Source organism: Enterobacter sp. RHBSTW-00975 (assembly GCF_013615235.1).
Lineage (GTDB): Bacteria > Pseudomonadota > Gammaproteobacteria > Enterobacterales > Enterobacteriaceae > Enterobacter > Enterobacter ludwigii.
Genome location: NZ_CP055883.1, coordinates 972806 through 1030476, shown reverse-complemented (window position 1 = coordinate 1030476; position 57671 = coordinate 972806). Strand labels below are relative to the sequence as shown.

54 protein-coding genes (2 of these 54 running past the window's edge) are annotated in these 57671 nt (G+C 54.6%); 22 read left to right on the top strand and 32 right to left on the bottom strand.

Annotated elements, in window-relative coordinates:
* Window positions 1–97: the 5' portion of an HMP-PP phosphatase gene (gene cof, locus HV340_RS04985; protein ID WP_014168878.1), read on the bottom strand. The gene continues 722 nt to the left of window position 1, outside the view; only the first 97 of its 819 coding nucleotides appear in the window; the start codon lies at window positions 95–97; the stop codon falls past the left edge of the window.
* 101 nt (window positions 98–198) lie between these two features.
* On the opposite strand from cof, the gene HV340_RS04980 reads away from it, so the two are divergent.
* Together HV340_RS04980 and queC are read left to right on the top strand one after the other, a co-directional pair.
* Window positions 199–1899, top strand: a complete 1701-nt coding sequence (locus tag HV340_RS04980; RefSeq protein WP_181216344.1) for an SgrR family transcriptional regulator — start codon at window positions 199–201, stop codon at window positions 1897–1899.
* A gap of 66 nt (window positions 1900–1965) precedes the next feature.
* A complete protein-coding gene (gene queC, locus HV340_RS04975; RefSeq protein ID WP_014168876.1) occupies window positions 1966–2661 on the top strand; it encodes a 7-cyano-7-deazaguanine synthase QueC in 696 nt (231 codons plus the stop codon).
* 60 nt (window positions 2662–2721) lie between these two features.
* Here the strand turns inward: queC and HV340_RS04970 are convergent, their stop codons facing one another.
* From HV340_RS04970 to bolA, 9 genes are all read right to left on the bottom strand, one after another.
* Window positions 2722–3120: a YbgC/FadM family acyl-CoA thioesterase gene (locus tag HV340_RS04970; protein WP_059306739.1), complete on the bottom strand. Its 399-nt coding sequence runs from the start codon at window positions 3118–3120 to the stop codon at window positions 2722–2724.
* A gap of 99 nt (window positions 3121–3219) precedes the next feature.
* Window positions 3220–3600 (bottom strand): helix-hairpin-helix domain-containing protein, encoded by a 381-nt coding sequence (locus tag HV340_RS04965; RefSeq protein WP_040016787.1) that lies wholly within the window; start codon window positions 3598–3600, stop codon window positions 3220–3222.
* A 148-nt stretch (window positions 3601–3748) separates the two neighbouring features.
* On the bottom strand, window positions 3749–5620 hold the full coding sequence (gene ppiD / locus HV340_RS04960; protein WP_025204855.1) for a peptidylprolyl isomerase: 1872 nt from the start codon (window positions 5618–5620) through the stop codon (window positions 3749–3751).
* A 212-nt stretch (window positions 5621–5832) separates the two neighbouring features.
* Window positions 5833–6105, bottom strand: coding sequence for a nucleoid-associated protein HU-beta (hupB, locus tag HV340_RS04955; protein ID WP_002444653.1), 273 nt, complete (start codon window positions 6103–6105; stop codon window positions 5833–5835).
* Window positions 6106–6315: 210 nt separating this feature from the next.
* Window positions 6316–8670 (bottom strand): endopeptidase La, encoded by a 2355-nt coding sequence (gene lon / locus HV340_RS04950; protein WP_014168872.1) that lies wholly within the window; start codon window positions 8668–8670, stop codon window positions 6316–6318.
* A 183-nt stretch (window positions 8671–8853) separates the two neighbouring features.
* Complete coding sequence (gene clpX / locus HV340_RS04945; RefSeq protein ID WP_181216343.1) at window positions 8854–10128, bottom strand: ATP-dependent protease ATP-binding subunit ClpX; 1275 nt, start codon at window positions 10126–10128, stop codon at window positions 8854–8856.
* 126 nt (window positions 10129–10254) lie between these two features.
* On the bottom strand, window positions 10255–10878 hold the full coding sequence (clpP, locus tag HV340_RS04940; RefSeq protein WP_020885210.1) for an ATP-dependent Clp endopeptidase proteolytic subunit ClpP: 624 nt from the start codon (window positions 10876–10878) through the stop codon (window positions 10255–10257).
* A gap of 260 nt (window positions 10879–11138) precedes the next feature.
* Complete coding sequence (tig, locus tag HV340_RS04935; RefSeq protein ID WP_014168868.1) at window positions 11139–12437, bottom strand: trigger factor; 1299 nt, start codon at window positions 12435–12437, stop codon at window positions 11139–11141.
* Between the two features lie 330 nt (window positions 12438–12767).
* Window positions 12768–13085, bottom strand: a complete 318-nt coding sequence (gene bolA / locus HV340_RS04930) for a transcriptional regulator BolA (protein WP_013095855.1) — start codon at window positions 13083–13085, stop codon at window positions 12768–12770.
* Window positions 13086–13389: 304 nt separating this feature from the next.
* On the opposite strand from bolA, the gene HV340_RS04925 reads away from it, so the two are divergent.
* The 8 genes from HV340_RS04925 to HV340_RS04890 all read left to right on the top strand — a co-directional run bounded on the left by HV340_RS04925 (window position 13390) and on the right by HV340_RS04890 (window position 22264).
* Window positions 13390–13968 carry a lipoprotein gene (locus HV340_RS04925; protein ID WP_014168866.1) on the top strand — a complete coding sequence of 193 codons (579 nt, stop codon included), beginning with the start codon at window positions 13390–13392 and terminating at the stop codon, window positions 13966–13968.
* A gap of 46 nt (window positions 13969–14014) precedes the next feature.
* Complete coding sequence (gene ampG / locus HV340_RS04920) at window positions 14015–15490, top strand: muropeptide MFS transporter AmpG (RefSeq protein WP_025204965.1); 1476 nt, start codon at window positions 14015–14017, stop codon at window positions 15488–15490.
* Window positions 15491–15968: 478 nt separating this feature from the next.
* Entirely contained in the window at window positions 15969–16916 is a 948-nt protein-coding gene (cyoA, locus tag HV340_RS04915; RefSeq protein ID WP_008503322.1) for a cytochrome o ubiquinol oxidase subunit II, read from the top strand.
* A gap of 16 nt (window positions 16917–16932) precedes the next feature.
* The gene (gene cyoB / locus HV340_RS04910; RefSeq protein ID WP_014168864.1) at window positions 16933–18924 is read left to right on the top strand and encodes a cytochrome o ubiquinol oxidase subunit I; all 1992 of its coding nucleotides are present in this window, start codon (window positions 16933–16935) and stop codon (window positions 18922–18924) included.
* On the top strand, window positions 18914–19528 hold the full coding sequence (locus HV340_RS04905) for a cytochrome o ubiquinol oxidase subunit III (protein ID WP_014168863.1): 615 nt from the start codon (window positions 18914–18916) through the stop codon (window positions 19526–19528). The genes cyoB and HV340_RS04905 overlap by 11 nt, the downstream gene beginning before the upstream one ends.
* Window positions 19528–19854: a cytochrome o ubiquinol oxidase subunit IV gene (locus HV340_RS04900; RefSeq protein ID WP_006176899.1), complete on the top strand. Its 327-nt coding sequence runs from the start codon at window positions 19528–19530 to the stop codon at window positions 19852–19854. Before HV340_RS04905 ends, HV340_RS04900 begins: the two co-directional genes overlap by 1 nt.
* An 11-nt stretch (window positions 19855–19865) precedes the next feature.
* Complete coding sequence (gene cyoE / locus HV340_RS04895) at window positions 19866–20753, top strand: heme o synthase (RefSeq protein ID WP_014168862.1); 888 nt, start codon at window positions 19866–19868, stop codon at window positions 20751–20753.
* A 149-nt stretch (window positions 20754–20902) separates the two neighbouring features.
* Window positions 20903–22264 (top strand): MFS transporter, encoded by a 1362-nt coding sequence (locus HV340_RS04890; RefSeq protein ID WP_032681561.1) that lies wholly within the window; start codon window positions 20903–20905, stop codon window positions 22262–22264.
* A gap of 32 nt (window positions 22265–22296) precedes the next feature.
* On the opposite strand, the gene HV340_RS04885 is transcribed toward HV340_RS04890, so the two are convergent.
* Window positions 22297–22788, bottom strand: a complete 492-nt coding sequence (locus HV340_RS04885; protein ID WP_020885215.1) for a YajQ family cyclic di-GMP-binding protein — start codon at window positions 22786–22788, stop codon at window positions 22297–22299.
* Between the two features lie 203 nt (window positions 22789–22991).
* Here HV340_RS04885 and panE point away from each other — a divergent pair, with 203 nt between their 5' ends.
* Both panE and yajL read left to right on the top strand, forming a co-directional pair.
* Window positions 22992–23903, top strand: a complete 912-nt coding sequence (gene panE / locus HV340_RS04880; protein WP_014168859.1) for a 2-dehydropantoate 2-reductase — start codon at window positions 22992–22994, stop codon at window positions 23901–23903.
* Window positions 23866–24459, top strand: a complete 594-nt coding sequence (yajL, locus tag HV340_RS04875; RefSeq protein WP_063925417.1) for a protein deglycase YajL — start codon at window positions 23866–23868, stop codon at window positions 24457–24459. Before panE ends, yajL begins: the two co-directional genes overlap by 38 nt.
* A gap of 45 nt (window positions 24460–24504) precedes the next feature.
* On the opposite strand, the gene thiI is transcribed toward yajL, so the two are convergent.
* Window positions 24505–25953: a tRNA uracil 4-sulfurtransferase ThiI gene (gene thiI, locus HV340_RS04870; RefSeq protein ID WP_014168857.1), complete on the bottom strand. Its 1449-nt coding sequence runs from the start codon at window positions 25951–25953 to the stop codon at window positions 24505–24507.
* A gap of 312 nt (window positions 25954–26265) precedes the next feature.
* Between thiI and xseB the strand changes: the two genes are divergently transcribed.
* The 4 genes from xseB to HV340_RS04850 all read left to right on the top strand — a co-directional run bounded on the left by xseB (window position 26266) and on the right by HV340_RS04850 (window position 30333).
* Complete coding sequence (gene xseB / locus HV340_RS04865; RefSeq protein ID WP_063925418.1) at window positions 26266–26508, top strand: exodeoxyribonuclease VII small subunit; 243 nt, start codon at window positions 26266–26268, stop codon at window positions 26506–26508.
* Window positions 26509–27408, top strand: a complete 900-nt coding sequence (gene ispA / locus HV340_RS04860) for a (2E,6E)-farnesyl diphosphate synthase (RefSeq protein ID WP_014168855.1) — start codon at window positions 26509–26511, stop codon at window positions 27406–27408.
* 24 nt (window positions 27409–27432) lie between these two features.
* Entirely contained in the window at window positions 27433–29295 is a 1863-nt protein-coding gene (dxs, locus tag HV340_RS04855) for a 1-deoxy-D-xylulose-5-phosphate synthase (RefSeq protein WP_063925419.1), read from the top strand.
* A gap of 63 nt (window positions 29296–29358) precedes the next feature.
* A complete protein-coding gene (locus HV340_RS04850; RefSeq protein WP_014168853.1) occupies window positions 29359–30333 on the top strand; it encodes an aldo/keto reductase in 975 nt (324 codons plus the stop codon).
* An 81-nt stretch (window positions 30334–30414) separates the two neighbouring features.
* Here HV340_RS04850 and thiL read toward each other — a convergent pair whose 3' ends face one another.
* From thiL to nrdR, 5 genes are all read right to left on the bottom strand, one after another.
* Entirely contained in the window at window positions 30415–31386 is a 972-nt protein-coding gene (thiL, locus tag HV340_RS04845) for a thiamine-phosphate kinase (RefSeq protein ID WP_020885221.1), read from the bottom strand.
* Window positions 31387–31464: 78 nt separating this feature from the next.
* Window positions 31465–31884, bottom strand: coding sequence for a transcription antitermination factor NusB (nusB, locus tag HV340_RS04840; RefSeq protein WP_006809908.1), 420 nt, complete (start codon window positions 31882–31884; stop codon window positions 31465–31467).
* Between the two features lie 21 nt (window positions 31885–31905).
* The gene (gene ribE / locus HV340_RS04835) at window positions 31906–32376 is read right to left on the bottom strand and encodes a 6,7-dimethyl-8-ribityllumazine synthase (protein WP_006176874.1); all 471 of its coding nucleotides are present in this window, start codon (window positions 32374–32376) and stop codon (window positions 31906–31908) included.
* A gap of 87 nt (window positions 32377–32463) precedes the next feature.
* Window positions 32464–33567 carry a bifunctional diaminohydroxyphosphoribosylaminopyrimidine deaminase/5-amino-6-(5-phosphoribosylamino)uracil reductase RibD gene (ribD, locus tag HV340_RS04830; protein ID WP_181216342.1) on the bottom strand — a complete coding sequence of 368 codons (1104 nt, stop codon included), beginning with the start codon at window positions 33565–33567 and terminating at the stop codon, window positions 32464–32466.
* Window positions 33568–33571: 4 nt separating this feature from the next.
* Window positions 33572–34021, bottom strand: coding sequence for a transcriptional regulator NrdR (gene nrdR / locus HV340_RS04825; RefSeq protein ID WP_008503337.1), 450 nt, complete (start codon window positions 34019–34021; stop codon window positions 33572–33574).
* A 152-nt stretch (window positions 34022–34173) separates the two neighbouring features.
* Between nrdR and HV340_RS04820 the strand changes: the two genes are divergently transcribed.
* Both HV340_RS04820 and HV340_RS04815 read left to right on the top strand, forming a co-directional pair.
* Window positions 34174–34713, top strand: a complete 540-nt coding sequence (locus tag HV340_RS04820; protein WP_044865376.1) for a DUF3251 domain-containing protein — start codon at window positions 34174–34176, stop codon at window positions 34711–34713.
* Between the two features lie 266 nt (window positions 34714–34979).
* On the top strand, window positions 34980–35864 hold the full coding sequence (locus tag HV340_RS04815) for a nucleoside-specific channel-forming protein Tsx (RefSeq protein WP_025204975.1): 885 nt from the start codon (window positions 34980–34982) through the stop codon (window positions 35862–35864).
* Window positions 35865–35912: 48 nt separating this feature from the next.
* Here the strand turns inward: HV340_RS04815 and HV340_RS04810 are convergent, their stop codons facing one another.
* From HV340_RS04810 to queA, 7 genes are all read right to left on the bottom strand, one after another.
* The gene (locus HV340_RS04810; RefSeq protein ID WP_014168847.1) at window positions 35913–36593 is read right to left on the bottom strand and encodes a YafY family protein; all 681 of its coding nucleotides are present in this window, start codon (window positions 36591–36593) and stop codon (window positions 35913–35915) included.
* A gap of 14 nt (window positions 36594–36607) precedes the next feature.
* The gene (locus HV340_RS04805; protein WP_020885224.1) at window positions 36608–36973 is read right to left on the bottom strand and encodes a VOC family protein; all 366 of its coding nucleotides are present in this window, start codon (window positions 36971–36973) and stop codon (window positions 36608–36610) included.
* Window positions 36974–37115: 142 nt separating this feature from the next.
* Window positions 37116–38087, bottom strand: coding sequence for a protein translocase subunit SecF (secF, locus tag HV340_RS04800; protein ID WP_020885225.1), 972 nt, complete (start codon window positions 38085–38087; stop codon window positions 37116–37118).
* 10 nt (window positions 38088–38097) lie between these two features.
* A complete protein-coding gene (gene secD / locus HV340_RS04795) occupies window positions 38098–39945 on the bottom strand; it encodes a protein translocase subunit SecD (RefSeq protein ID WP_014168844.1) in 1848 nt (615 codons plus the stop codon).
* Window positions 39946–39972: 27 nt separating this feature from the next.
* On the bottom strand, window positions 39973–40305 hold the full coding sequence (yajC, locus tag HV340_RS04790; protein WP_000007630.1) for a preprotein translocase subunit YajC: 333 nt from the start codon (window positions 40303–40305) through the stop codon (window positions 39973–39975).
* A 22-nt stretch (window positions 40306–40327) separates the two neighbouring features.
* The gene (gene tgt, locus HV340_RS04785) at window positions 40328–41455 is read right to left on the bottom strand and encodes a tRNA guanosine(34) transglycosylase Tgt (RefSeq protein WP_020885227.1); all 1128 of its coding nucleotides are present in this window, start codon (window positions 41453–41455) and stop codon (window positions 40328–40330) included.
* A gap of 53 nt (window positions 41456–41508) precedes the next feature.
* Window positions 41509–42579, bottom strand: a complete 1071-nt coding sequence (gene queA, locus HV340_RS04780; protein WP_032677507.1) for a tRNA preQ1(34) S-adenosylmethionine ribosyltransferase-isomerase QueA — start codon at window positions 42577–42579, stop codon at window positions 41509–41511.
* Between the two features lie 92 nt (window positions 42580–42671).
* Here queA and acpH point away from each other — a divergent pair, with 92 nt between their 5' ends.
* On the top strand, window positions 42672–43253 hold the full coding sequence (gene acpH, locus HV340_RS04775) for an ACP phosphodiesterase (protein ID WP_025204983.1): 582 nt from the start codon (window positions 42672–42674) through the stop codon (window positions 43251–43253).
* A 127-nt stretch (window positions 43254–43380) separates the two neighbouring features.
* Window positions 43381–43983, top strand: coding sequence for a peroxiredoxin (locus tag HV340_RS04770; protein WP_014168840.1), 603 nt, complete (start codon window positions 43381–43383; stop codon window positions 43981–43983).
* A gap of 69 nt (window positions 43984–44052) precedes the next feature.
* Here HV340_RS04770 and HV340_RS04765 read toward each other — a convergent pair whose 3' ends face one another.
* The 8 genes from HV340_RS04765 to phoB all read right to left on the bottom strand — a co-directional run bounded on the left by HV340_RS04765 (window position 44053) and on the right by phoB (window position 54540).
* Entirely contained in the window at window positions 44053–45921 is a 1869-nt protein-coding gene (locus HV340_RS04765) for an amidohydrolase (RefSeq protein ID WP_181216341.1), read from the bottom strand.
* A 21-nt stretch (window positions 45922–45942) separates the two neighbouring features.
* The gene (locus tag HV340_RS04760; RefSeq protein ID WP_014168838.1) at window positions 45943–46488 is read right to left on the bottom strand and encodes an antibiotic biosynthesis monooxygenase; all 546 of its coding nucleotides are present in this window, start codon (window positions 46486–46488) and stop codon (window positions 45943–45945) included.
* A 48-nt stretch (window positions 46489–46536) separates the two neighbouring features.
* Entirely contained in the window at window positions 46537–47178 is a 642-nt protein-coding gene (locus tag HV340_RS04755) for a hydrolase (protein WP_014168837.1), read from the bottom strand.
* 200 nt (window positions 47179–47378) lie between these two features.
* Window positions 47379–49196: a maltodextrin glucosidase gene (gene malZ / locus HV340_RS04750; RefSeq protein ID WP_059306744.1), complete on the bottom strand. Its 1818-nt coding sequence runs from the start codon at window positions 49194–49196 to the stop codon at window positions 47379–47381.
* 153 nt (window positions 49197–49349) lie between these two features.
* Complete coding sequence (gene proY, locus HV340_RS04745) at window positions 49350–50723, bottom strand: proline-specific permease ProY (protein ID WP_014168835.1); 1374 nt, start codon at window positions 50721–50723, stop codon at window positions 49350–49352.
* Between the two features lie 81 nt (window positions 50724–50804).
* Complete coding sequence (brnQ, locus tag HV340_RS04740; protein WP_014168834.1) at window positions 50805–52124, bottom strand: branched-chain amino acid transporter carrier protein BrnQ; 1320 nt, start codon at window positions 52122–52124, stop codon at window positions 50805–50807.
* Between the two features lie 409 nt (window positions 52125–52533).
* Window positions 52534–53829, bottom strand: coding sequence for a phosphate regulon sensor histidine kinase PhoR (gene phoR / locus HV340_RS04735; RefSeq protein ID WP_014168833.1), 1296 nt, complete (start codon window positions 53827–53829; stop codon window positions 52534–52536).
* A gap of 21 nt (window positions 53830–53850) precedes the next feature.
* Entirely contained in the window at window positions 53851–54540 is a 690-nt protein-coding gene (gene phoB / locus HV340_RS04730; protein ID WP_008503265.1) for a phosphate response regulator transcription factor PhoB, read from the bottom strand.
* Window positions 54541–54727: 187 nt separating this feature from the next.
* Here phoB and sbcD point away from each other — a divergent pair, with 187 nt between their 5' ends.
* Both sbcD and sbcC read left to right on the top strand, forming a co-directional pair.
* A complete protein-coding gene (gene sbcD / locus HV340_RS04725) occupies window positions 54728–55933 on the top strand; it encodes an exonuclease subunit SbcD (RefSeq protein WP_032681573.1) in 1206 nt (401 codons plus the stop codon).
* Window positions 55930–57671 carry the 5' portion of an exonuclease subunit SbcC gene (gene sbcC / locus HV340_RS04720; protein WP_059306745.1) on the top strand. Its footprint extends 1390 nt past the window's final position, so the window shows 1742 of its 3132 coding nt (coding positions 1–1742); its start codon is at window positions 55930–55932; the stop codon falls past the right edge of the window. The genes sbcD and sbcC overlap by 4 nt, the downstream gene beginning before the upstream one ends.

Below are 57671 nucleotides of genomic sequence, written 5' to 3'. Positions count from 1 at the left end.
CGTGCAGGCGCTTAAGAGTACTCAGGGTTTTCTCACCCAGACGGTGATCCGGCATTAACAACGTACCGTCCATATCAAACGCAGCGAGACGAGCCATGATTACTCCTGAAATGTGATGCGGTTAACTTGTGCATCAGTATTGCGTGAGATATACGGAAGTAATAGTGAATAGATGATAATTATTGTTCAGGGTTTCTCATGCGCCAGCTTAACCGACTCAACCAGTACCACCGTTTGTGGCAGCCTTCCGCTGGCGCGACGCAGCAGGCCACCATCAGCGAGCTGGCCGCCCGCTGTTTTTGCAGCGAACGGCATGTCCGTACATTACTCCGTCAGGCGCAGGAGGCGGGCTGGCTTAGCTGGCGAGCGCAGTCTGGCCGCGGTAAGCGTGGGGAGCTGACTTTCCACGTCACCCCGGAGTCACTGCGCAATGCGATGATGGAAAAGGCACTGAAGCGTGGGCAGCAGCATAACGCGCTTGAGCTGGCCCAGCTGGCACCGGAGGAGCTGCGGTCACTGCTTCATCCGTTTTTAGGCGGCCAGTGGCAAAACGATACGCCGACGCTGCGCATTCCCTATTACCGCTCGCTGGATCCACTGCATCCCGGCTTTTTGCCCGGTCGGGCGGAACAGCATCTGGCAGGACAAGTTTTTTCCGGGCTGACGCGTTTTCACGGTAACAGCAGCGAACCGACGGGCGATCTTGCCCATCACTGGGACGTGTCGGAGGACGGGCTGCGCTGGCATTTTTATATTCGCTCCACGCTTCACTGGCATAACGGTGATAAAGTCGAAACGGTCCAGTTACAGGAGAGTCTGAATGCGATGTTGACGCTCCCGACCATGCACAGGCTTTTTCAGAGCGTGCTGCGCATTGAAGTTACCCATCCGCAGTGTCTGACGTTTATTTTACACAAGCCCGACTACTGGCTGGCGCATCGGCTGGCAACCTATTGCAGCCGTGTGGCGCACCCGGCGCAACCGATGACAGGCAGCGGACCTTTCAGGCTCACCGCGTATAAGCCGGACCTGGTTCGTCTGGAAAGCCATGAGCAGTATCACCTTAGCCACCCGCTACTGAAGGCCATCGAGTTCTGGATCACCCCTCAGCTATTTGATCAGGGGCTTGGAACCAGCTGCCGGCATCCGGTACAAATCGCCATCGGAGAGCCTGACGAACTGACCCGTTTGCGGCTGGTGAGTAACAGCATCAGCCTGGGGTTTTGCTACCTCACGCTGAAGCGCAGCCCGCGTCTTAGCGAAATGCAGGCAAGACGTCTTATCAACATCATTCACCTCTCAACGCTTCTGCATACTCTTCCTCTGGATGAGGGGCTTATCACCCCAACGCAGGAGTTGCTGCCTGGCTGGCGTATTCCTGAGTGGCCGGATCTCACGGATGTCCCTTTGCCTGAGACGCTGACCCTGATTTACCATCTGCCCGTCGAGTTACATACCATGGCGAGTCAGCTAAAAGCGTATCTTTCCCGCCAGGGCTGCGCGTTAACGGTCATCTTTCACGATGCCAAAACGTGGGACGGATGTCAGCATCTTGCCGACGCGGACCTCATGATGGGAGACAGGCTGATTGGCGAAGCACCGGAATACACCCTTGAGCAGTGGCTTCGCTGCGATGCGCTATGGCCGCACTTGCTGAGCGCGCCGCAATATGCCCATCTGCAGGCGACACTCGATGCCGTTCAGACTCAGGCTGACGAGCATGCCCGGCATCGCGGGCTGAAAGCTATTTTCACCCAACTCATGGAGAGCGCGGTGCTGACGCCGTTGTTTAACTACCAGTACCAAATCAGCGCGCCCCCGGGAGTCAATGGCATACGGCTTAACACCCGCGGCTGGTTCGATTTCACCGAAGCCTGGCTCCCGGCCCCCAAATCGTGAAGAAGCTGGTCGTCGCCGTAGTCAGACGGTAACATGATGTTTTTACCGTAACTGTCGAGATGATTTATGAAACGTGCCGTCGTCGTGTTCAGCGGAGGACAAGATTCCACTACCTGCCTGGTTCAGGCGCTTCATCAGTACGATGAAGTTCACTGTGTCACTTTCGATTATGGTCAGCGACATCGCGCTGAAATCGACGTCGCCCGTGAACTGGCGCTGAAACTGGGCGCGCGCGCGCATAAGGTGCTGGACGTTACGCTGTTAAATGAACTGGCCGTCAGTAGCCTCACCCGCGACAGTATTCCCGTTCCTGACTATGAACCTGATGCCAGCGGCATTCCGAACACCTTTGTGCCAGGCCGCAACATTCTCTTCCTGACGCTGACGGCGATCTACGCCTACCAGGTGAAAGCCGAAGCGGTGATCACGGGCGTGTGTGAAACCGACTTCTCCGGGTACCCTGACTGCCGTGACGAGTTCGTGAAGGCTCTCAACCACGCCGTGAATCTGGGGATGGCAAAAGAGACGCGCTTTGAAACGCCACTGATGTGGCTTGATAAAGCGGAAACCTGGGCGCTGGCAGACTACTGGGGCAAACTGGACATGGTTCGCAGCGAAACCCTTACCTGCTACAACGGCATAAAAGGTGATGGTTGTGGCCAGTGTGCGGCCTGTAATCTGCGCGCAAACGGACTGAATCACTATCTGGCCGATAAAGCGGGCGTGATGTCGGCGATGAAGAAAAAAACCGGGCTCAAATAAGCCTCTTTGACCGTGCTGGCGAACAGAATATCGACAGCACGGGTCATGAACACAACGCGTCTAGACGATCATCAACTGCAGTTTTTCCCGCAACTCCCCTTCCAGCGGCAACGCTTTCTGGGTTTTCAGATCGATACAGACAAAGGTGATCAGCGCGTCGGCAACGGTCTGGCCTTCAGGATCCAGCGTCACCGCCTGGGTTAACACGCCGCTCTTGCCGTTTAACTGTTGAAGCTGGCTGGTGATGGTCAGCACATCACCCAGCACGGCCGGGCGACGGTAGTTGATATTGATGTTGACGACCACGAACGCGATGTTGTGCGCGGTCATCCACTGAAAGCTTTCGCTGCTTTCCAGACCGTCCCAGCGCGCTTCTTCAAGAAACTCAAGATAACGGGCGTTGTTGACGTGCTGGTAAACATCGATGTGGTAGCCGCGTACTTTGATTTTTGTCTGCATAGCGCAATAGCCTTTACTGTTGTTATAGGATAAGAGGTCATGACTGGTATGACCTCTTTATCCTGGCAAAATTTTGCCGCCGTGCAAGTAATTATGTGATTACAACGTCAGGTGTGAGAGGTTGCGCTCAACCAGCGCTCCGCCCATACCGGGCACTTGCTTAAGATCGTCAACCGTTTTGAAAGGACCGTACTCTTCGCGATAGCTGACTATCGCCTGCGCTTTTTTTAGCCCTACGCCATTCATTACCCGGGCGAGATCCTCTGCCGATGCCGAATTGATACTGACTCGCGTACCGTCATCATCCGCGCTTTTTCCGGCATCCGTGGCTTTCGTCTGGCCAGCTGCGGGTGCCGCTGCGTCAGACCTGGTTTGCACCGCCGGTGTTTTCGCCGCAGGTGTCGTCGCCAGCGCACCTGCGCTCATCCCGGTGGTGGCAATCGCCAGAGTAATGAACAAAGCCTTGATTCCACATTTCATGCTGTTATCTCCTTGTTTGTTGACAGCCAGGCCACAATATCCAGCGTTATAACCCGGTACAAATGGCAGATTGCAGAAATGGAAAAGGCCGCGAAAGCGGCCTTTAGTTATTGCAGAGCGTTACGAAAATATGCGAGCAGATACGTAATTATTGCTGCTGAGTCATCACGTCACCGAGCTTGATTTTGGCTTCTGTGCGCAGGTTGCTCATCATCGCTTCGAAAGCAATCTGGGCATTGTTCTGGGTAATACCCTGCACCATCGCTTTCTTCTGCTCTTCAGGCATCGTGCCTGCTTTCACATCGTCCAGCGCGAGCAGAACGACGTTACCCTGCATATCGGTAGTGGTACCGAAGCTTGGTTTGTCCTTCGCAGGCAGGCTCAGACCGAACGCTGCCTGACTGACAGGATCCTGACCGGTACGGCTCAGCGTTTTTGGCTCACCGAAGCTCAGACCTGCCGCTTTCAGCGCATCCTGTTTACCCGCTTTCAGGTCAACCAGAATCTTCTCAGCATCCAGTTTTGCCTGCTGTTCCGCTTTGTTGTGCTTAACCTGAGCAACCACCTGATCTTTCACTTCTGCCAGCGGTTTAATCGCTTCTGGTTTGTGCTCGCTGACGCGAAGAACAAACGCACGATCGCCGTCGACGGTAATGATGTCAGAGTTGCTGCCCGGCGTGCCGTTCTCGCCAACCAGACCACCGTTGAAGATGGCATCAGCAACCGGTTTGAAATTCAGCTCTTCCGGGAGGTTGTTACGACCGAACCAGCCGGTCTCAACCGCTTTCACCCCTGCAGCCTGCTCAGCACCCGCCAGAGATTCGTTGTCGTTGCTGGCAGCATCACTGACTTTCTGTTGCAGCGCGTAGTAAGCATCCAGCGCTTTTTCCTGCTTCACTTTCGCTGCGATATCATCGCGAACGTCAGCCAGCGGCTTGGTTTTCGCGGCCTCGATGTCATCCAGACGCGCCACCAGGAAACCAACGGAAGATTTAATGACACCCGAAAGCTGGCCTTTGTCTTTCAGACCGGCATTTTTTAGTTCGTCAGGCGTGGTGCTCTCTTCCAGCCAGCCCATATCACCACCGTTTTTAGCAGAGATAATATCGGTGGATTTTGCTTTCGCGAGGGAGGCGAAATCAGCGCCCTTATTCAGCTCATCCAGCACGGCTTTGGCGTCTGCCTCAGTTTTGGTCTGGATCACGCTGTAGCGGTTACGCTGCGGCTGAGTGAACTGATCCTGATGCTGATCGTAATAAGACTGAATTTCCGCGTCAGAGGCTGTTTCCTGCAGCGCGGCAGCATCCAGCTTGATGTAGCTCACACGGAACTGTTCTGGAGCAACGAAGTTATTCTTGTTCTGCTCGTAATAGGCGTTAATGTCCGCGTCGCTAACCTGCTGCTTCGCCGCCAGAGCATTCACATCGATGGTCGCTTCACGTACTACGCGCTGCTGTGCAACCAGGGCTGCTAACTCTTCCGTCTCACCTTTGAGCATGAAATCAGTGCCAACAACGGCATTGATAAGCTGTTGGGTTGTCAGTTGATTACGCAGAGCCTGAGCGTATTGATCGGCAGTCATGCCCATCTGATTAATGATGCCGTTGTAACGCGCATTGTCGAATTTGCCGTTAGACTGGAAAGCCTGAGTCGATAAGATGGCTTTTTTAACCTGCTCATCGCTGATGCCCAGGCCCAGTTTTTTCGCGTATTGATCGAGCAGCGCTTCGTCGATCAGACGGTTCAGGGTCTGTTGGCGCAGGGATTTCATATACCCTTCGTTTGCCGCGAGTTCAGAGAATTGGTCGCCCAGCTGTTGCTGCATACGGTTACGTTCACCGGCAAAAGCATTCTCGAACTGACCGCGGCTGATCTCCTGGCCATTCACTTTTGCGGCATAGTTCGCGCCACCGCCGATAAGGTAACTGCTCACGCCGGTCAATATGAACGACACGATAATGATACCGAAAATAATCTTGAGCACGAGACTGTTAGCAGCCGTGCGTAAGCTGTCCATCATGGTGTAACAACACTCCGCTGTAGGTGACTGGTTACCTGACGCTAACGGAAAATCCTGCCCGTCGCGCGTAAAGGCGTATTGTGACAAGAAAACGGTGCGATTGTCAGCCCACAACTCGCATAAACTCGCACAAATCAGGCCTGGACAAACAAAAAAGGCACATCAAATGATGCGCCCTTGTACTATTCGGCTTCCCTGAGATGGGAAAGCAATCAGTTTACTGCGTCTTTCAGCGCTTTACCTGCACGGAAACCCGGCACTTTAGCGGCAGCAATGGTGATCTCTTTACCGGTCTGAGGGTTGCGGCCAGTACGGGCAGCACGCTCTTTAACAGCAAAAGTACCGAAGCCTACCAGTGCAACGTCGTCCCCAGCCTGCAGAGATTCAGTAACAGAAGCAATTAATGCATCTAACGCACGTCCAGCTGCAGCTTTAGAAATATCAGCACCAGCAGCAATTTTGTCAATCAGTTGAGATTTATTCACTGTTCTCTTCCTCTCTTTATAATTTATATCGCGCCTGAATCCTTCACAACGCGACCGCGCAGCAGTTATATCAGGCCTGCCATGACCTTACAACACCCGTTGTTGATGGCTGGCCTAATCAGCAATCTAAATTAGCTATACAAAAAAAGGCTGGCAAGTGCGAAATGACTTACCAGCCTTACTTTTATTGACGCTCTTTGCGCGAGGTCACTATTTTGCGGTTACAACCTGCATTCCGGAAGGTTCATTCTGCAAGGCGAGAGTCAGAACTTCCTCAATTCGCTTCACAGGATGAATCTGCAGATCGGCAATCACGTTGTCCGGAATCTCTTCCAGATCGCGTTTATTTTCGTAAGGGATCAATACGGTTTTGATCCCACCACGGTGTGCCGCCAGCAGTTTTTCTTTTAACCCACCGATTGGCAGCACCTGGCCACGCAACGTGATCTCACCGGTCATGGCCACATCGGCACGCACCGGGTTGCCGGTAAGGCAGGATACCAGTGCGGTACACATGGCGATACCTGCGCTTGGGCCATCTTTCGGCGTTGCCCCTTCAGGCACGTGCACGTGGATATCGCGTTTCTCGTAGAAATCAGGGTTGATGCCCAATTTCTCCGCACGCGCGCGTACCACGGTCAGCGCGGCCTGAATCGACTCCTGCATCACTTCACCCAGAGAGCCGGTGTAGGTCAGCTTGCCTTTACCCGGGACACAGGCGGTTTCAATGGTCAGCAGATCGCCACCCACTTCCGTCCATGCCAGGCCGGTGACCTGGCCCACGCGGTTTTCATTGTCCGCGCGACCATAGTCAAAGCGCTGAACGCCCAGATAGGCATGCAGGTTGTCGCCATTGATCACGATGTGTTTCAGGCTCTTATCCAGCAGCAGCTGTTTAACCGCCTTACGGCACAGTTTAGAGATTTCGCGCTCAAGGCTACGCACGCCCGCTTCACGGGTGTAGTAGCGGATGATGCCAATAATCGCGCTGTCCTCAACGGTCAGCTCGTTGGCTTTCAGCGCGTTACGCTCAATCTGCTTCGGCAGCAGGTGCCGTTTCGCAATGTTCAGTTTTTCGTCTTCGGTATAACCGGAGAGACGAATCACTTCCATACGGTCCAGCAGCGGCGCCGGAATGTTCATGGAGTTCGAGGTCGCGACAAACATGACATCGCTCAGGTCGTAATCCACTTCGAGGTAGTGATCGCTGAACGCCACGTTCTGTTCTGGATCAAGAACTTCCAGCAAAGCAGACGCCGGATCGCCACGCATGTCCGAAGACATTTTGTCGATCTCATCGAGCAGGAACAGCGGGTTTTTAACGCCCACTTTCGCCATCTTCTGGATCAGTTTACCCGGCATAGAACCGATGTAGGTACGACGGTGACCGCGGATCTCCGCTTCATCGCGTACGCCACCCAGCGCCATACGGATATACTTACGTCCGGTCGCTTTGGCGATGGACTGACCCAGAGAGGTTTTCCCTACCCCCGGTGGTCCCACCAGGCACAGAATCGGGCCTTTGATTTTGTTCACACGGCTCTGGACTGCGAGGTACTCAAGAATGCGGTCTTTCACGCGCTCAAGGCCGTAGTGGTCGGTATCCAGGATCTCCTGCGCCTGACGCAGGTCTTTTTTGACCTTGCTGCGGGCATTCCAGGGAACCTGAACCATCCATTCGATATAGCCGCGCACGACGGTCGCTTCAGCCGACATTGGAGACATCATTTTCAGCTTCTGCAGTTCTGCTTCGGCTTTCTCTTTGGCCTCTTTCGGCATTTTCGCCGCGTCGATCTTACGCTTCAGCGCTTCGTTTTCGTCCGGCGCGTCATCCATCTCGCCGAGCTCTTTCTGAATGGCTTTCATTTGCTCATTCAGATAGTACTCACGCTGAGATTTCTCCATCTGCTTTTTAACGCGGTTACGAATACGCTTCTCAACCTGCAGCAGATCGATTTCAGATTCCATCATCGCCATCAGATATTCCAGACGTTCGTTAACGTCGGACATCTCCAGCACGGACTGTTTGTCAGCCAGCTTCAGCGGCATGTGTGCAGCGATGGTGTCCGCCAGGCGCGCAGGATCGTCGATGCTGTTCAGCGACGTCAGCACTTCTGGTGGGATTTTCTTGTTCAGCTTGATATAGCCTTCGAACTGGCTAATCGCGGTGCGCACCAGCACTTCCTGCTCGCGCTCATCCAGCTGAGGTGATTCAAGGTACTCTGCCTTGGCAGAGAAATGCTCGCCATCGTCAGACAGGGTGGTAATACGCGCACGCTGCAAGCCTTCTACCAGCACCTTAACGGTGCCGTCAGGCAGCTTCAGCATCTGCAAAATAGAGGCCACGGTCCCGACGGTGAAAAGATCGTTTACACCCGGCTCATCCGTTGATGCTTCTTTCTGCGCCACCAGCATGATTTTTTTATCATGATCCATGGCGGCTTCGAGGCAACGGATAGATTTTTCCCGCCCTACAAATAAGGGTATGACCATGTGCGGATAAACCACCACATCGCGCAACGGCAATACGGGGATTTCAATGCGTTCAGAACGCTCAGGATTCATAGAGCTCTCTCTTAGTTTAGTGTCCGCCAGGTAAACTGGTCATGTCACTGTGCTTCACATAACCATTAACATGTATCCAGTATATGGGGATGTTTCCCACACATTCAACGCCGCGTATACGGAAAAATAAAAGGGGAGATAAAATCCCCCCTTTTTGATTAACTGCTTGTATGATTTGGTGAATTATTCGCCAGATGCCTGTTGCGCTTCCGGCTTGCCATAAATCAGCAATGGCTTGGTCTGGCCGCTAATGACCGACTCATCAATCACCACTTTCTCAACATCTTCCATCGACGGCAGATCGTACATGGTGTCAAGCAGCGCCGCTTCCACGATAGAACGCAGGCCACGCGCACCGGTTTTACGGATCATCGCTTTCTTGGCAATCGCGTCCAGCGCTTCGTCACGGAATTCCAGCTCAACGCCTTCCAGATTGAACAGCGCCTGATACTGCTTGGTCAGCGCATTTTTCGGCTCTTTCAGGATCTGGATCAGCGCGTCTTCACTCAGTTCGTTCAGCGTTGCCACAACAGGCAGACGGCCAATGAACTCAGGAATCAGACCATACTTGATCAAGTCTTCTGGCTCAACCTGTGACAGCAGCTCGCCTTCGTTCGGCTTTTCGGACGAGGCTTTCACCGTCGCGCCAAAACCAATGCCGGAGCCGGTTTCAACACGGTGAGAGATCACTTTATCCAGACCGGCAAACGCACCACCACAGATGAACAGGATCTTGGACGTATCAACCTGCAGGAACTCCTGCTGAGGATGTTTACGGCCACCCTGCGGTGGAACGGCTGCAACCGTACCTTCGATCAGCTTCAGCAACGCCTGCTGCACGCCCTCACCCGATACGTCACGGGTAATGGACGGGTTGTCAGATTTACGGGAGATCTTGTCGATCTCATCGATGTAAACAATCCCGCGCTGCGCTTTCTGTACATCGTAATCGCATTTCTGCAGCAGTTTCTGGATGATGTTTTCTACGTCCTCACCCACATAACCGGCTTCGGTCAGGGTGGTGGCATCGGCCATTGTGAACGGAACATCCAGCAGACGCGCCAGCGTTTCAGCCAGCAGCGTTTTACCGGAGCCGGTTGGGCCGATCAGCAGAATATTACTTTTACCCAGTTCTACGCCATTGCTGGTATCACCGTTACGCAGGCGTTTGTAGTGGTTGTATACCGCCACGGCGAGCACTTTTTTCGCCTGCTCCTGACCGATGACATAGTCGTCAAGATGATGACGAATTTCATGCGGCGTTGGCAGCGCGCTGCGCTCGCGGTGAGGTGCTACTTCTTTAATCTCTTCGCGAATAATGTCGTTACATAAGTCAACACATTCGTCGCAGATATACACGGACGGCCCGGCAATCAGTTTACGCACTTCATGCTGGCTTTTGCCGCAAAAAGAGCAGTACAGCAGTTTGCCCGAACCATCTTTGCGTTTATCTGTCATGAGTCCAAACCTCTTTTTAAGTTCTTTGTGCCGCACATGACGACGCAAATGCCATTTTCAGACGCAAGCTGCTTTTAGCAACATGCCGCCCTACCTGAGTATAGCGGCACACTCGCGTCACGGGCATCAATTACGATGGGTCAAAACGGAGTCGACTAAGCCGTACTCAACAGCCTCAGAGGCAGAGAGGAAACGATCGCGCTCGGTATCGCGCTCGATCTGCTCAAGAGATTGACCCGTATGCTGCGCCATAAGTTCATTCATGCGCGCTTTTACTTTCAGAATTTCGCGGGCGTGGATTTCAATATCCGTCGCCTGCCCCTGATAACCCCCCAGCGGCTGGTGAATCATCACGCGGGAATTTGGCAGGCAGAAACGCTTACCTTTAGCCCCTGCGGTTAACAGGAACGCACCCATAGATGCAGCCTGACCCATACAGATAGTGCTGACATCTGGCTTGATGAATTGCATGGTGTCATAAATGGACATACCTGCCGTGATCACGCCGCCCGGGGAGTTAATGTACAGGTAAATGTCTTTTTCCGGGTTTTCCGCTTCCAGAAACAGCATCTGCGCCACGATCAGGTTAGCCATGTGGTCTTCCACCTGGCCGGTCAAAAAGATAACGCGCTCCTTGAGCAGACGGGAATAGATATCAAAAGAACGCTCACCACGTGAGGTCTGTTCAATAACCATTGGCACCAGAGCCATATGGGGTGCAAAGTTATCTCGTTCGCCACTGTATGACATTTCCGTCTCCTGGATCAAAATTGAAAACACCTGCTGTACTGATTGTAACCTTACGGACGGATTATCAGCCAGTCTCAATCATCGTGATTACACACTTATGGGGTTCATACTGCCCTATTTCAAGCATAACAACCTTTTGTTGTTACGCTAACACTGAAAGGGCGTTTTAGCACTCTTCCTGGGGTAAAGCCGTGATAAAAAAAACCCGTCGCCGGAAGGCAACGGGTTTTTTGTTCAAACTTTAAACCCTGGGGGCGAAATTACGCCTGCTGGTTCATCAGTTCGTTGAAAGAGGTCGCTTTTTCGGTCACTTTCGCTTTCGCCAGTACCGCTTCAACAGCCTGCTCTTCCAGTGCAACATTGCGCATGTTGTCCATCAGCTCTTTGTTCTTACCGTAGAACTCGATCACTTCTGATGGATCTTCGTATGCAGAAGCCATCTCTTCGATCAGGCCTTTCACACGCTCTTCGTCAGCTTTCAGCTCGTGGGTACGAATCACTTCGCCCAGCAGCAGGCCAACAACAACGCGGCGTTTAGCTTGCTCTTCGAACAGCTCGCGTGGCAGTTCCATCGCTTGCTGCTGGTTGCCACCGAAACGCTGTGCAGCCTGACGGCGCAGAACGTCGATTTCGCTGTCAATCAGGGCAGCCGGAACGTCGATTTCGTTCGCTTTTACCAGACCGTCAATCGCCTGAGATTTCACACGGTTACGTACAGCGCCGTTCAGCTCACGTTCCATGTTTTTACGCACTTCGGTACGCAGACCGGCTACAGAACCATCTTCCACGCCGAAACGCTTGATGAATTCTTCAGTCAGTTCAGGCAGTTCGCGCTCTTCAACTTTCTTCAGGTTGATAACGAACTTCGCTGCTTTACCTTTCAGGTTTTCAGCGTGGTACTCTTCCGGGAAGGTCACGTCGATGGTGAACTCTTCGCCCGCTTTGTGACCTTTGATACCGTCTTCGAAGCCTGGGATCATACGACCCTGGCCCATTGCCAGTACGAAGTCAGACGCTTTACCGCCTTCGAACTCTTCGCCGTCTACAGAACCGGTGAAGTCGATGGTCACACGGTCTTCCGCGTCAACAGCACCTTCTTTCTCTTTCCAGTTCGCCTGCTGCTTACGCAGAGTGTCCAGCATGCCGTCAACGTCTTCGTCAGTCACGGAAACAACAGGTTTTTCAACTTCGATAGATTCCAGACCTTTCAGCTCAACTTCCGGGTACACTTCGAACTCTACGGAGTAGGTGAAGTCTTCGCCCTGTTTGTATTCGCCTGGAACGTAATTCGGCGCACCGGCCGGATTAATTTTTTCTTTGATGATCGCATCAATAAAGTTGCGGCTCATCAGTTCACCCAGCACATCCTGACGCACGGAAGCGCCATAACGCTGAGCAACAACATTCATCGGTACTTTGCCCTTACGGAAGCCGTCAATACGTACTTTTTTTGCTACGTTGACCAGCTCGCTTTTCACAGCAGTTTCGATGCTGTCAGCAGCGATAGTAATCGTTACACGGCGGCCAAGGCCTTGAGTGGTTTCAACTGAAACTTGCATCTTGTTACCTCAAAAAAATCACAGTGCTCGGTCAACTCTGAATCTGTCTGTTATACCGGGATGCTCTCTTAGTGCAGATTCACATTCCCTGTCGCCAGAATCATCCCGAAGACATTCATTAAGACGCGGCATTATAGCGGCATCACTTAGGTGAGTCGAGAACGGTTGGGGCATGTTGCTGCGGCTTTTTTCACACTTTAAGGCTATTTTTAGCCTTAAAAACGCACCATCCGCTCAAAACTCAGACAAAACAAAACGGCCCGGAGGCCGTTTTGAGGAAATCTGTATGCAACATACTGGAAAAGCTCCAGCCGTTGCAAATCCGATTTATCAGGCGATGGTGCCTGCGCCGCGACACGGCGGCGATGCAAATACCGTATCCTGCAAGCCTTCCCATTCCTTAATGGTATAGGTGTGCAATGCCAGCGCATGTACGGTTGTGGAGAGTTCTTCCGTCAAGGTGCTGTAGATCAAGCGATGTCGGTTCAGGAAACGTTCTCCCGTGAAGCGATCGCTGACCAGAACCACTTTAAAGTGGCTTTCAGAACCTGCCGGCACGTTATGACGATAGCTTTCGTCGACGACTTCGAGGAACACAGGGTTGAACGCTGCCCTTAATTTATCTTCTATCTGTTCACGTATCATCATGAAATCACTCCTCCGACAACGCCAGGATGTCACCCATCCCTTTAAATATTAGCCGCTTTTACCGTTTCCATTACAACAAGACAACAAATATTTAGCTTTCGTCTTATTTTCTCATTCAGACGAATGAAGTTCACTGTGAGACTCATACCTTTTGACCTTCGCGCGTGGAGAAAAAGGCGGGGGTGGTCAGTTTTCGGACAAGGCGATGAATTTACATGCGTTGACCACTTCCCCTGGCCGTTAGCGATGTTATGATGGCGGCAATTTTTCTCTGTAATGCTTACGATTCGTTGAGAACCTGAAAATGTTAAAAAAACTCTTCTTTCCGTTGGTAGCACTTTTTATGCTGGCAGGCTGCGCTACCCCGCCTACAACCATTGATGTCTCCCCTAAGATTACCCTGCCTCAGCAGGATCCTAGCCTGATGGGCGTAACCGTGAGCATTAACGGTGCCGATCAGCGTCAGGATCAAGCCCTGGCTAAAGTGACCCGCGACAACCAGCAGGTGACGTTGACCGCCTCACGCGACCTGCGCTTCCTGCTGCAGGAAGTGCTCGAGAAACAGATGACTTCCCGCGGCTATATGATTGGCCCAAGCGGTGCGGTTGATCTGCAGATCATCGTGAACAACCTGTACGCTGACGTGTCCCAGGGTAACGTTCGCTACAACATCTCCACCAAAGCGGATATCGCCATCATCGCGACCGCGAAGAACGGCAACAAGATGACCAAAAACTACCGTGCGAGCTACTCTGTTGAAGGCGCGTTCCAGGCGTCCAACAAAAATATTGCTAACGCGGTTAACAGCGTGCTGACTGACACCATTTCCGATATGGCGCAGGACACCAGCATCCACGACTTCATCAAGCAAAACGCGCGTTAATCCCGCTTCCTGACCCGGTGTTTCACCGGGTCAGCTTTATATGAACATGTCGAGTCATTACTTACGCATTTTCCAGCAACCTAAATCAGCCATCCTGCTGATCCTTGGTTTCGCCTCCGGTTTACCTCTCGCCCTCACCTCCGGCACGCTGCAGGCCTGGATGACCGTCGAGAATATCGATCTCAAAACCATTGGTTTCTTCTCCCTCGTCGGCCAGGCTTACGTCTTTAAGTTCCTGTGGTCGCCGGTGATGGACCGTTATACCCCGCCGTTCCTGGGCCGTCGTCGCGGCTGGTTAGTGATGACCCAGGTCCTGTTACTGATCGCAATCGCGGCGATGGGCTTTCTTGAACCCACGACGCAGCTTCGCTGGATGGCCGCCCTTGCGGTGGTAATCGCCTTCTGTTCTGCCTCGCAGGATATCGTTTTTGATGCCTGGAAGACGGACGTGTTGCCTGCAGAAGAGCGGGGAGCCGGCGCGGCCATTAGCGTGCTGGGCTATCGTCTGGGGATGCTGGTATCCGGTGGTCTGGCGCTGTGGGTGGCCGACCGTTATCTCGGCTGGCAGGGCATGTACTGGCTGATGGCCGCCCTGTTGATCCCCTGTATTATTGCTACCCTGCTCGCCCCCGAACCGAGCGATGTGATCCCGGTTCCACGTTCTCTGGAGCAGGCCGTTGCCGAACCTCTTCGCGACTTCTTTGGCCGCAACAACGCCTGGCTTATCCTGCTGTTAATCGTCCTTTATAAGCTCGGCGATGCCTTCGCGATGAGCCTGACCACCACCTTCCTTATTCGCGGGGTCGGGTTTGATGCCGGCGAAGTCGGCGTAGTGAACAAAACGCTCGGGTTGTTTGCGACTATTGTCGGGGCCCTGTACGGCGGCGTATTAATGCAGCGTCTGACGCTCTTTCGCGCACTGCTGATCTTCGGCATCCTGCAGGGGGCATCGAACGCCGGTTACTGGCTGCTGTCGGTGACGGATAAGCATATGATCAGCATGGGCGCCGCGGTGTTTTTTGAAAACCTGTGCGGCGGTATGGGGACAGCGGCGTTTGTTGCCCTGCTGATGACCCTGTGCAACAAATCGTTTTCCGCGACGCAGTTCGCTCTGCTCTCGGCGCTTTCCGCCGTTGGTCGCGTGTATGTCGGGCCGATTGCCGGCTGGTTTGTTGAAGCCCATGGCTGGCCAACGTTCTACCTCTTCTCCGTGGTAGCGGCAGTGCCTGGGCTCTTATTGTTACTGGTCTGTCGCCAGACGCTGGAATATACCCAGCGAACAGAACACTTTATGCCACGCACGGAATATCATCGCGCTTACCGTTTTGCGTTACGACTGTTAATGGCGGGTTGCTTTGCCCTGGTGCTGTGGCTCGTGGTGCTCATTATTAATGCCACCACCTCTCTGGTACTGCCTCTCGAAGCGCTTCTGCTGGATGCCGGCGCGCTGCTGGCGGTTGCCGGGATCCTGACTGGCGGGCTGCTCGATTTCATGGCGCTGCGTAAAACGCAGTTAACCTGAAGTAAAATCCGAAAGGTTATTTCCCGTTGTAATCACGACCCGAAATTATAACGGTGAAATAGCCGCCAGCCGCTAAAAAAATATTTGTTGTTTTGTGCGGGATAGGATTCGGAAATTACTGGAGTCAATTGCAGAACGCTATTTTTCATTAAACGATTCAGCATCAGAGAGTTTGATTTTTCGTTTTTTAGTTGTCTTTTTATTGATAATTAATTGTTAATTTTTTGTTTATTTTTCACAATGGTTATACCAATTGCCCCTTTTAGGGTATGCTTGGGGGTCCTTTCGTTATAAAGCCCATGCCATGCGGCTTACGTCTTAAAAAGCGACATAATTTGCAACACTTGTGACATGTGCGGCAGAACCCGGTAACACCTTCCTGACACAGGTCTAATGATGTTTACAGTAATGTAACCTTCCCGTAAAATGCCCCCACACTTTAAACGCCACCAGACTCCCGTGGAATTGAGGTCGTTAAATGAGACTCAGGAAATACAATAAAAGTTTGGGATGGTTGTCATTATTCGCAGGCACTGTATTACTCAGTGGCTGCGATTCTGCACTACTTGACCCCAAAGGACAGATTGGACTGGAACAACGTTCACTGATATTGACGGCTTTTGGCCTGATGTTGATTGTGGTTATTCCAGCCATTTTGATGGCTGTTGGTTTCGCCTGGAAGTATCGTGCGAGCAATAAAGATGCGAAGTATAGCCCTAACTGGTCACACTCCAATAAAGTGGAAGCTGTGGTCTGGACGGTACCTATCCTGATCATCCTGTTCCTTGCCGTACTGACATGGAAAACCACTCACGCACTTGAGCCAAGCAAGCCGCTGGTTCACGATGAAAAACCGATTACCATTGAAGTGGTCTCCATGGACTGGAAATGGTTCTTCATCTATCCGGAACAGGGCATTGCCACCGTGAATGAAATCGCCTTCCCGGCGAACACTCCGGTTCAGTTCAAAGTGACCTCCAACTCCGTAATGAACTCCTTCTTCATCCCACGTCTGGGTAGCCAGATTTACGCGATGGCCGGTATGCAGACTAACCTGCACCTGATCGCGAATGAAGCAGGCACCTACGATGGTATCTCCGCCAGCTATAGCGGCCCGGGCTTCTCAGGTATGAAGTTCAAAGCTATCGCGACGCCAGACCGTGCCGCTTTCGACCAGTGGGTTGAAAAAGCGAAGCAGTCTCCAAACACCATGTCTGACATGGCGGCGTTCGAAAAAGTGGCAGCACCTAGCGAATATAACAAGGTGGAGTACTTCTCTAACGTGAAACCAGATTTGTTCAAAGACGTTATTGGCAAATTTATGGATCACGGCAAGAGCATGGACATGACCCAGCCTGAAGGTGAGCATAGCGCACACGAAGGTATGGAAGGCATGGACATGAGCCACGCGGAAACCGCTCACTAAGGGGCCGAGGAAGAAAATGTTCGGAAAATTGACACTGGATGCAGTGCCCTACCATGAACCCATTATCGTGGTTACGGTTGCTGCAATTATCATCGGTGGCGCAGCCTTACTGGCCTTGATCACTTACTTCGGTAAGTGGAGCTACCTGTGGAACGAGTGGCTGACTTCGGTTGACCACAAAAAATTGGGTATCATGTACTGCATCGTCGGTATCGTCATGTTAATTCGTGGCTTTGCGGATGCGATCATGATGCGTAGCCAGCAGGCACTCGCGTCTGCGGGTGAAGCCGGCTTCCTGCCGCCGCATCACTACGACCAGATCTTTACCGCCCACGGAGTTATCATGATCTTCTTCGTGGCGATGCCGCTGGTTATCGGTCTGATGAACGTTGTCGTTCCGCTGCAAATCGGCGCGCGCGACGTAGCGTTCCCGTTCCTGAACAACCTGAGCTTCTGGTTCACGGTTGTCGGCGTTATCCTGGTTAACCTGTCACTGGGTGTGGGCGAATTTGCTCAGACCGGCTGGCTGGCTTACCCGCCGCTTTCGGGAATTGAGTACAGTCCGGGCGTTGGCGTCGATTACTGGATTTGGGCACTTCAGCTCTCCGGTGTCGGTACAACCCTGACCGGTATCAACTTCTTCGTGACCATTATCAAGATGCGTGCCCCTGGCATGACCATGTTCAAGATGCCGGTATTTACCTGGGCATCTCTGTGCGCCAACATCCTGATTATTGCATCATTCCCAATTCTGACCGTCACCATCGCGCTGCTGACCCTGGACCGCTACCTGGGCACCCATTTCTTTACCAACGATATGGGTGGCAACATGATGATGTACATCAACCTGATTTGGGCCTGGGGTCACCCGGAAGTGTACATCCTGGTTCTGCCGGTCTTCGGTGTGTTCTCCGAAATCGCAGCAACCTTCTCGCGTAAACGTCTGTTTGGTTACACCTCTCTGGTGTGGGCAACCGTGTGTATTACCGTTCTGTCGTTCATCGTTTGGCTGCACCACTTCTTCACCATGGGTGCTGGCGCGAACGTAAACGCCTTCTTCGGTATTACAACCATGATTATCGCAATCCCTACCGGGGTTAAGATCTTCAACTGGCTGTTCACCATGTACCAGGGCCGTATCGTGTTCCACTCAGCAATGCTGTGGACTATCGGCTTCATCGTCACCTTCTCCGTGGGTGGGATGACCGGTGTACTGCTGGCGGTACCGGGTGCTGACTTCGTTCTGCACAACAGTCTGTTCCTGATTGCGCACTTCCATAACGTTATCATCGGTGGTGTGGTCTTCGGCTGCTTCGCTGGCGTAACCTACTGGTGGCCAAAAGCGTTCGGTTTCACCCTGAACGAAAAATGGGGTAAACGCGCATTCTGGTTCTGGATCATCGGCTTCTTCGTTGCATTTATGCCGCTGTACGTGCTGGGCTTCATGGGTATGACTCGTCGTCTGAGCCAGCAGATTGATCCACAGTTCCACCCAATGCTGATGGTTGCAGCGGGCGGTGCCGTGCTGATTGCTTGTGGTATCGCGTCTCAGCTGATTCAGTTCTACGTTTCTATTCGCGACCGCGATCAGAACCGTGACCTGACCGGTGACCCATGGGGTGGCCGTACGCTGGAGTGGGCAACCTCTTCTCCACCACCGTTCTATAACTTCGCCATTGTGCCGCAGGTCCATGAACGCGACGCATTCTGGGAAATGAAAGAAAAAGGTGAAGCGTACAAGCAACCTGCTCATTACGAAGAGATCCACATGCCGAAAAACAGCGGTGCGGGCATTGTTATTGCCGCCTTCGCAACGGTATTTGGCTTCGCAATGATCTGGCACATCTGGTGGATGGCGATTGTTGGCTTCGCCGGCATCGTAATCAGCTGGATTGTGAAGAGCTTTGACGAGGACGTAGACTACTACGTACCAGTCCGTGAAGTCGAAAAACTGGAAAACCAGCATTTCGATGAGATTTCTAAAGCGGGGCTGAAAAATGGCAACTGATACTTTGGCGCACTCTACTGCCCACGCGCATGAACATGCGCACCACGATACAGGACCGACGAAAGTCTTCGGTTTCTGGATCTACCTGATGAGCGACTGCATTCTGTTCTGCTGTCTGTTCGCAACGTATGCCGTTCTGGTGAACGGCACTGCGGGCGGCCCGGCTGGCAAGGACATCTTTGAACTGCCGTTCGTTCTGGTAGAAACCGCGCTGCTGCTGTTCAGCTCCATCACCTACGGCATGGCGGCTATCGCCATGTACAAAAACAACAAGAGCCAGGTTGTCTCCTGGCTGGCGTTGACCTGGCTGTTTGGTGCTGGCTTTATCGGGATGGAAATCTATGAATTCCATCACCTGATTATGGAAGGCTTCGGGCCGGATCGTAGTGGCTTCCTGTCTGCGTTCTTCGCACTGGTCGGGACCCACGGTCTGCACGTAACGTCTGGTCTGATCTGGATGGCAGTACTGATGTTCCAGATCTCCCGTCGTGGCCTGACCAGCACTAACCGCACGCGTATCCTGTGCCTGAGCCTGTTCTGGCACTTCCTGGACGTTGTGTGGATCTGTGTGTTCTCTGTTGTATATCTGATGGGGGCGATGTAATGAGTCATTCAAACGATCATGGCGCTTCCCACGGTAGCGTAAAAACCTATATGACAGGTTTCATCCTGTCGATCATTCTGACGGTGATCCCGTTCTGGATGGTGATGAGCGGTTCTGCGTCTAAGCCGGTTATTCTGGGTGCAATCCTGGTAACCGCGGTGATTCAGATTCTGGTGCATCTGGTTTGCTTCCTGCACATGAACACCAAGTCCGATGAAGGCTGGAACATGACGGCTTTCATCTTTACCGTGATTATCATCGCTATCCTGGTAGTCGGTTCCATCTGGATTATGTGGAACCTTAACTACAACATGATGGTTCACTAAGAGCGGCGAGTATGTTTAAGCAATACCTGCAAGTCACGAAACCAGGCATCATCTTTGGCAACCTGATCTCCGTAATTGGGGGGTTCCTGCTGGCCTCTAAAGGCAGCATCGATTACACCCTCTTTATCGCTACGCTGGTCGGTGTGTCGCTGGTTGTTGCATCCGGTTGTGTATTTAACAACTACATCGACATGGATATCGACAAGAAGATGGAAAGGACTAAAAATCGGGTGCTGGTTAAAGGCCTGATCGCCCCTTCCGTCTCGCTGGTGTACGCCACCTTGCTGGGTATTGCTGGCTTTATGCTGCTGTGGTTTGGCGCTAACCCTCTGGCCTGTTGGCTGGGGGTGATGGGGTTCGTCGTCTATGTGGGCGTTTACAGCCTGTATATGAAACGCCACTCCGTCTACGGAACGCTGATTGGTTCTCTCTCCGGCGCTGCGCCGCCGGTGATTGGCTACTGCGCCGTCACGAACGAGTTCGACAGCGGTGCGCTGATCCTGCTGGCTATCTTTAGCCTGTGGCAGATGCCGCACTCCTATGCCATCGCGATTTTCCGCTTTAAGGATTATCAGGCAGCGAACATCCCGGTTCTGCCGGTCGTGAAGGGCATTTCCGTGGCTAAAAACCACATCACGCTGTACATCATCGCCTTTGCCGTGGCAACGCTGATGCTCTCTCTGGGCGGTTACGCCGGGTACAAATACCTGGCGGTAGCGGCTGCGGTGAGCGTCTGGTGGCTCGGCATGGCCCTGCGCGGCTACAAAGTGGAAGATGACAAGGTCTGGGCACGTAAGCTGTTCGTGTTCTCCATTGTCGCTATCACTTCGCTGTCGGTGATGATGTCTGTGGATTTCATGGTGCCTGATTCACACAACCTGCTGACTTACGTCTGGTAAGTCACACCAGGTGAATAAAAGGGTGCTTCGGCACCCTTTTTTATTCATCGAATCCATTAATAACGCATGTAATATTTGTTAAATAACCCTTTATTTACCCCGCCCCTTCCCCGCACTACACTATGGCCTGCTTTTGAATTGAGGTGGTAATGAACGATTATAAAATGACGCCAGGCGAATTGCGCGCGACCTGGGGTTTAGGGACTGTTTTCTCGCTACGGATGCTTGGCATGTTTATGGTCCTGCCTGTTCTGACCACGTACGGCATGGCGCTACAGGGTGCCAGCGAAGCGCTGATTGGCCTGGCGATTGGCATCTACGGTCTGGCTCAGGCGGTATTTCAGATCCCGTTTGGTCTGCTCTCGGATCGGGTAGGTCGCAAACCGCTGATTGTCGGCGGCCTGCTTATTTTTGTGCTCGGCAGCGTGATAGCCGCCCTCTCCCACTCCATCTGGGGAATTATTCTTGGTCGCGCCCTGCAGGGCTCTGGTGCGATTGCCGCCGCCGTGATGGCGCTGCTGTCAGACTTAACGCGTGAGCAGAATCGCACCAAAGCGATGGCGTTTATCGGCGTGAGCTTTGGCGTCACTTTCGCGATTGCGATGGTGCTCGGGCCTATCATCACCCATAAACTCGGTCTGCATGCCCTGTTCTGGATGATTGCCGTGCTGGCGACCGTCGGTATTGCGCTGACCCTTTGGGTAGTGCCGGACAGCAAAAACCACGTCCTTAACCGTGAATCCGGGATGGTGAAAGGCTGCTTCAGCAAAGTGCTGGTGGAACCGCGCCTGCTTAAACTTAACTTCGGCATCATGTGTCTGCACATCCTGCTGATGTCGACCTTTGTCGCCCTTCCCGGTCAGCTTGCCGCCGCGGGCTTCCCTGCCGCGGAGCACTGGAAAATCTATCTGGTGACCATGCTGATTTCGTTCGTTTCGGTCGTGCCGTTCATCATCTACGCCGAAGTGAAACGCAAGATGAAGCGCGTCTTCATTGGCTGCGTGGCGGTGCTGCTGATTGCCGAGATTGTGCTCTGGGGATCCGGCCCGCACTTCTGGGAACTGGTGGCCGGCGTGCAGCTCTTCTTCCTGGCCTTTAACCTGATGGAAGCCCTGCTGCCATCGCTGATTAGCAAGGAGTCCCCGGCCGGCTATAAAGGCACAGCAATGGGGATCTACTCCACCAGCCAGTTTATCGGCGTGGCTATCGGGGGCTCGCTCGGCGGCTGGGTGGACGGCCTGTTTGATTCGCAAACCGTGTTCCTCGCGGGCGCACTGCTGGCGATGGTCTGGCTGCTGGTCGCAAGCAGCATGAAAGAGCCGCGCTACGTCAGCAGTCTGCGGGTCGAAATTCCTGAGGATGTTGAGATTACCGACGCGCTAAAACAGCGTCTTGAAGCAACGGAGGGGGTAAGTGAAGTGCTTATTGCCCCACAAGAGCGCAGCGCTTACGTCAAAATAGACAGTAAAGTGACTAACCGCTTCGAAATCGAGCAGGCTCTCAAAGCCTGAAAAAATGCCCGGTAAAACCGGGCATTTTTGTCTTAATCGCGGAAGTTCTTGAACTGGAACGGCTGCCCCAGATCGCCGCCACGTACCAGCGCCATAACGGCCTGCAGGTCATCGCGGGATTTACCGGTCACACGAATTTCTTCACCCTGGATTTGCGCCTGAACCTTCAGCTTGCTGTCCTTGATGAGCTTAACGATCTTCTTCTGAACCGCGCTCTCAATACCCTGCTTCAGTTTGGCTTCGACAAACCAGTTTTTACCGCTATGCACAAACTCGTCTGGTACATCCAGTGAGGTGCCTTCAATGCCGCGTTTAAGCAGCTTGGCGCGCAGAATATCCAGCAGCTGGTTAACCTGGAAATCAGATTCGCTCAGGACCTTAATGGTCTTATTCGCATCGTTCAGCTCGAAAGTTGCCTCAACGCCACGAAAGTCGAAACGTGACTCAACTTCACGGCTTGCGTTTTCAACGCCGTTGCGGACTTCCTGGATATCAACTTCGGAAACAATATCGAAAGATGGCATCTTTTCTTCTCCCTTCATTTTTGTTGCGTTGCATAATACCCGCTACAAGGCAGATACCCCAAATAATTCGAGTTGCAGCTATCCCTGGCCGTTCACGTGAGGAAACACCGCACAGATATCACAGGGTTTACTCAACAGAAGCTTAGCTGACGGCGCTATACTTAGGCCGTAACACCTGGCGCAGTTGCAGGTGAGGAGGAACAATGAAAATTACAGTGCTCGGATGCGGAGCCCTTGGACAGCTATGGCTGACCGCGCTTTGCAAGCACGGACATGAGGTACAGGGCTGGCTGCGCGTGCCCCAGCCCTATTGCAGTGTGAACCTGATTGACGAAGACGGAAGTATATTCAACGAATCACTCACCGCGAACGATCCGGATTTTCTGGCGCAAAGCGATCTGCTGCTGGTCACGCTCAAAGCATGGCAGGTATCAGATGCGGTAAAGACGCTGGCCGCGCAACTTCCCCCAGACTCCCCTATCCTGTTGCTGCATAACGGCATGGGAACCATTGATGAGCTGAAAAGCATCCCGCATCCCTTGTTGATGGCGACCACCACGCACGCTGCACGCCGCGATGGCAACATTATCGTGCATGTCGCCAGCGGCGTAACGCACATGGGCCCCGCCCGTACGCAGGATGGTGACTACAGCTATCTGGCGGATGTTCTGCAGAAGGTGCTGCCGGACGTGGCCTGGCATGACACTATCCGCCCGCAGCTGTGGCGCAAGCTGGCGGTTAACTGCGTGATCAATCCGCTGACGGCGCTGTGGAACTGCCCGAACGGGGAACTGAAAAATCATCCGCAGGAAATTGCCACCCTGTGCGCGGAGGTCGCCTCGGTTATCGAACGTGAAGGCCTGCATACCTCGGCGGAGGATTTACGCTATTATGTTGAGCAGGTAATTGAAAGTACTGCAGAAAACATCTCCTCGATGTTGCAGGACATTCGGGCATTACGCCACACAGAGATTGATTACATCACGGGCTATTTACTTAAACGCGCCCGCGCCCACGGCATTGCCGTGCCGGAAAATGCCCGTCTGTATGACCTGGTTAAACGTAAGGAGAGTGAATATGAGCGCGTCAGCACTGATCTGCCTCGCCCCTGGTAGCGAAGAGACAGAAGCCGTCACCACCATTGATTTGATGGTGCGCGGCGGCATTAACGTGACCACCGCCAGCGTCGCCAGCGACGGTAATCTGACCATCACCTGTTCACGCGGCGTAAAAATCCTCGCCGATGCACCGCTTGTGCAGGTGGCCGACGGGGATTACGACATCATCGTACTGCCGGGCGGCCTGAAGGGCGCGGAGTATTTTCGCGACAGCCCGCTCCTGGTTGAAACCGTCAGGCAATTCCATCTGTCGGGGCGCATCGTTGCGGCAATTTGTGCCGCAGCCGGCACGGTTCTGGTGCCGCATAACATTTTCCCGATCGGGAATATGACCGGTTTCCCGGGACTGAAAGAGACCATTCCTGAAGAGCAATGGGTGGATAAACGTGTGGTCTGGGATCCGCGCGTCAATCTGCTCACCAGCCAGGGGCCGGGTACCGCGATCGATTTTGCACTGAAGATTATCGACCTGCTGGTCGGGCGTGAGAAAGCCTACGAGGTGGCGTCGTCGTTAGTGATGGCGGCGGGGATTTATAATTTTTACGAAGCGTAGCGTGTAAAGAAAGCCGGGTAAGCGAAGCCGCCACCCGGCAAACGGTTAAGGGCGATAGACCTTCACATTCGCAAAGCCCTGCTCGCGCAGATACAGTGCCTGCAGACGGCTCATCACCCCGCGCTCGCACCACAGCAGATACGTTTTGCTCTGGTCGAGATCGCCGAATTTGGTGCTCAGCTTGTAGAACGGCAGGGAAACCACGTCCACGCCTTCAACCTGCAGCGGTTTGTCATCCTGTTCATCAATGGAACGGATATCCAGAATCGCGTCGTTGGCACCGAAACCGCTGACGGTTTCAACTTCAACCACTTCCTGCTCGGTCTGCTGGGCAATCTCGCGGATATCGATGTTGGTCGCTTCCGCCACCACCTTCTCCAGAATGCCGAAATCGAAGTTCTCTTCTTCGGCTTCTATCTTCGCCTTCACCGCTTTGACGGTCGGGCTTTTTGAGATCACACCGCAGTATTCCGGCATGGTGCGGGCAAAATCTTCGGTACCGATTTTGCGCGCCAGATCGATGATGTGCTCTTTATCATAGGAGATCAGCGGACGCAGGATCAGGGTATCCGATACGTTGTCGATAAGACGCAGGTTGGTCAGAGTCTGGCTGGAGACCTGGCCCAGCGCTTCACCGGTGACCAACGCCTGCACGCCGTAGCGCTCTGCCACTTTGGACGCTGCACGCACCATCATGCGCTTCAGCACCACGCCCATCTGACCGTCGTCCACTTTTTCAAGGATTTCGCCGACCACTGGCTCAAAGTTGATCGCCACAAAACGCACGCGGTGGGAGCTGCCGAAGCGGTTCCACAGATAGTGCGCGACCTGACGCACGCCGATTTCATGCGCCGCACCGCCCAGGTTAAAGAAGCAGTAGTGTACGCGGCAGCCGCGGCGCATCAGCATATAGCTGGAAACACCGGAGTCGAAACCGCCGGAGATCAGCGACAGGACATCTTCCTGCGTGCCGATTGGGAAACCGCCGATACCTTCATAACGGCCTTTCACCAGCAGCAGGCGATCGTTTTCGATCTCCAGGTTTACGGTCACATCCGGGTTAGTCAGGCGCACGCGGGCGCTCTCAACGTGCTGATTGAGGCCGCCACCCACATAGCGCTCCACTTCAATGGAGCTAAACTCATGCTTACCACGACGCTTCACGCGCACGCAGAAGGTTTTGCCTTCAATCTGATCGCGGTACTGCACCAGCGCTTTTTCAAAAATGTCATGCAGGGAGGTGTAAGGAACGTCTTCCACTTCCAGAATATGGTGAATGCCCGGAATACGGGTCAGCGCGTCGCGAATATCCTGACGTTTGTTTTCATCTTTCGCGCGAACCTCAACGTGGTCCCAGTGACGCACCACGGCGAGCGTTTCGTCGTAGTGTTTTAATACGTTACGAATGTTCCCGGTGAGAATTTTAATAAAGCGCAAACGCACAGATTGGCTTTTGATGGTGATTTCAGGGAACAATTTAATGATAAACTTCATGGCGGCAATGTTTCTTAGGCAAGCTTAAGGCTTGTAATGGAAAATGAAATATACACAAAATCATTCAGGTGGCATCAACGCGGCGAGTCACAGCCCCCCGCAAGCTTACGCGAGTAAGTAACGGAAAGGCGCAAACGTAGCCCAAACAGAGACAACCTGAAGGATGACGTGTATAGCAGCCCACACCCGTGGCTGCATCCAGGCGCGCAAGTATATCATCTTCACGCCGCTCCTGTGCACATTGCGCGTTATTTGATAATTGCCCCGAGTCCGTTACCATGTCGGGGCTGAGAATATAAGAGTCAATTCACTATGCCGAAGAAGAACGACGCACCGGCCAGTTTTGAAACTGCGCTGAGTGAGCTGGAGCAGATTGTCAACCGCCTTGAGAGCGGCGATTTACCGCTGGAAGAGGCGCTCAATGAATTCGAGCGCGGCGTGCAGCTGGCGCGCCAGGGGCAGGTCAAACTGCAGCAGGCCGAGCAGCGCGTGCAGATCCTGCTGTCCGACAGCGAAGACGCTAAAACTACGCCATTCACACCGGACGCCGAGTAAATGGATTTCGCCAACGAGCTTCAGGCATGCGTCGCGCGTGCCAACGATGCGCTGCGCCGTTTTATTGAGCCACAGCCTTTTCAGAACACTCCACTGGTTGAAGCCATGCACTATGGCGCACTCTTGGGTGGAAAGCGCCTGCGTCCGTTTCTGGTCTACGCCACGGGCAACATGTTTGGTATCAGCGCTAACACGCTGGATGCCCCGGCAGCCGCCGTTGAGTGCATCCATGCCTATTCGCTGATCCATGATGATTTGCCGGCCATGGACGACGACGATCTGCGTCGTGGCCAGCCTACCTGCCACATCAAGTTTGGCGAAGCGAATGCCATTCTGGCGGGGGATGCCCTGCAAACCCTGGCGTTCTCGATTCTGAGCGATGCGCCGATGGCCGAAGTGGCCGACCGTGACCGTCTGTCGATGATCTCTGAACTGGCAATGGCCAGCGGCGTCGCCGGTATGTGTGGCGGTCAGGCACTGGATCTGGAAGCGGAAGGACGTCAGGTTAATCTGGAACAGCTGGAGCGTATTCATCGCCATAAAACGGGCGCATTGATTCGTGCAGCCGTTCGTCTGGGCGCCCTGAGCGCGGGTGAACAGGGGCGCAAAGCCCTGCCGATACTGGACAGATACGCAGAAAGTATCGGTCTGGCATTCCAGGTTCAGGATGACATTCTGGATGTGGTGGGCGATACTGCAACATTGGGTAAACGTCAGGGTGCGGATCAGCAGCTTGGCAAAAGTACCTACCCCGCCCTGCTGGGTCTTGAGCAAGCCCAACGTAAAGCCCGAGATCTGATAGAGGATGCCCGCCAGTCGCTGAATCAACTGGCCGCGCAATCACTGGATACTTCGGCACTGGAAGCGCTAGCGGACTATATAATCCAGCGTGATAAATAAACACACTATCTCGATGAGCCTTTGATGAGTTTTGATATTGCCAAATACCCGACACTGGCGTTAGTTGACTCCACCCAGGAGTTACGCCTGTTGCCGAAAGAGAGCCTGCCGAAGCTGTGCGATGAGCTGCGTCGCTACCTGCTCGACAGCGTAAGCCGCTCCAGCGGCCATTTCGCCTCCGGGCTTGGCACGGTAGAGCTGACCGTGGCGCTGCACTATGTCTATAACACGCCGTTCGATCAGCTCATCTGGGATGTCGGCCACCAGGCCTATCCGCATAAAATTCTGACCGGACGTCGCGATAAAATTGGCACCATTCGTCAGAAAGGCGGCCTGCATCCGTTCCCATGGCGTGGCGAGAGCGAGTACGACGTATTAAGCGTTGGACACTCCTCCACCTCGATTTCTGCGGGTATCGGTATTGCGGTGGCAGCCGAAAAAGAGAATAAACAGCGTCGTACCGTCTGCGTCATTGGCGACGGGGCGATCACTGCCGGTATGGCCTTTGAGGCCATGAACCACGCGGGCGATATCAAGCCAGACATGCTGGTTATCCTTAATGATAACGAAATGTCGATTTCCGAAAACGTGGGCGCGCTGAACAACCATCTGGCGCAGTTGCTCTCCGGCAAGCTTTACTCCTCGCTGCGCGAAGGCGGCAAAAAAGTCTTCTCCGGCGTACCGCCAATCAAAGAACTGCTTAAACGCACAGAAGAACACATCAAAGGCATGGTCGTGCCGGGTACGCTGTTTGAAGAGCTGGGCTTTAATTATATTGGTCCGGTGGACGGGCATGACGTTCTGGGGCTTGTCACCACGCTGAAAAACATGCGTGACCTGAAAGGCCCACAGTTCCTGCATATCATGACCAAAAAAGGCCGCGGATACGAACCGGCGGAAAAAGATCCCATCACCTTCCACGCGGTACCGAAATTCGACCCGAGCAGCGGTTGCCTGCCCAAAAGCAGCGGCGGCATGCCGAGCTATTCAAAAATCTTTGGCGACTGGCTGTGTGAAACCGCCGCTAAAGACAATAAGCTCATGGCGATCACCCCGGCCATGCGTGAAGGTTCTGGCATGGTGGAGTTCTCCAAAAAATACCCGGACCAGTATTTTGACGTTGCCATTGCCGAGCAGCACGCGGTGACCTTTGCGGCAGGCCTGGCGATTGGCGGTTATAACCCGGTTGTCGCCATTTATTCCACCTTCCTGCAACGCGCCTACGACCAGGTGATCCATGACGTTGCCATCCAGAAGCTGCCGGTCCTGTTTGCTATCGACCGCGCAGGCATTGTGGGTGCTGACGGCCAGACGCACCAGGGGGCATTTGACCTGTCGTTCCTGCGCTGCGTCCCGGATATGGTCATCATGACGCCAAGCGATGAGAACGAATGTCGTCAGATGCTGTTTACCGGCTACCACTATCAGGATGGCCCTAGTGCGGTGCGCTACCCGCGCGGCAATGCCGTCGGCGTTGAACTGCAGCCGCTGGAAAAACTGCCAATAGGTAAAGGTCTGGTGAAGCGTCGCGGTGATAAAGTGGCCATCCTGAACTTTGGTACGCTGATGCCGGAGGCCGCGAAAGTGGCTGAAGCGCTGAATGCGACCCTCGTGGATATGCGCTTTGTGAAGCCGCTCGACGAGGCCCTGATCCTGAGCATGGCGGAATCTCATGACGTGCTGGTCACGCTGGAAGAAAACGCCATCATGGGCGGTGCGGGCAGCGGCGTGAACGAAGTGCTGATGGCTAACCGTAAAGCCGTGCCGGTACTGAACCTTGGTCTGCCGGATCATTTCATTCCGCAAGGCACCCAGGACGAAGCCCGTGCGGCGATTGGCCTGGATGCGGCCGGCATTGAGTCGAAAATCCGTTCCTGGCTTGCCTGATCCCTCCCCTTTTCCGCTCCTGCTATGCTTAAACGTATTGTTTAAAAAAGCAGGAGCGGAACCATGCAATACACGACATTAGGAAAAACAGACCTTCAGGTTTCCCGACTTTGCCTGGGATGCATGACCTTTGGCGAGCCAGACCGGGGAAATCACGCCTGGACGCTGCCGGAAGAGAGCAGCCGCCTTATCATCAAACGCGCACTCGACGGCGGGATTAACTTTTTTGATACTGCCAACAGTTACTCCGACGGCAGCAGCGAAGAGATTGTCGGCCGCGCCCTGCGCGATTTTGCCCGCCGTGACGATGTGGTCGTCGCCACCAAGGTATATCACCAGGTGGGTGATTTGCCTGAAGGCCTTTCCCGTGCGCAAATCCTGCGATCCATTGATGACAGCCTCCGGCGTCTGAATATGGATTATGTCGACCTGCTGCAGATCCACCGCTGGGATTACAACACGCCGATTGAAGAGACGCTGGAAGCCCTTAACGATGTGGTTAAGGCCGGGAAGGCACGTTACATCGGCGCATCGTCTATGCACGCTTCGCAGTTTGCCTCAGCGCTTGACCTTCAGGCGCAGCATGGCTGGGCACGGTTTGTCACCATGCAGGATCACTACAACCTTATCTATCGCGAAGAAGAGCGCGAGATGCTGCCGCTCTGCTATCAGGAAGGTGTAGCGGTGATCCCATGGAGTCCCCTGGCGCGCGGACGCCTCACCCGACCATGGGGAGAGACCACTGCCCGCTCGGTGTCGGATGCGTTCGGTAAAACCTTATACGAAGGTACAGAAGCCAGCGATGCGTTGATCGCCGAACGTTTAGCGGGGATTGCCGATGATACCGGTGCCACGCGTGCGCAGGTAGCGCTGGCGTGGTTGCTGAGCAAACGCGGAGTCGCGGCACCGATTATCGGTACATCGCGGGAAGAACAGCTGGATGAGTTGTTGAGTGCCGTTGATTTAACGCTGACGCCTGAGCAAGTCGCCGAGCTGGAAACGCCGTACCAGCAGCATCCGGTGGTAGGGTTTAAGTAAGCCCACGCCCTGCCCCTCTCCCAAAAGGAGAGGGAACAAAACCCATCGGCCGGGTAAGCGCAGCGCTACCCGGCCGACGAATCACGCAAAGTGGTCGTAACCCTTCCAGTCAAGCGTAACCGGCGCACCATCACGCACAAATTTCAGCCCTTCGCTTTCCGGCATAATTTGTCCGATACAGGTAAACTTCGCCCCAAGGTGAGCTAGCGCCACGTCCAGCGTTCCCCGGTTCAGCTCCGGTACGGTAAAGCACAGCTCATAATCTTCGCCGCCGGAGAGCGCCCAGCGCAGAGCCTGCTCGGGTTCCACATGGCGAAGCAATGGCTCTGACAGCGGGAACAGATCCAGATCTACGCGCGCGCCCACACCGCTGGCCTTCAGAATATGGCCGAGATCGGAGATAAGCCCGTCAGAGAGGTCGATAGCCGAGCTTGCCCGCTCGCGCAGCGCCTGGCCGTGCAAAATACGCGGCGTTGGGCGCAGATGGCGTTTCACCAGATATGCCGCATCGTCGGCATCCTTGACGCGTAAGCGGTCCTGGAGGATCGCCAGCCCTGCGGCGCTGTCGCCCGGCGTGCCGGTCACGTAGATCCAGTCGCCCGGCTTTGCGCCCGAGCGTTTCAGCGCCCGGCCCAGCGGGACATAGCCGTGGATCGCAAGCGTCATCGACAGCGGCCCGGCAGTGGTATCACCGCCAATCAGCTGCATATCGTAGTAGTTGAGCTGATCAAACAGCGCATCGCTAAAGGCTTCAAGCCAGTCTTCGTCCACCTCGGGCAGCGTCAACGCCAGCGTCAGCCACGCGGGATCGGCGCCCATGGCCGCTAAGTCGCTTACGTTGACCGCCAGCGCTTTATACGCCAGATCGGCGGGATCGATATCAGGTAAAAAATGACGTCCGCACACTAAGGTGTCGGTGCTGATTGCCAGCGTCTGTTTTTCGGGAATATTGAGAAGTGCGCAGTCATCACCAATGCCGGTTTCAACATCAAGACGAGAGGTTCTGACACGGTCGAAATAACGGGCAATCAGGGAGAATTCGCCGCATGCCATACGTTATGCCTCAGCAAATTAAATAAAAAAACCGGAGCCGCACTGCCCGGCAGGCAATGCAAAACTCCGGTTTGCGGATCACTTTTTGTGGGGACGGATCGCAGGTGCGGCTTTATCCAGCACGCCGTTTACAAATTTATGGCTGTCTTCAGCGCCGAAGGTTTTCGCCAGTTCGATCGCTTCGTTGATGGCCACTTTGTACGGCACATCATCACGTTTAGACAACTCAAACAGCGCGATACGCAACACTGCTTTCTCAACCTGACCCAGCTCTTCGAGCAGACGGGACAGATATGGCTTCATCAGACCATCGAGATACGCGCTATTAGTCGCCACTCCCGACAGCAGTTCACGGAAGTACAGAACGTCAACGTCTTTCACGTCCTGTTCTGACAGGAACTGGTATTCAACATCAGCGATGTCGTTCTGGGACAACTGCCAGGAGTAAAGTGCCTGGACGGCACATTCACGGGCGCGGCGACGAGCAGCAGGTTTCACGGAATTCCCCTTACAAAAAAATCAGGCCTTAATGGCTTTCAACACATTGATCATTTCAAGCGCGGTCAGTGCAGCTTCTGCACCTTTGTTACCGGCTTTGGTACCAGCGCGCTCAATGGCTTGTTCAATACTTTCGGTAGTCAGCACGCCAAACGCGACAGGAATTTCAGCATCCTGCGCAACGTGTGCCAGACCATTGCTTGCACCGCCTGCAACGTATTCGAAGTGTGCAGTGCCGCCACGAATAACGGTACCCAGCGCAATCACCGCGTCGTATTTACCGGTTTTCGCCAGCGCGCCCGCTGCCAGTGGCAGTTCATAAGCACCTGGAACCCAAACAACGGTAATGTTGTCATCTTTAACCTGGCCGATACGTTTCAGGGCGTCAATGGCACCTTCCAGCAGGCTGTCGTTGATGAAGTTGTTGAAACGCGCAATGGTGATGGCGACGCGAGCGTCCGGGGTAGCTACAGCAGCTTCAATAATGTTCATACTCTTCCTTTACGGGTTCATTTGGCCCCGCAGGGGGGCGGATTTTATCATAATACTTTGCGCACTGCTTCCCTATTTCAGGAGCAATTACGCTGGCGTTAAATGGAGGCAGACATCCGGGCCCACCGGACGAATCTCGCTAAATTTGAGTTGCGGTGCATCACCAAGTTTTTCAAGACCCGGCAGCACAAACAGACCACGCGCATCGTTACCCAACAGTTTAGGTGCTACGTAGACAATCAGCTCATCCACCAGCCCGGCCTGCAGCAGCGCGCCGGCCAGCGTCGGCCCCGCTTCTACCCAGATACTGTTCACCTGTTGCTTACCAAGCAGCATCATCAGCACCACTAAGTCGAGGTGCCCGTTATGCTCTGGCACCATGATGCTGCGTACGCCTTGCGGCCATTCACGCGCATCGTCCTGCGTGCGTGCAATCCAGGTTTCGCCCGGCTGTTGCACGATGCGGTGCGCAGGCGTGATGCGATTCTGGCTATCGATGACAATACGCAGCGGCTGACGCAGGTTTTCCTGCGGGTAGCACGCCTGGGTATCGGCATTCAGTTCATCCCAGCGCACGGTCATGGCAGGATTATCAGCCAGAACCGTTTCACTGCTGGTGAGGATAGCATGGCTTTGCGCGCGCAGACGTTGCACATCGCGCCTTGCCTGCGCAGAGGTGATCCACTGGCTCTCGCCGTTCGCCATCGCCGTGCGACCATCCAGTGAGGCCCCAAGCTTAAGCTGAATGTACGGGAACCCGGTGCGCATGCGCTTCAGGAAGCCTTTGTTGATCGCTTCTGCATCCTGCATCATCAGACCGTGACTGACATCAACTCCTTCCTGCTGGAGTCGATACAGGCCGCGTCCGGCAACCTGCGGATTGGGATCCTGCATCGCCGCGACAACGCGCGCGACACCCGCTGCAATCAGTGCTTCGCAGCACGGCGGGGTACGGCCATGGTGGCTGCAGGGTTCCAGCGTCACGTAGGCCGTTGCACCGCGCGCCTTTTCGCCGGCCATGCGCAGGGCATGAACTTCGGCATGGGGCTCACCGGCGCGGTAGTGAAACCCTTCGCCCACGATCTCGCCATCGTTGACAATGACGCACCCGACGTTAGGGTTGGGATGGGTGGTAAAACGACCGCGCTGCGCCAGCTTCAAGGCTCGCGCCATGTAAATCTCATCCTGCATGAGCTTAATCCTGTAAGCGGGCGATCTCTTCGCCAAACTCTTTGATATCTTCGAAACTGCGGTACACAGAGGCGAAGCGGATATAGGCGACCTTATCGAGCTTTTTCAGTTGCTCCATCACCAGGTTGCCAATCATTTTGCTTGGCACCTCGCGCTCACCCAAACCACGAAGGTAAGATTTTATGTGGTTTAACGCCATTTCGACGTCATCTGCACTGACAGGCCGTTTTTCCAGCGCCTTGAGCATCCCGCTGCGCAGTTTCTCTTCGTTAAACGGCTCACGCACGTCGTTACTTTTTACCACGCGCGGCATTACCAGCTCTGCAACCTCAAAGGTCGTGAAACGCTCGTTGCACACCAGACATTGCCGGCGGCGGCGTACGGAAGACCCTTCGCCCACAAGGCGAGAGTCGATAACTTTGGTATCCACAGCGGAGCAGAATGGGCAATGCATACGGTATCCCTGTTATGTGGTTAACTGATTTTCATTTTACCCTGATCTGGCCTGACAACAAAGGAAGAGCTTTTTGAGACAAAGGATCTATGCCTGTTGATGCGATGCTGGCTACCATTACGGAGATCCGTTATTTCAAGGAAATAAACGCAATGACAAGACGTTACCTGAAAATATTGCTGGTGGGGAGTCTGTTTACCCTTAGCGCCTGTGCACAGCAAACCGAAGTCCGTCAAATGAAACAAAGCGTGAATACGCTCAATACCGCGATGGACAAACTGAACAAAGAAACCGTGAAGATCACCCAGCAAAACGCGCTGAATGCCAAATCCAGCAGCGGGGTTTATCTGCTGCCCGGGTCTAACACCCCGGCGCGCCTCAACAGCCAGCTTGGCACGCTGAAAATGTCGCTGGTTAACGTGGCGGCCAATGCGGATGGTACTCGCGCAACATTACGCATTCAGGGGGAATCCAACGATCCTCTGCCAGCCTTTAGCGGCACCGTCGAGTGGGGGCAGATTCAGGGCACCACCGAGAACTATCAGGAAGTGAACGTGAAGAGCCAGCTGTTCACCGCACCCGCCAGCGTGCTGGCCCCGAGCGATGTTGACATTCCGATCCAGTTGAACGGACTTACGCCGGATCAGTTAGGTTTCATCCGCATTCACGATATCCAGCCCGCCGCGCAGTAATCCCCTTTCAGCGGAGTGCAATGTCACTCCGCTAACATTTACAATCCGCAAAGATTGGCAACAGAAATCATTGCCGCTACAATCCCCGCCGTTTAAAGTACGCAAACGTGAACGCAATCGATTACGCGTGTGAGAGATATGTGAAACAACACATATTTTTGTGAGCAAGGATTCCTATAATAGGCTCCGCAGAAACACGAAATATTTAGAAACGCAATTCGCGCATTTTTCACTCCCGGAAGGGAATTTCAATCAGTGGCATGATTATGAAAAAAACATTACTCGCGGCTGGCGCCGTGCTGGCACTCTCCTCCACTTTCACTGTTAACGCAGCGGAAAACGATAAACCACAATACCTCTCCGACTGGTGGCACCAGAGCGTTAACGTGGTCGGCAGCTATCACACCCGTTTCGGACCACAGATCCGCAACGATACCTACCTGGAGTACGAAGCCTTCGCCAAGAAAGACTGGTTCGATTTCTACGGCTATATGGATGCACCGGTCTTCTTCGGCGGTAACACCGATGCGAAAGGTATCTGGAACCACGGTTCACCCCTGTTCATGGAGATCGAACCCCGCTTCTCCATTGATAAGCTGACGGGCACCAGCCTGGCGTTTGGTCCATTCAAAGAGTGGTACTTCGCGAACAACTACATCTACGACATGGGCCGTAACGCGTCCGGTCGTCAGAGCACCTGGTATATGGGTCTGGGTACCGACATCGATACCGGTCTGCCAATGAGCCTGTCCCTGAACGTCTATGCGAAATACCAGTGGCAGAACTACGGTGCCGCGAACGAAAACGAGTGGGATGGCTACCGTTTCAAAGTGAAATACTTTGTGCCAATTACCCAGCTGTGGGGCGGTAACCTGAGCTATATCGGTTTCACCAACTTTGACTGGGGTTCAGACCTGGGCGACAACGACTTCCGTGATCTGAACGGTAAGAAAGCGCGTACCAACGACTCCATCGCCTCCAGCCACATCCTGGCGCTGAACTACGATCACTGGCATTACTCCGTTGTTGCGCGTTACTGGCACAACGGCGGTCAGTGGAACGATGACGCAAGCCTGAACTTCGGCAATGGCGACTTCAGCGTACGTTCTACCGGTTGGGGTGGTTACCTGGTTGTCGGTTACAACTTCTGATGTGAAAGAAGGCAAAAACGGACAAAGCCAGCTGATATGCTGGCTTTTTTATTGCTTCACCTTACGCAGAAAATCCGCCAGCGATCGCTCCGCGCTTTCGCTAAAACGCCTCTGCGTGAGCGTAATATTCAGACACCTGTCGAGCCGGAAGCAGCGGTAGTCATCACGCCGTTCACACCACGCGGCCAGCAGCCAGTGTTCTCCCCAAAAGAACAGCCCCAGCGGCTGAATGTCGCGCCATGTCAGATGCCCGGCTTCATCACGATAATGCAGCGCCAGTACGCACTGGGCAGAAATAGCCTGATGAATAACATCAAAGTCGCTGCGCGAATGCGGCTGAAGCGCAATATCCGGCGCATATATCCGCGTCTGCTCCGCCTTACGTCGGCTCTCCTCGGGCAGGATCGCCAGTACCTTCTCCTGCGCCGACTCAAGCTCACGCGAGAGCGAGTCGCCCCCCCAGGTTTTCAGCAGACGGATGGCGACCATCAGCGCTTCAGATTCTTTGTTCGTCAGCATCAGCGGAGGTAAGTCAAAACCCGACATCAGCCGATAGCCGCTTCCCGCCTCCCCTTCCACCGGCACGCCGGAAAGCGACAGGTCGCGGATATCACGGTATACGGTCCGTTCCGATACGCTCAACCTGTCCGCCAGATGCGCTGCCGTTGTCAGACGCCTGCCTCTCAGGATCTGCACAATCTGAAACAAACGGTCAGCGCGTCGGGTCATATCGTATTCAGCTCTCAGGCAGGTTGATGGAGGCCGACGCGATTACCTTCGCTGTCGGTAAACAAGGCTATGGTGCCAATGCCACGCGGCAATTCCAGCGGGCCAAACACGCACTCGCCACCCGCAGACGCGATGCGATCGAGCGTTGCCGCCAGGTTGTCAGTATGCAGGTAAATAATAGCGCCCTGTACGGACGGTGTAATGCCCTCAAATTTTGCCAGCGCGCCACCGGTGGCCGGATCGTCATGCGGGAAAACGGCTAACTCAGCCACATCCATTTTCTCTCGTCTCAGCTGTACCTGCATCACGGGCTCATAAAATTTGATAGCGCGATCCATATCGGCGACCGGAATTTCAAACCAGTTAATCACACTTTTCATACATCCTCCTGCCTGTTGTTTGGGTTCGAAAAGAGTCTACGACAGGGCTCCTGACAGCATACTGTCAGGAGTGTTTGACAGGAGTAGATAAAAAAAATCCCGGTCAACAGACCGGGATTTAAGGAACGAACGACACGTCGTCTTACGGCAGAATAGACGGCTGATCCGCCCCTTCTTTCTCGACTTTCTGCTGGAGCAGGTGCTCGCGCTTCATGCCAAGTTTCAGTGCCAGTGCGGAGGCGACGTAGATAGACGAAGCCGTACCGATAGAGACACCGATCAGCATGGTCAGCGAGAAGCCTTCCAGTACCGGGCCACCGAAGAGGAACAGCATCAGGATCACCATCAAGGTGGTTCCGGATGTGATCAACGTACGGTGCAGCGTCTGGGTCAACGACACGTTAAAGATTTCGTACGGCGTACCGCGACGGATCTTACGGAAGTTTTCACGAATACGGTCAGATACCACGATACTGTCGTTCAGTGAGTAACCGATAACGGACATCAGGGATGCCACGATTGTCAGGTCAATCTCAATGTGGAACAGAGACAGTATGCCCATGGTGATCACCACGTCGTGCGCCAGGGCGATAACCACACCCGCCGCCAGTCGCCACTCAAAGCGGAAACCGACGTACACCAGAATGGAGATCAGAGCCACCAGCAGCGCCATCGCACCGGTTTGCGCCAGGTCAGCACCTACGCTTGGCCCGACGAACTCGATACGCTTAACCGTCGCATGCTGGTTGGTTGTTTCGTTAACCACGTTAACAACCTTGCTGCCCAGCTCCTGGCTGCCGTTCGCATCGTGCACCGGCGGCATACGCACCATGATGTCACGGCTGCTGCCGAAGTTCTGCAGCAACGGCTCTTCAAAGCCCGCTTTCTGCAGAGACTGGCGCATCTGGTCCATATCGACCGGTTTTTCCAGGGAGATCTCAATTACCGTACCACCGGTAAAATCAAGACCCCAGTTAAAGCCTTTCACGCCCATCACGATAAGGGAGAGGATCAGCAGTAAACCTGAAATGCCGAAAGCCCAGTAGTCCCAGCGCATAAAGTCCCAGACTTTACGGCCGTGGTTCAATTGTTCAACAGTATATTCCTGTGCCACAACGCACTCCTCAGATAGACAGCTTTTTGACGCGCTTGCCGCCATACAGCAGGTTCACGATGGCACGGGTGCCGACAATAGCGGTAAACATTGACGTTGCAACACCGATACCGGTGGTGATCGCAAAGCCTTTGATAGCGCCAGTCCCCACTGCATACAGGATAAGAACCTTAATCAGTGTTGTTACGTTCGCATCGAAGATGGAGCTGAATGCCCCTTTGTAGCCTTCGTCAATCGCCTGCTGAACAGAGCGACCGTTGCTTAACTCTTCTTTGATACGTTCGTTTATCAGTACGTTGGCGTCGACCGCCACCGCAAGGGTTAAGACGATACCGGCAATCCCCGGCATGGTCAGCGTCGCCCCCGGCAGCAGAGACATGATGCCGATAATCAGCACCAGGTTCGCAACCAGTGCGCTTGTCGCAATCAGACCAAACTTCTTATAGAAGAAGATCATGAAGAGGATGGAGACCACCAGACCGGCCAGACACGCTTCCAGACCCTGCTTGATGTTTTGCATCCCCAGAGTTGGACCAATGGTACGTTCTTCAACAATCTGAATCGGTGCAATCAGCGCACCGGCACGCAGCAGCAGCGAAAGCTGACGCGCTTCGTTCGGGTTGTTGATACCGGTGATGCGGAAGCTGTTACCCAGACGAGACTGGATGTTGGCGATGTTAATCACCTCTTCCTCTTTCACCAGCACTGCGCGGCCGTTTGCGTCTTTCTTACCGCTGTCTTTGTACTCCACAAACAGGGTCGCCATCGGTTTACCGATGTTGTCCTTGGTGAAGTTAGACATGATGTTACCACCCGCGCTATCCAGCGAGATGTTAACCTGCGGCTGGTTGTATTCGTCCTGGCTGGATGTGGAGTCGGTGATGTGGTCACCGGTCAGGATCACGCGTTTGTACAGCACAACTGGCTGACCTTCGCGGGTCTGTTTCACTTCCGAATCGCCCGGAATACGGCCAGCGGCGGCAGCGGACTGATCGACGTTGGAGTTAACCAGACGGAATTCCAGCGTAGCAGTTGCCCCCAGAATCTCTTTCGCACGTGCCGTGTCCTGAATACCCGGGAGTTCCACCACGATACGGTCAGCACCCTGACGCTGTACCAGTGGCTCAGCAACCCCCAGCTGGTTTACACGGTTACGCAGAATATTGATGTTCTGCTGAACGGCGTATTCACGGGCTTCTTTCAGGCGAGCATCGGTCATCACCGCGCGCAGCTGGTTGCTGCCCTGAGAGGTGATCACGAGGTCACGGTGACGTTGAGTCAGGTAATCTACAGCCTGATCGCGCGCCGCGCTGTCGCGGAACGTGATGCTCATACCGTAGTTATCTTCTTTACGAACGGTAGTGTAAGCAATACCTTTTTCGCGCAGATCGCTGCGCAGGCTGTCGATGTTTTGTTCCTGCAGTTTGCCGAGCGCGGTATCCATATCCACTTCCATCAGGAAGTGAACACCGCCACGCAGGTCAAGACCGAGTTTCATTGGCTCTGCATTCAACGCAGCCAGCCAACGCGGGGTTGCAGGAGCAAGGTTAAGCGCCACGACGTATTTATCACCCAGCACGCCCATCAGCACTTCGCGAGCGCGGAGCTGCGTGTCGGTGGTGTCGAAGCGAGCAAGAATTGCGCCCTCTTCCAGAGCCACAGACTTAGCGGTAATTTTTTCTTCTTGTAACGATTTCTGGACCTGGATCAGCGTTTGCTCACTGGCGGCGACACCGCGCGCGCCAGTGATTTGAACAGCCGGATCCTCACCATACAGGTTGGGAAGCGCGTACAGCAGGCCGACGAGAATCACGGCGACCAGCATGATGTACTTCCACAAAGGATAACGGTTTAACACGGCAGTTCCCTTTGGGAAAAGTTGGGATTACAGCGCCTTCATGGTGCCTTTCGGCAGAACGGCAGCTACGAAGTCACGTTTGATAACCACTTCAGTGGTGTCGTTCAGGGCAATAGCAATGTAGCCACTTTCAGCCACTTTGGTTACGCGACCGACCAGACCACCGTTGGTCAGCACTTCATCACCTTTGGCAATGGAGTCCATCAGCTTTTTGTGCTCTTTGGTACGCTTCTGCTGTGGGCGCAGGATCATGAAGTAGAAGATCAGACCGAACACAACCAGCATCAGAATCAGAGACATCGGGCTGCCCTGCGCCGGAGCACCTGTTGCCGCTACCGCATCAGAAATAAAAAAGCTCATTCAAATTCCCTCATTATTAAAATTAATCAACGTTCAAAGGTGGAACGGTTCGACCCTGACGTTGGTAAAAATCGGTCACGAAGCTCTCTAATTTACCCTCTTCAATAGCCTTGCGTAAACCAGCCATTAAGCGCTGATAATAACGAAGATTATGAATGGTATTGAGACGCGCGCCCAAAATCTCATTGCAACGATCAAGATGATGCAGGTACGCGCGAGAATAATTGCGACAGGTGTAGCAATCGCACTCGGAATCGAGCGGGCTGGTGTCACTCTTATGCTTCGCGTTACGGATTTTCACCACGCCATCGGTCACAAACAGATGACCGTTACGCGCGTTGCGGGTTGGCATAACGCAGTCGAACATATCAATGCCGCGGCGCACACCTTCAACCAGGTCCTCAGGTTTACCCACACCCATCAGGTAACGGGGTTTATCTGCCGGGATTTGCGGGCAGACATGCTCCAGAATGCGATGCATGTCTTCCTTCGGTTCACCCACAGCCAAACCGCCGACAGCGTAGCCATCAAAACCTATCTCTACCAGACCTTTAACAGAGATATCGCGTAAATCTTCGTAAACGCTGCCCTGGATAATACCGAACAGCGCATTTTTGTTCTGCAGGGAGTCAAAGCGGTCACGGCTACGCTTCGCCCAGCGCAACGACATCTCCATGGAGCGTTTCGCGTAATCCCAGTCGGCCGGGTATGGCGTACATTCGTCGAAGATCATCACGATATCAGAGCCGAGATCGTACTGAATCTCCATAGACTTTTCAGGATCGAGGAAAATCGGATCGCCGTTGATCGGGTTACGGAAGTGTACGCCCTGCTCGGTGATCTTACGGATGTCGCCCAGGCTGAAGACCTGGAAACCACCGGAGTCGGTCAGGATCGGGCCTTTCCATTGCATGAAGTCATGCAAATCGCCGTGCAGCTTCATGATCTCCTGACCAGGACGCAGCCACAGGTGGAAGGTATTGCCGAGGATAATCTGTGCGCCAGTGGCTTCCACTTCTTCCGGCGTCATCCCTTTTACGGTGCCGTAGGTGCCCACAGGCATAAACGCGGGGGTTTCCACCACGCCGCGATCAAACACCAGGCGGCCGCGACGTGCGCGACCATCGGTGGTATCGAGTTCAAATTTCATTTTTTCTCCGACGTCAGAAAAACAGTCCAACGTTGTAAAACGGTGCCGCGGACTTATTCCCCGACACGCTCATTCAAAGCCTGCGGATTGTACGTGATAAACATCGCGTCCCCGTAGCTAAAAAAGCGATATTTTTGTTCTACCGCAGACTTGTACGCCGCCATGGTGTGCTGATAACCCGCAAAAGCGGACACCAGCATAATCAGCGTTGATTCAGGCAGATGGAAGTTGGTTACCAGGGCATCAATCACGTTGTACTGATAGCCCGGGTAGATAAAGATCTGCGTATCGCCAAAGAAAGGCTCAATCAGGTCATTTTTGGCGGCCTGCGCGGCGCTCTCAAGGGAGCGTACCGACGTGGTGCCCACTGCCACAACGCGGTTACCGCGTGCTTTGGCGGCCAGAACGGCATCCACCACCTCTTGCGGCACTTCGGCATATTCGGAGTGCATGATGTGGTCTTCGATGCTGTCCACGCGCACCGGCTGGAACGTACCCGCACCGACATGCAGGGTCACGAAGGCCATCTCGATGCCTTTCGCGCGCAATTTTTCCAGCAGCGGTTCATCAAAATGCAGGCCCGCCGTCGGCGCGGCGACCGCGCCAGGCTTCTGGCTGTAGACGGTCTGGTACAGCTCGCGGTCAGCCTCTTCGTCCGGGCGCTCGATGTAAGGGGGCAGCGGCATATGGCCGATCGCATTCAGAATGTCGAGCACCGTGCGCTCGTCATTGAACGCCACCTCAAACAGCGCATCGTGACGCGCGGTCATGGTTGCACGGATGCTCTCATCATCGCCAAGCAGCAGCTCTGCACCCGGCTTCGGCGCTTTAGAGGCGCGAATATGTGCCAGAATACGTTTATCATCAAGCATACGTTCGACCAGCACTTCAATCTTGCCGCCGCTGGCTTTACGGCCAAACAGACGCGCCGGGATCACGCGGGTATTGTTAAAGACCAGCAGATCGCCAGGGTTGAGCTTGTCGAGCAAATCGGTGAAAGTACCGTGCGTCAGCTCGCCCGTCGGCCCATCCAGTGACAGCAAACGACAGCTACTGCGCTCAGGCATTGGGTAGTGAGCAATCAGGGATTCAGGTAGTTCAAAGGAGAAATCGGCGACGCGCATGACGTATACTCGTGACTTAAAAACAGGCGGCATAGTCTAGTGCTCACACCCTTTTGCTGCAACAACTAGCCGCCCCTGGACAAATAAAACGCATGAATTTTCTCGCTCACCTGCATCTTGCTCATCTCGCTGACAGCTCTCTTTCCGGCAATCTGCTGGCCGATTTCGTGCGCGGTAATCCCGCCGACGCGTACTCCGCAGAGGTTGTCGACGGGATTTTTATGCATCGCCGTATCGACGTACTGACCGATAACCTGCCGGAAGTCCAGGAAGCCAAAGCGTGGTTCCGCCCTGAAACGCGGCGCGTCGCACCGATCACGCTCGATGTGATGTGGGACCATTTCCTCTCGCGGCACTGGGAAACACTCTCTCCTGAGATGCCCCTAAACGCGTTCGTGCGCTATGCCCACCAGCAGGTGTCCATTATTTTGCCGGATTCGCCGCCGCGCTTTGTGAATCTGAATAACTATCTCTGGTCAGAACGCTGGCTTGAGCGCTATCGCGAGATGGACTTTATACAGAATGTGTTAAACGGGATGGCGAGTCGTCGACCGCGACTCGACGCGCTGCGCGACTCCTGGCATGACCTGGACGCCCACTACGAGGCGCTGGAGACACGATTCTGGCAGTTCTATCCGCGTATGATGACCCAGGCGAAAAACAAACAGCTATAACAGAAATGCCATTGATAGGTGAAAGCTTGCTGAACGATTGTTAGCGCCTCTTTGTCTTATCAATGAACACTCTCTATACTGGGCGGCGTTGCGTTCCAAATAACCTTAGTATCTACAGGAGAATCACATGGTTCTGGTAACTCGTCCGGCTCCGGATTTTACAGCTGCAGCAGTTCTGGGCAACGGTGAAATCGTTGAAAACTTCAACTTCAAACAGCACACCAACGGTAAAGCGACCGTTCTGTTCTTCTGGCCAATGGACTTCACTTTCGTTTGCCCGTCTGAGCTGATCGCATTCGACAAACGTTACGAAGAATTCCAGAAGCGTGGCGTAGAAGTTGTAGGCGTCTCCTTCGACTCTGAATTTGTACACAACGCATGGCGTAACACCCCTGTCGACAAAGGCGGCATCGGTGCGGTGAAATACGCAATGGTTGCGGACATCAAACGCGAAATCCAGCAGGCTTACGGTATCGAACATCCGGACGCTGGCGTTGCACTGCGCGGTTCTTTCCTGATCGACGCAAACGGCATCGTTCGTCACCAGGTTGTTAACGATCTGCCACTGGGTCGTAACATCGACGAAATGCTGCGCATGGTTGACGCGCTGCAGTTCCACGAAGAGCACGGTGAAGTGTGCCCGGCTCAGTGGGAAAAAGGTAAAGAAGGTATGAACGCGTCTCCGGACGGCGTTGCTAAATACCTGTCTGAGAACGTATCCAGCCTGTAATCGGCACGGTTTACGGAAAAGGCCCGCATTAGCGGGCCTTTTTGTTTTGTACGATCTCACTTTCACACGTTAAAACGCGAAGCACGAGCACCCCAGCACGCCCCAGAATGCCTGGTCATAAGATACCGGGATATCCGATTGCCGCGCAATGCCGTGCGCATGGCCATGCACTCCGCAGCTACCAATGCACTGGTGCATCTGTACCACCGCCCCCACTTTACTGGCTGCTGGCGGCGCAGAGCGGTAATGCCCCGGGACTTTCACGACCGGTGACCACGACGGCACAACCGGGATCGGCGGCGGTGACAGCGGACTGAAATGACCGGCGGCATACACGATCTTGCCATCCACAACGGTCAGCACCGATTCAATGCCCTTGATCTCCTCTTCCGTCACGCTGAAGTAATCTTTCGACAGCACCACCAGATCCGCAAGCTGCCCTTCAACCAGACGGCCTTTTTTACCCTGCTCGCTGGAAAACCACGCGCTGCCTGCGGTCCACAGCTCCAGCGCTACCTCACGCGGCAGGCGGTTATTGTCGTCATACATCGCCAGGCCGCCGACGGTTCGCCCGGAGACCAGCCAGTAGAGCGCCGTCCACGGGTTATAGCTCGCCACACGGGTTGCGTCGGTACCTAGCCCAACCGGCACGTCCAGTTCCAGCATTTTCGCCACCGGCGGCGTGTGTTTCACCGCCTCTTTGCCGTAGCGGTCGACGAAATATTCGCCCTGGAACGCCATACGGTGCTGCACCGCAATACCGCCCCCCAACGCTTTGACGCGCTCGATATTACGCTCGGTAATGGTCTCCGCATGGTCAAAGAACCAGTGCAGCCCGTTAAACGGAATCTCACGGTTCACCTTCTCAAAGACATCCAGCATCCGGCTAATGGATTCGTCATAGGTGGCATGCAGCCGGAACGGCCAGCGGTTTTCCACCAGGTGGCGCACCACGCGCTCCAGTTCGTCTTCCATCCCTTGCGGCAGATCCGGGCGCGGCTGGAGGAAATCTTCAAAATCCGCCGCCGAGAAGACCAGCATCTCTCCTGCCCCGTTCGCACGATAAAAGTCTGTGCCCTGCCCCGGTTTGAGCATATCGGTCCAGCGCTCAAAATCCTCCAGCTCCTGTTTAGGGCGCTGGGTGAAGAGGTTGTAGGCAATACGCACCGTCATCTGCTCTTTGGCGTGCAGTTCGGCAATCACCTCGTAATCTTCCGGGTAGTTCTGGAAGCCGCCGCCGGCATCAATGGCGCTGGTCAGCCCCAGACGGTTAAGCTCACGCATAAACTGGCGCGTGGAGTTAACCTGCTGCTCAATGGGGAGTTTCGGTCCTTTTGCCAGCGTGGCGTAGAGGATCATCGCGTTAGGTTTAGCGATCAGCAGCCCGGTCGGGTTGCCGTGGTTATCACGCACAATCTCCCCGCCCGGCGGGTTTGGCGTCTCTTTGGTGTAGCCGACAGCTTTCAACGCGGCGCGGTTAAGCAGGGCGCGATCGTAGAGGTGCAGGACAAACACCGGCGTATCCGGTGCCGCCTCGTTAAGCTCTTCGATGGTCGGCATCCGGCGTTCGGCGAACTGAAACTCGCTCCAGCCGCCCACCACCCGAACCCACTGAGGTGAAGGTGTACGATCGGCCTGATCTTTCAACATCCTTAGCGCATCCGCCAGCGACGGTACGCCTTCCCAGCGCAGCTCGAGGTTGTAGTTCAGCCCGCCGCGGATCAGGTGCAGGTGCGAATCGTTAAGCCCGGGGATCACCGTACTCCCCTTCAGATCGACAATCTGCGTTCCCTGCGTCGCATAGCTCATAATGCGATCGTGGTTGCCCGTCGCCAGGATCTTGCCGTTAGCAATAGCCACCGCTTCCGTGAGCGGGTTTTCGCGATCGAGGGTATGGATCTTCCCTTTGGTTAAGATCAGTGTGGCAGTTTGAGACATAACGTACTCCTTTCAGCCGAATCAGGCTTTTTTGAGCCATCCGGCAAACAGACGGGTCACGATGGGCATCCACAGCCAGACCACCAGCGCGACCACACAGGCATCGTTAATCAGATGCAGCAACAACGTACCTTTCAGGCCAGGAAGCAACGCACCGGTGACCAGCGGCACCAGGTTGGTACTGGGAAAGATAACCAGCAGGGTAATGAGAAACTGTTTCCACTGTTTAGGCTTACGCACGTGAGGCTCCGGTGGAGTAAACCAGAACGCCGCCTCGGTACGCACTTCGGTTTTATCGCCTTCCGCCAGCAGCGGTTCAATCTCTTTTACCAGCGCATTACGGGTATCGGACTGGGTCCACGCAGAGAGGTGTTCGAGGGTGTCGAAACGGATTATCACCGTCCACAGATGTTGTCCGTCGGTCGGGCGGATGACGTTCGCGCCAAGATGCCCCGGAAATTCCGCCGCGATGGGCATGATCTTACCCAGCCACTGTTCGTATCGCTCAGCCTGACCCGGCAGCAAGGTGTGGGTGATCACCAGCGTGACATGTGATGTGTGCGCCATAATAGTTTCCTGGTCATTAATGGGCGGGAGAACCCCGCCCTGGAAGGTTTACGCTTTGCGTTCTGGCGCACCGTGAACGAGGGTGTAGGCATAGTCAACGCCCATGCCATAAGCACCGCTGTGCTCACGGACCAGGTCCATGACCGCGTCGTAAGTGCCTTTGCGAGACCAGTCGCGCTGATACTCAAGCAGCACCTGCTGCCAGGTCACAGGAACCGCGCCCGCTTGAACCATACGGTCAATCGCACGTTCATGGGCATCTACGGAGGTACCGCCGGAAGTATCGGTCACTACATAAACTTCAAACCCTTCATCCAGAGCCATCAGCGCCGGGAAGGTCAGGCAAACTTCGGTCCACAGGGCTGAGATGATAAGTTTCTTGCGGCCCGTCGCTTTCACTGCCGCAACAAACGCATCGTCTTCCCAGGAGTTCATAGAGGTACGTTCAATCGGTTTAACCGCCGGGTGAACCGCCAGCAATTCTGGCCAGATGTATCCGCTAAAGCTTTTTGTTTCGACAGAGGTGTAGATAACCGGAACATCAAAAATTTTGCCTGCTTTTGCCAGAGCCACCGTATTATTCTTTAATAACTGACGGTCAATATTTGCCACGCCAAAAGACATTTGCGGTTGGTGATCGATAAAAATCAGTACGGAATTGGACGGGTCAATCAGTTCACGAATAGACATAAAAGTACCTTTTAATCAATGTGTTAAAAGCCAACGTTTTGGTGTGCTATATGAGAAAGGGCCCTGACTGATAAAGCAATTTGAGTATAGCGAGAATTGATTGAGCGGATAGTAAAGATATTTGTCCCCTCTGTTGAAATTAACCGAACAACTTAGGGGAATTTTCAGCAACCGGGAAATATACCGGTTGCTGATGACGATTAATTTCCGAACCAGACGGAGGCGGAAATGGCCGGTAAGGAGAGAATGCCTTCCTGAATCGTGCCTTTACCCTCTTTGCGTTGCCACGCCTTCACGTGCAGCAACGGAGAGTCATCCAGCACCACTTCACAGGCTTCTCCGCGGTTGATGGCGACCAGCACGCGTTGCTGGTTGTAGACGCGGGCAAACACCACCACGTTATCGTGGGCATACACCACCTGACAGCCACCGTAACGCAGCGCCTGGTTCTGTTTACGAAGCTTAGCCAGACGCTGGTACAGGCTGAGCAGCGCCTTGTCCTGCTTCGCCGGATCCCAGGGGAAGGTTTTGCGGCAGAAGGGATCGTTGTTCCCCTCCAGCCCCACCTCATCACCGTAGTAAATGCACGGCACGCCTGGCCAGGTGAAGAGCCAGGTAACGGCCAGCGGCAGACATGCCACATCCTTGCCAAGCAGGGATTTAAAACGTGCGGTATCGTGGCTGTCCAGCTGGTTAAACATCCGCAACTGCTGCTGATGCGACAGGCTGGCGCGGTAGTTATCCATCCATGCCATACAGGTTTCGGCGTCGATATGCTGCGGATCGTAGGAGATATCGGTGTTCGCCAGAAATCCCCATAGCGGGAAGGTAAAACCGCGGTAGTTCATGGCCGAATCTTCTGCATCGGCTTGCAGCCACTGGCGTGCATCGCCAAAATGCTCGCCAAAGACAAAGGCCTCCGGCTGTGCGGCTTTCGCTGAGCGGGTGATCCCTGCAACGTGCTGAAGGTTATTACGCGCTCCGCCCGCTTCACCCAGCATATGCACCACGTCAAGACGCCAGCCGTCCATGTTCCATGGCGCCTTAAGCCAGTGGCGGACAACGCTGTCTTCACCGCCGTAGATTTCGTTGACCAGAGAAGGCGACTGGAAATCCAGCTTCGGCAGGCTTGGGTAGCCCAGCCAGTCCAGCGCGTAGCCCTCTTCATTAAAGCTGTACCAGTCACGCTGCGGCGAATCCGGGTTATGGCATGCCCCGCTCATCGACTGGTTATGACGGTCAAACCACGCGTGCGAATCCCCGCTGTGGTTGAACACGCCGTCCAGAATCAGGCGTATCCCTTCGTTTTTAGTGTTCTGTCGCAGGCGCAGCAGCGCGGCATCGCCGCCAAACTGCTCATCAACATGACGATAATCTTCGGTGTCGTATTTATGCACGCTCGGGGCTTTAAACACCGGGTTAAGGTACAGCGCCGTCACGCCCAGTTTTTTCAGGTACGGGAGTTTTTCGCTGATCCCGTCGAGATCGCCGCCGTAAAACGTCGAGCCACCCGCCTGCGCGGTCAGCGGTTCATCCCATGCTTTGAGGATAATGTCGTGACCTGCTGCGTGGTGGTAATACACCTTGTCCTGGTCTGCAGTGCGCTTTTCGCTGCGGGCAAAGCGGTCCGGGAAAATCTGGTAAAACACCTGATCGTTAACCCATTGCGGGCCATTGTCCGGGTAATCGACGGCAAACTGCTCCAGCCGGGCCGGCGGAAAACGGCTAAACCCCTGCGGGGTAAACCACAGCTGGCGGTTATTCCACAGCAGTTTAAAACTGTAGCGACGACGCGGCTGTCCACGGGTTAAATCGATGTTTGCCCGCCACGCCGTGATCCCGGGCTGCGGCTGGCTGCGCTGCTTATGCATTTTCAGCGCGGTCTCTTCGTTATCAATTTCGGCGCGTAGCGTCACGCGTTCAGGCTGATTTTCCCCCGCCAGCCAGAGCGTAATCACAAGGTTGTCTTTGTTTTGCTTAACAAATGGGGCAACCGGAAGGTGCCAGGCGTTTAACATCACGAATCCCCTTTGATGAAATTGACGTCACCTTGCCACAGGGTGGTTAAGGTTAGCTCATCATGACGAGGTTTATTGAGGGAGGAGGACGGGGGAGGAGGCATCAGCGTGAGCGGATGCCTCCTTCCAGTCCCTCTGCGGGGAGAGGGAAGTTTACTGTGCCTGCGCCAGCTGACGGTCGCGGCGGCATTTAAACATCCAGCCCAGCAGCAGCAGGACGATCCACGCGCAGCCCACGTAAAGGGAGATACGGGTATCCGGATGATAGCCAATCAGGGCGATGATAAAGACCAGGAAGACCAGACCGACAGCGGTTGTCACCACCCCACCCGGCACTTTGAACTTCAGCGCTTTCGCCTCTTCCGGTGACAGACGGCGACGGAACGCAATCTGCGACAACAGGATCATGATCCACACCCACACGGTCGCGAAGGTCGCCAGCGACGCAATCACCAGGAACACATTCTCCGGCATGATGTAGTTCAGGTAGACCGAGAGCAGCAGGGCTACGGTCATCACCATTACCGTCACCCACGGCGTGCCGCGACGAGAGGTTTTGGCAAACACCTTAGGCGCACTGCCCTGCTCCGCCATTCCGTGCAGCATGCGGCCCACGCCAAAGACGTCACTGTTGATTGCCGAAAGCGAGGCGGTCAGCACCACAAAGTTCAGGATGCTGGCGGCAAACGCGATGCCCATATGCTGGAAGGTCAGCACAAACGGGCTGCCGTTAGTGCCCACCTGGTTCCACGGGTAGATGGACATAATGACGAACAGCGTCCCCACATAGAACACCAGAATACGCATTGGCACTGAGTTGATGGCGCGCGGAATGGATTTCTCCGGATCTTTCGCTTCCCCGGCGGTAATGCCGATAATCTCGATCCCGCCGTAGGCAAACATGACCATCTGCAGCGACATCACCATACCGAGCCAGCCGTTGCTGAAGAAGCCGCCGTTGCTCCAGAGGTTATGGATCCCCGTTGGCTGACCGCCGTTGCCGATACCCCAGATGATGATCCCGAAGCCCGCGATAATCATGATGATGATGGTGGCAACTTTGAAGAAGGAGAACCAGAACTCCAGTTCACCGAACACCTTCACGCTCATCAGGTTGACGGCACAGATGATCAGGACCACGCTCAGCACCCAGATCCAGTGCGGAACCGCGGGGAACCAGACGCCCATGTAGATGCCAAAGGCGGTAACGTCGGCAATAGCCACAATCAGAATTTCGAAGCAGTAGGTCCAGCCGGTGATGAAGCCCGCCAGCGGGCCTAAGTTTTCCTGCGCATAGCGCGAGAACGAACTGGCAGACGGATTGTGAACCGACATCTCCCCGAGGGCGCGCATGATAATATACGCGGCCACGCCACCGATGATGTAGGCCAGCAGAACGCTGGGACCGGCCATTTTAATGGCATCTGCCGAGCCATAAAAAAGACCGGTACCGATAGCGGATCCCAGCGCCATAAAGCGAATGTGGCGGGTGCTGAGTCCACGTTTGAGTTTGTTAGTGCTTTCCATTTAAATCTTGCCATTCAACTCGAAAAAAACAAAAAACCACGGGGCCTTAAGCCCCGTGGTTAAACAGTTTGTTGCCGTTGATTAATGGGCGTTCGATGCGACCTGACGCCCTGCAGCACGATCCCAGATAATGGCCAGAACCAGTGCAACAACGGTAGGCATCAACCAGGCCAGGCCTTGCTCGGACAGCGGCAGACGCTGTGTCCAGGCTGGCAGTATTTGCGCAAAGGCGGATGCTTTAATCCCGTCAAGGATACCAAAAATCAGGCTGATAAACATGGCTGGCGCAATAATTCGCGACGAGTTGTTCCACCACGGGCGGGTGAAGCTCAGCACCACCAGCACGATACATGGCGGATAGATGGCCGTCAGCACCGGGATAGAGACCTGAATCAGGTGGCTCAGACCGAGGTTTGACACCGCCATGGAGAAGATGCCCAGGATAAAGACCAGCGTGCGGTAAGAGAGCGGCAGATACTGAGCAAAGAACTCAGCGCAGGCGCAGGTCAGCCCCACGGCGGTGACAAGGCACGCCAGGAAAATCAGTACCGCCAGCAGCAGGCTACCCGCACCACCAAAGGTGTGCTGTACGTAAGCATGGAGGATCGCCGCGCCGTTGGCATTTTGATCGACCAGTATGGCGCTATCTGAGCCCAGGCGGAACAGCGCCAGGTACAGCAGCGTCAGCCCCACACCGGCCATCAGGCCAGCCCAGATGGTGTAGCGAGTCAGCAGACGCGCTTCCGTCACGCCGCGGGAACGTGCGGCATTCACGATAACAATACCAAACACCATTGCGCCCAGCGTATCCATCGTCAGGTAGCCGTTCACAAAGCCATTGGAGAACGCGGCGTTTTTATAGGCGTCCATCGCATCGCTAATCGGGCCTGCGGGCCAGACGATGGCCGCAACCGCCAGCACAATCAGCGCCACGATTTTCAGCGGAGCCAGGAAGTTACCCACGGTATCCAGCAGCTTGCCCGGATAGAGGGAAACCAGAATCACAATCGCGAAGTAGATCAGGCTGTAGATAAACAGCGGCATCGCGCCATCGCCAGTGAGCGGGGCAATCCCCACTTCGAAGGATACGGTAGCGGTACGCGGGGTCGCAAACAGCGGGCCAACGGCCAGATAACAGACGGTCGCCAGCAGAATGCCGGCCACTTTGCCAATCGGGGTGCTGAGGCTATCAACGCCACCACCGACTTTCGCCAGCGCGACGACGGTCAGTACCGGCAGACCCACAGCAGTAATCAGGAAACCAAACGCAGCGGTCCAGACGTGTTCACCCGCCTGTAAGCCAACCATTGGGGGGAAAATGATGTTGCCTGCGCCAACGAACAGCGCAAATGTCATAAAGCCCAGCGCGATGATGTCACGCGATTTTAAGTGATGGGTCATAAAACCTTACTGCCTGTGGATGTGGTGTTGAAAACATTGAGATTTTCGCTACCCCTGACGGGACGATACAGCGGAAAATTTGCTCAATTTCAGCGGGATATGCTCCCGTCCTGGCGTGGAGAAGAATAGTTTTTCGATTTACCACGCAAATACAGTCGGTATGACAGTATCTGGGGCGCAATTTAAACGCTTATAACGTTTAAAGGCAAGATGGGATCGTGAAACCAGAACAATATGCCAGCATCAAAAATCAGACCAGCACAATACGCTAATTATAAGAAAAACCCATGGCTAATCATGCGAACAAAAAACAGCCAGCCGTATAATATTCAGCCGCGTTTCGCTTGACTGCAAAGCAAACGGGCCAGCAAACGCTGGCCCGTGGAAAGGTAAACTGACACGCCTGTCGTCAGGCGATCTTTTTGGCAATTAATCGTTCCGGGATAACGAAACTGAAGCGGGTTCCCTTACCCAGCGTGCTTTGAATATCGAGACGGCTTTCATGATGATTCACCGCGTGTTTCACAATAGCCAGCCCCAGACCGCTGCCGCCGGTCTGCCGTGAGCGCGCTTTATCCACCCGGTAGAAGCGCTCGGTCAGACGCGGGATGTGTTCAGGTGCGATCCCCGGCCCGTTATCCTCTACGCTGAACTCAGCGCCCGTTGGCGTGTGCTGCCAGCGCACCACGATATCCGTCCCCGCTGGCGTATGATTCACCGCGTTATACACCAGATTAGAAATGGCGCTGCGCAGCTCATCTTCGCTGCCAAGCACCTTGAGCGTGTTGTCGACCTCGAAGGTCAGCTGATGCATTTTATGGCTTAACGTCTGCGCTTCGCGCTCCACCACCCGCAGCATCATCGGCACATCAATGGTGTCATTCAATGCCAGCGAGGGGGCGGCCTCAATTTTCGAGAGCGTCAGCAGCTGTTTCACCAGCCCTTCCATACGGTGCGTTTGTTCACGCATCGTATGCAACGCTTTCTCGCGCGGCGCGCCTTCCAGCGTTTGCTCCTGCATCATCTCCAGGTACCCCTGAAGCACCGTCAGCGGAGTGCGTAATTCGTGGCTGACGTTGGCAAAGAAGTTGCGTCGCGCCCCTTCCAGCTGGTGCATCTGGGTGACATCACGGGCAACCATCAGCCACTGCTGGTCGCTGTAAGGCATCACACGGATTTCCAGATGGCGCCCATTATTGAGCTTCAGGTTGTGGGGGCGGGTAAAATCACGCTTTTTCAGGTACAGCGTGAACTCGGGATAACGCAGAAGGTTGAGGATGTTCTGGCCATTATCGTCCGGCCAGCGCAGGCCCAGCAGCTGTTGCGCGAGGCCGTTACACCAGAAGATCGTCCCTTCTTCGGTCGTCAGAATGACAGCATCCGGCAGCGACTCAGCGCCGCTACGGAAGCGTTTGATCAGGCTTCCCAGCTCCCGACGCCGCTTTTTGTTACGCATCTGCATCTGGTGCAGACCGTACAGCAGCGGCTCCCAGCTTCCGCTTCCCGGCGGAGGCGTCATACTTCGGTCAACCCACAGCCACCACGAGAGGCGCAGCAGGTTCCAGAAATGCCAGATCAGAAGCCCGGTAACCGACGCCAGCAGAAACCACGGCAAATATCCAAGAAAGGCCCCCAGAATGAAGGCCGGAATACAGCATAAGATCAGTTCAAAGACGAGCCTTTTCCATGACAGACGTTCCAGCACGCGTCACACTCCTGTCATTGTTCAGAAACGGGTTGAAAAACGATAACCCGTGCCGCGGACCGTCTGCACCATGCGATCGTGGCCGCTCAGTTCCAGCGCTTTTCGCAGGCGGCGGATATGTACGTCAACCGTCCGGTCTTCGACATACACGTTAGTTCCCCAGACGTTATTCAGCAACTGTTCGCGGCTGTATACGCGCTCCGGGTGAGTCATAAAGAAATGCAGAAGTTTAAATTCGGTAGGCCCCATATCGAGGGGATTTTCGCCGGTCATGACGCGGTGTGAGGTAGGGTCAAGGCTCAGTCCCTGCATCTCAATCACCTCTTCCACCGCCATCGGTGAAATGCGGCGCATCACGGCTTTAATGCGGGCAACCAGCTCTTTCGGTGAGAACGGTTTGGTAATGTAATCGTCCGCCCCCGTTTCCAGACCGCGTACGCGATCCTCTTCTTCACCGCGCGCCGTGAGCATCACAACCGGTATGTCGCGGGTTAGCGCTTCACGTTTCAGGTGTTTGATAAACTGCAGCCCGGAGCCGCCAGGCAACATCCAGTCGAGCAGAATCAGATCGGGCCAGGGTTCATTCAGCTGGTTCACCGCGCTGTCATAATCTTCCGCCTCAACCGGCTGGAAGCCATTTTGCTCGAGCACGAAGCACACCATTTCACGAATCGGAGCTTCATCTTCTACGACCAGAATACGTCTCGCCATACTTTGCCCTGTTTTATCTTATTTAAGTTACAAGTTTGTAATGCGGCGTCATTATGCGTCAGATTTATGACAGATTTATGAAAAACAGTACCACTATAAAGGGCAAACTGTTGTTTTATTACAGCGGTTATTTTCTGTTCCCTGACAGTTTATAATCCTGCTTTCTCTTTTTCGCCACGGATCAGCAATGCGCATACTACACACCTCTGACTGGCATCTGGGTCAAAATTTTTACAGCAAAAGCCGGGCGGCTGAACACGAAGCGTTCCTGAACTGGCTGCTGGATACGGCCCGCTCTCATGAGGTAGACGCCATTATTGTAGCGGGTGACATCTTCGATACCGGCTCGCCCCCCAGCTATGCGCGCGAGTTATATAACCGTTTTGTCGTCAATCTGCAGCAAACGGGCTGTCATCTGGTGATTGTTGCCGGCAACCATGATTCCGTCGCAACGTTAAATGAATCCCGCGATATTCTGGCGTTCCTCAATACTACCGTGGTGGCCAGCGCAGGACATGCGCCGCAGATCCTGAAAAAGCGCGACGGGACGCCGGGTGCGGTACTGTGTCCGATCCCATTTTTACGCCCGCGCGATATTGTCCAAAGCCAGGCGGGGCTTTCCGGCGCAGAAAAACAGCAGCATTTGCTGCAGGCCATCACCGACTATTACCACCAGCAGCATGCCCAGGCCTGTGCCCTTCGCGGTGACCAGGCGATTCCGGTGATTGCCACCGGGCACCTCACCACCGTTGGGGCCAGCAAAAGCGACGCGGTGCGTGACATTTATATTGGCACGCTGGATGCTTTCCCGGCACAAAACTTCCCGCCCGCGGATTATATTGCCCTCGGGCATATCCACCGGGCGCAGGTTATCGGCGGCTGCGAGCACATTCGCTACTGCGGCTCGCCCATCTCGCTGAGTTTTGATGAGACCGGCAAAGCCAAAAGTGTCCATCTGGTGAGCTTTAGCGACGGCAAGCTCAGCGCCGTCGACACGCTGGAAGTGCCCGTCACCCAACCGCTGGCGGTGCTGAAAGGCGATCTGGACGCCATCACCGCCCAGCTTGAACAGTGGCGCGGCGTGGAACAAAACCCGCCGGTCTGGCTGGATATTGAGATCGCCAGCGGCGACTACCTGCATGATGTGCAGCGTAAAATTCAGGTACTCACGGAAGACCTGCCGGTAGAGGTGCTGCTGGTGCGCCGCAGCCGCGAGCAGCGCGAGAAAATTCTGCTCGGCGCTCAGCGCGAAACGCTCAGCGAACTCAGGGTGGAAGAGGTTTTTGAACGCCGGCTCTCCCACGAGGAGATTGACGACGCGAAACGCGCACGGCTGAACGAGCTGTTTACGCACACCCTGCATGCCCTGAACGATGAGGAAGAAAACGCATGAAAATCCTCAGCCTGCGTCTGAAAAATCTCAACTCACTGAAGGGTGAGTGGAAAATCGATTTTACCGCGGAGCCGTTTGCCAGCAACGGACTGTTTGCGATTACCGGGGCTACCGGCGCAGGGAAAACGACCCTGCTCGACGCCATTTGTCTGGCGCTGTATCACGAAACGCCGCGCCTGCAGAAAGTCTCCCAGGCACAAAACGATTTGATGACGCGCGACACGGCCGAATGCCTTGCCGAAGTTGAGTTTGAAGTCAAAGGTATTGCCTATCGCGCTTTCTGGAGTCAGAACCGCGCGCGAAATCAGCCCGACGGTAATCTTCAGGCCCCACGCGTCGAGCTGGCACGCTGTGAGGACGGTAAAATTCTGGCCGACAAAGTGTCGGATAAACTGGAACAAACGGCCGCCCTCACCGGGCTGGATTATGGCCGTTTTACCCGCTCAATGCTGCTCTCTCAGGGGCAATTTGCCGCCTTCCTCAATGCCAGACCTTCCGACCGCGCCGAACTGCTGGAAGAACTGACCGGAACCGAGATCTACGGGCAGATTTCCGCCATGGTGTTTGAGAAACACAAAGCCGCGCGTAACGCCCTTGAGGTGTATGAAGCACAGGCTGCAGGCGTCGTATTGTTGAGTGAAGAGCAACAGCAGCAGTTACAGCAAAGTTTGCAGGCACTTACTGACGAAGAAAAAACGCTGCTGGCGCAACAGCAGAATCAACAGAAAGATTTTCAGTGGCTTACGCGCAATGACGAGCTTATACGTGAGCAGCAACGCGTTGCCACCTTGCAGCAACAGGCGCAACAGGCACTGACCGAGGCTGCGCCCGAGCTGGCAACGCTCCAGCTTGCTCACCCCGCCGCCCAGCTGCGACCACTGTGGGACAGCCAGCAAGAGCAAACCACCCGGCTGGGGCAAACGAAGCAACGCATTGTTGAAGTAAATGCTCGCTTACAAGCAAAAACCGCGCTGCGCTCGCGTATCCGTAATACGGCCCAGCGTAGCCATGCACAACTGCAGACCGACCTTACGGCGCTGGCACAATGGCTGGCAGAGCACGAGCGGTATCGTCAGTGGGGCCAGGAGATAGCAGGCTGGCGCGCCCATTTTGCACAGCTGAATCGCGATAAAAATCAGATCGCCACGCTTTCCACGCGCATTGCTGAATTACGCCAGAAGCTGGCAGAGATGCCGGAAAACGCCCTGACGCTCACGGCTGACGAGGTCAGCGTGGCGATGGAGCAACAGGCTCAGTCACGGACTTTCCGCCAGCGGCTGATGTCGCTTCAGGCCCGTTATCTGCCGCTGCAACAGCGTCTGCGCCAGAACGGTGAAAGCCTGCAGAAAGCCCAGGCAGAGCAGGTAAAACTCAATGAAACGCTGACGCTGCGTCGCCAGCAGTACAAAGAGAAAAACCAACATTATCTGGATCTTGAAACGCTCTGCAGACAGGAAGAGAAGATTAAAAGTCTGGAGGCAGAGCGTGCGCAGCTGCAGGCGGGACAGCCCTGCCCGCTATGCGGCTCAACCTCGCACCCGGCGGTCACTGCGTATCAGGCGCTGGAGCTCAGTGCCAACCAGCAGCGTCGCGACCAGTTAGCCAAAGAGGTCGCTGCGCTTAAAGAGGAAGGATTGTTAGTTCTCGGCCAGGTGAATGCCCTGACCCGGCAGATCCAGCGTGAGACAGACGACGCTCAGACGCTCTCTCAGGAGGAGCAAGCGCTCACTAAAGAGTG

What these genes read in the sequence shown, in the direction of transcription:
- HV340_RS04885 (WP_020885215.1), bottom strand. Translation starts at nt 22,788, where the DNA reads ATGCCATCTTTCGATATTGTTTCCGAAGTTGATATCCAGGAAGTCCGC.
- queC (WP_014168876.1), top strand. Translation starts at nt 1,966, where the DNA reads ATGAAACGTGCCGTCGTCGTGTTCAGCGGAGGACAAGATTCCACTACC.
- cyoA (WP_008503322.1), top strand. Translation starts at nt 15,969, where the DNA reads ATGAGACTCAGGAAATACAATAAAAGTTTGGGATGGTTGTCATTATTC.
- HV340_RS04850 (WP_014168853.1), top strand. Translation starts at nt 29,359, where the DNA reads ATGCAATACACGACATTAGGAAAAACAGACCTTCAGGTTTCCCGACTT.
- HV340_RS04900 (WP_006176899.1), top strand. Translation starts at nt 19,528, where the DNA reads ATGAGTCATTCAAACGATCATGGCGCTTCCCACGGTAGCGTAAAAACC.
- HV340_RS04765 (WP_181216341.1), bottom strand. Translation starts at nt 45,921, where the DNA reads ATGTCTCAAACTGCCACACTGATCTTAACCAAAGGGAAGATCCATACC.
- cyoB (WP_014168864.1), top strand. Translation starts at nt 16,933, where the DNA reads ATGTTCGGAAAATTGACACTGGATGCAGTGCCCTACCATGAACCCATT.
- HV340_RS04890 (WP_032681561.1), top strand. Translation starts at nt 20,903, where the DNA reads ATGAACGATTATAAAATGACGCCAGGCGAATTGCGCGCGACCTGGGGT.
- nrdR (WP_008503337.1), bottom strand. Translation starts at nt 34,021, where the DNA reads ATGCATTGCCCATTCTGCTCCGCTGTGGATACCAAAGTTATCGACTCT.
- ribE (WP_006176874.1), bottom strand. Translation starts at nt 32,376, where the DNA reads ATGAACATTATTGAAGCTGCTGTAGCTACCCCGGACGCTCGCGTCGCC.
- panE (WP_014168859.1), top strand. Translation starts at nt 22,992, where the DNA reads ATGAAAATTACAGTGCTCGGATGCGGAGCCCTTGGACAGCTATGGCTG.
- thiL (WP_020885221.1), bottom strand. Translation starts at nt 31,386, where the DNA reads ATGGCATGCGGCGAATTCTCCCTGATTGCCCGTTATTTCGACCGTGTC.
- queA (WP_032677507.1), bottom strand. Translation starts at nt 42,579, where the DNA reads ATGCGCGTCGCCGATTTCTCCTTTGAACTACCTGAATCCCTGATTGCT.
- clpX (WP_181216343.1), bottom strand. Translation starts at nt 10,128, where the DNA reads ATGACAGATAAACGCAAAGATGGTTCGGGCAAACTGCTGTACTGCTCT.
- HV340_RS04760 (WP_014168838.1), bottom strand. Translation starts at nt 46,488, where the DNA reads ATGGCGCACACATCACATGTCACGCTGGTGATCACCCACACCTTGCTG.
- proY (WP_014168835.1), bottom strand. Translation starts at nt 50,723, where the DNA reads ATGGAAAGCACTAACAAACTCAAACGTGGACTCAGCACCCGCCACATT.
- HV340_RS04810 (WP_014168847.1), bottom strand. Translation starts at nt 36,593, where the DNA reads ATGACCCGACGCGCTGACCGTTTGTTTCAGATTGTGCAGATCCTGAGA.
- tgt (WP_020885227.1), bottom strand. Translation starts at nt 41,455, where the DNA reads ATGAAATTTGAACTCGATACCACCGATGGTCGCGCACGTCGCGGCCGC.
- HV340_RS04770 (WP_014168840.1), top strand. Translation starts at nt 43,381, where the DNA reads ATGGTTCTGGTAACTCGTCCGGCTCCGGATTTTACAGCTGCAGCAGTT.
- thiI (WP_014168857.1), bottom strand. Translation starts at nt 25,953, where the DNA reads ATGAAGTTTATCATTAAATTGTTCCCTGAAATCACCATCAAAAGCCAA.
- HV340_RS04815 (WP_025204975.1), top strand. Translation starts at nt 34,980, where the DNA reads ATGAAAAAAACATTACTCGCGGCTGGCGCCGTGCTGGCACTCTCCTCC.
- ribD (WP_181216342.1), bottom strand. Translation starts at nt 33,567, where the DNA reads ATGCAGGATGAGATTTACATGGCGCGAGCCTTGAAGCTGGCGCAGCGC.
- ispA (WP_014168855.1), top strand. Translation starts at nt 26,509, where the DNA reads ATGGATTTCGCCAACGAGCTTCAGGCATGCGTCGCGCGTGCCAACGAT.
- HV340_RS04805 (WP_020885224.1), bottom strand. Translation starts at nt 36,973, where the DNA reads ATGAAAAGTGTGATTAACTGGTTTGAAATTCCGGTCGCCGATATGGAT.
- HV340_RS04820 (WP_044865376.1), top strand. Translation starts at nt 34,174, where the DNA reads ATGACAAGACGTTACCTGAAAATATTGCTGGTGGGGAGTCTGTTTACC.
- HV340_RS04980 (WP_181216344.1), top strand. Translation starts at nt 199, where the DNA reads ATGCGCCAGCTTAACCGACTCAACCAGTACCACCGTTTGTGGCAGCCT.
- acpH (WP_025204983.1), top strand. Translation starts at nt 42,672, where the DNA reads ATGAATTTTCTCGCTCACCTGCATCTTGCTCATCTCGCTGACAGCTCT.
- dxs (WP_063925419.1), top strand. Translation starts at nt 27,433, where the DNA reads ATGAGTTTTGATATTGCCAAATACCCGACACTGGCGTTAGTTGACTCC.
- HV340_RS04965 (WP_040016787.1), bottom strand. Translation starts at nt 3,600, where the DNA reads ATGAAATGTGGAATCAAGGCTTTGTTCATTACTCTGGCGATTGCCACC.
- HV340_RS04925 (WP_014168866.1), top strand. Translation starts at nt 13,390, where the DNA reads ATGTTAAAAAAACTCTTCTTTCCGTTGGTAGCACTTTTTATGCTGGCA.
- HV340_RS04970 (WP_059306739.1), bottom strand. Translation starts at nt 3,120, where the DNA reads ATGCAGACAAAAATCAAAGTACGCGGCTACCACATCGATGTTTACCAG.
- lon (WP_014168872.1), bottom strand. Translation starts at nt 8,670, where the DNA reads ATGAATCCTGAGCGTTCTGAACGCATTGAAATCCCCGTATTGCCGTTG.
- ampG (WP_025204965.1), top strand. Translation starts at nt 14,015, where the DNA reads ATGTCGAGTCATTACTTACGCATTTTCCAGCAACCTAAATCAGCCATC.
- tig (WP_014168868.1), bottom strand. Translation starts at nt 12,437, where the DNA reads ATGCAAGTTTCAGTTGAAACCACTCAAGGCCTTGGCCGCCGTGTAACG.
- bolA (WP_013095855.1), bottom strand. Translation starts at nt 13,085, where the DNA reads ATGATGATACGTGAACAGATAGAAGATAAATTAAGGGCAGCGTTCAAC.
- xseB (WP_063925418.1), top strand. Translation starts at nt 26,266, where the DNA reads ATGCCGAAGAAGAACGACGCACCGGCCAGTTTTGAAACTGCGCTGAGT.
- HV340_RS04905 (WP_014168863.1), top strand. Translation starts at nt 18,914, where the DNA reads ATGGCAACTGATACTTTGGCGCACTCTACTGCCCACGCGCATGAACAT.
- yajC (WP_000007630.1), bottom strand. Translation starts at nt 40,305, where the DNA reads ATGAGCTTTTTTATTTCTGATGCGGTAGCGGCAACAGGTGCTCCGGCG.
- brnQ (WP_014168834.1), bottom strand. Translation starts at nt 52,124, where the DNA reads ATGACCCATCACTTAAAATCGCGTGACATCATCGCGCTGGGCTTTATG.
- clpP (WP_020885210.1), bottom strand. Translation starts at nt 10,878, where the DNA reads ATGTCATACAGTGGCGAACGAGATAACTTTGCACCCCATATGGCTCTG.
- yajL (WP_063925417.1), top strand. Translation starts at nt 23,866, where the DNA reads ATGAGCGCGTCAGCACTGATCTGCCTCGCCCCTGGTAGCGAAGAGACA.
- HV340_RS04755 (WP_014168837.1), bottom strand. Translation starts at nt 47,178, where the DNA reads ATGTCTATTCGTGAACTGATTGACCCGTCCAATTCCGTACTGATTTTT.
- sbcD (WP_032681573.1), top strand. Translation starts at nt 54,728, where the DNA reads ATGCGCATACTACACACCTCTGACTGGCATCTGGGTCAAAATTTTTAC.
- cyoE (WP_014168862.1), top strand. Translation starts at nt 19,866, where the DNA reads ATGTTTAAGCAATACCTGCAAGTCACGAAACCAGGCATCATCTTTGGC.
- malZ (WP_059306744.1), bottom strand. Translation starts at nt 49,196, where the DNA reads ATGTTAAACGCCTGGCACCTTCCGGTTGCCCCATTTGTTAAGCAAAAC.
- phoB (WP_008503265.1), bottom strand. Translation starts at nt 54,540, where the DNA reads ATGGCGAGACGTATTCTGGTCGTAGAAGATGAAGCTCCGATTCGTGAA.
- ppiD (WP_025204855.1), bottom strand. Translation starts at nt 5,620, where the DNA reads ATGATGGACAGCTTACGCACGGCTGCTAACAGTCTCGTGCTCAAGATT.